47 protein-coding genes, 1 pseudogene and 1 riboswitch (1 of these 49 running past the window's edge) are annotated in these 57,671 nt (G+C 53.3%); of the genes and pseudogenes, 2 read left to right on the top strand and 46 right to left on the bottom strand.

The window, feature by feature from the left end:
* From mobB to ACTRC3_RS03355, 28 genes are all read right to left on the bottom strand, one after another.
* Nucleotides 1–323: the 5' portion of a molybdopterin-guanine dinucleotide biosynthesis protein B gene (gene mobB, locus ACTRC3_RS03490; protein ID WP_440321603.1), read on the bottom strand. 217 nt of this gene lie to the left of the window's left edge; 323 of the gene's 540 nt are visible here — the first part of the coding sequence; it begins with the start codon at nt 321–323; the stop codon falls past the left edge of the window.
* Between the two features lie 62 nt (nt 324–385).
* Nucleotides 386–1,591: a molybdopterin molybdotransferase MoeA gene (locus ACTRC3_RS03485; RefSeq protein WP_440321601.1), complete on the bottom strand. Its 1,206-nt coding sequence runs from the start codon at nt 1,589–1,591 to the stop codon at nt 386–388.
* 13 nt (nt 1,592–1,604) lie between these two features.
* Nucleotides 1,605–2,630 carry a molybdopterin-binding protein gene (locus ACTRC3_RS03480; protein WP_440321599.1) on the bottom strand — a complete coding sequence of 342 codons (1,026 nt, stop codon included), beginning with the start codon at nt 2,628–2,630 and terminating at the stop codon, nt 1,605–1,607.
* Between the two features lie 294 nt (nt 2,631–2,924).
* Complete coding sequence (locus ACTRC3_RS03475; protein ID WP_440321597.1) at nt 2,925–3,800, bottom strand: phosphoribosylaminoimidazolesuccinocarboxamide synthase; 876 nt, start codon at nt 3,798–3,800, stop codon at nt 2,925–2,927.
* A 116-nt stretch (nt 3,801–3,916) separates the two neighbouring features.
* Complete coding sequence (locus ACTRC3_RS03470; protein ID WP_440321595.1) at nt 3,917–4,444, bottom strand: cob(I)yrinic acid a,c-diamide adenosyltransferase; 528 nt, start codon at nt 4,442–4,444, stop codon at nt 3,917–3,919.
* 18 nt (nt 4,445–4,462) lie between these two features.
* Nucleotides 4,463–6,145: an AAA family ATPase gene (locus tag ACTRC3_RS03465; protein WP_440321594.1), complete on the bottom strand. Its 1,683-nt coding sequence runs from the start codon at nt 6,143–6,145 to the stop codon at nt 4,463–4,465.
* 88 nt (nt 6,146–6,233) lie between these two features.
* Nucleotides 6,234–7,205 carry an adenosylcobinamide-phosphate synthase CbiB gene (cbiB, locus tag ACTRC3_RS03460; protein WP_440321592.1) on the bottom strand — a complete coding sequence of 324 codons (972 nt, stop codon included), beginning with the start codon at nt 7,203–7,205 and terminating at the stop codon, nt 6,234–6,236.
* Entirely contained in the window at nt 7,147–7,782 is a 636-nt protein-coding gene (locus tag ACTRC3_RS03455) for a histidine phosphatase family protein (protein ID WP_440321591.1), read from the bottom strand. Before ACTRC3_RS03455 ends, cbiB begins: the two co-directional genes overlap by 59 nt.
* A complete protein-coding gene (locus ACTRC3_RS03450) occupies nt 7,779–8,162 on the bottom strand; it encodes a bifunctional adenosylcobinamide kinase/adenosylcobinamide-phosphate guanylyltransferase (protein WP_440321590.1) in 384 nt (127 codons plus the stop codon). The genes ACTRC3_RS03455 and ACTRC3_RS03450 overlap by 4 nt, the downstream gene beginning before the upstream one ends.
* Nucleotides 8,163–8,226: 64 nt before the next feature.
* Nucleotides 8,227–8,712, bottom strand: coding sequence for an adenosylcobinamide-GDP ribazoletransferase (locus ACTRC3_RS03445; RefSeq protein ID WP_440321589.1), 486 nt, complete (start codon nt 8,710–8,712; stop codon nt 8,227–8,229).
* A 111-nt stretch (nt 8,713–8,823) separates the two neighbouring features.
* Nucleotides 8,824–9,348 (bottom strand): bifunctional adenosylcobinamide kinase/adenosylcobinamide-phosphate guanylyltransferase, encoded by a 525-nt coding sequence (locus tag ACTRC3_RS03440; protein WP_440321587.1) that lies wholly within the window; start codon nt 9,346–9,348, stop codon nt 8,824–8,826.
* A 25-nt stretch (nt 9,349–9,373) separates the two neighbouring features.
* Nucleotides 9,374–10,768, bottom strand: a complete 1,395-nt coding sequence (locus ACTRC3_RS03435; RefSeq protein WP_440321585.1) for a cobyrinate a,c-diamide synthase — start codon at nt 10,766–10,768, stop codon at nt 9,374–9,376.
* On the bottom strand, nt 10,769–12,916 hold the full coding sequence (gene cbiE / locus ACTRC3_RS03430; protein ID WP_440321583.1) for a precorrin-6y C5,15-methyltransferase (decarboxylating) subunit CbiE: 2,148 nt from the start codon (nt 12,914–12,916) through the stop codon (nt 10,769–10,771).
* Between the two features lie 92 nt (nt 12,917–13,008).
* Nucleotides 13,009–14,055 (bottom strand): cobalt-precorrin 5A hydrolase, encoded by a 1,047-nt coding sequence (locus ACTRC3_RS03425; RefSeq protein ID WP_440321581.1) that lies wholly within the window; start codon nt 14,053–14,055, stop codon nt 13,009–13,011.
* Between the two features lie 36 nt (nt 14,056–14,091).
* The gene (gene cbiD, locus ACTRC3_RS03420) at nt 14,092–15,267 is read right to left on the bottom strand and encodes a cobalt-precorrin-5B (C(1))-methyltransferase CbiD (protein WP_440321579.1); all 1,176 of its coding nucleotides are present in this window, start codon (nt 15,265–15,267) and stop codon (nt 14,092–14,094) included.
* Between the two features lie 17 nt (nt 15,268–15,284).
* Nucleotides 15,285–16,394 carry a lysozyme inhibitor LprI family protein gene (locus tag ACTRC3_RS03415; protein ID WP_440321577.1) on the bottom strand — a complete coding sequence of 370 codons (1,110 nt, stop codon included), beginning with the start codon at nt 16,392–16,394 and terminating at the stop codon, nt 15,285–15,287.
* A 106-nt stretch (nt 16,395–16,500) separates the two neighbouring features.
* The gene (cobT, locus tag ACTRC3_RS03410; RefSeq protein ID WP_440321575.1) at nt 16,501–17,568 is read right to left on the bottom strand and encodes a nicotinate-nucleotide--dimethylbenzimidazole phosphoribosyltransferase; all 1,068 of its coding nucleotides are present in this window, start codon (nt 17,566–17,568) and stop codon (nt 16,501–16,503) included.
* 57 nt (nt 17,569–17,625) lie between these two features.
* The gene (locus ACTRC3_RS03405) at nt 17,626–18,258 is read right to left on the bottom strand and encodes a precorrin-8X methylmutase (RefSeq protein WP_440321573.1); all 633 of its coding nucleotides are present in this window, start codon (nt 18,256–18,258) and stop codon (nt 17,626–17,628) included.
* Nucleotides 18,252–19,763 (bottom strand): cobyric acid synthase, encoded by a 1,512-nt coding sequence (locus ACTRC3_RS03400; RefSeq protein ID WP_440321571.1) that lies wholly within the window; start codon nt 19,761–19,763, stop codon nt 18,252–18,254. Before ACTRC3_RS03400 ends, ACTRC3_RS03405 begins: the two co-directional genes overlap by 7 nt.
* A gap of 45 nt (nt 19,764–19,808) precedes the next feature.
* The gene (gene cobD / locus ACTRC3_RS03395; protein ID WP_440321569.1) at nt 19,809–20,951 is read right to left on the bottom strand and encodes a threonine-phosphate decarboxylase CobD; all 1,143 of its coding nucleotides are present in this window, start codon (nt 20,949–20,951) and stop codon (nt 19,809–19,811) included.
* Nucleotides 20,948–23,362 (bottom strand): hydroxymethylbilane synthase, encoded by a 2,415-nt coding sequence (hemC, locus tag ACTRC3_RS03390; RefSeq protein ID WP_440321567.1) that lies wholly within the window; start codon nt 23,360–23,362, stop codon nt 20,948–20,950. Before hemC ends, cobD begins: the two co-directional genes overlap by 4 nt.
* A gap of 66 nt (nt 23,363–23,428) precedes the next feature.
* Entirely contained in the window at nt 23,429–24,163 is a 735-nt protein-coding gene (gene cobJ, locus ACTRC3_RS03385) for a precorrin-3B C(17)-methyltransferase (RefSeq protein ID WP_349163306.1), read from the bottom strand.
* Between the two features lie 65 nt (nt 24,164–24,228).
* Entirely contained in the window at nt 24,229–25,431 is a 1,203-nt protein-coding gene (gene hemA, locus ACTRC3_RS03380; RefSeq protein ID WP_440321565.1) for a glutamyl-tRNA reductase, read from the bottom strand.
* The gene (gene cobM / locus ACTRC3_RS03375) at nt 25,431–26,186 is read right to left on the bottom strand and encodes a precorrin-4 C(11)-methyltransferase (RefSeq protein ID WP_440321563.1); all 756 of its coding nucleotides are present in this window, start codon (nt 26,184–26,186) and stop codon (nt 25,431–25,433) included. The genes hemA and cobM overlap by 1 nt, the downstream gene beginning before the upstream one ends.
* Before the next feature lie 4 nt (nt 26,187–26,190).
* Entirely contained in the window at nt 26,191–26,892 is a 702-nt protein-coding gene (cobI, locus tag ACTRC3_RS03370) for a precorrin-2 C(20)-methyltransferase (protein WP_440321562.1), read from the bottom strand.
* On the bottom strand, nt 26,893–27,693 hold the full coding sequence (locus ACTRC3_RS03365) for a tRNA threonylcarbamoyladenosine dehydratase (protein ID WP_440321560.1): 801 nt from the start codon (nt 27,691–27,693) through the stop codon (nt 26,893–26,895).
* Between the two features lie 130 nt (nt 27,694–27,823).
* Nucleotides 27,824–27,951: riboswitch (cobalamin riboswitch) on the bottom strand.
* Between the two features lie 58 nt (nt 27,952–28,009).
* A complete protein-coding gene (locus tag ACTRC3_RS03360; protein ID WP_178039927.1) occupies nt 28,010–28,963 on the bottom strand; it encodes a 4Fe-4S binding protein in 954 nt (317 codons plus the stop codon).
* A 13-nt stretch (nt 28,964–28,976) separates the two neighbouring features.
* Nucleotides 28,977–30,608: an FAD-dependent oxidoreductase gene (locus ACTRC3_RS03355; RefSeq protein WP_440321557.1), complete on the bottom strand. Its 1,632-nt coding sequence runs from the start codon at nt 30,606–30,608 to the stop codon at nt 28,977–28,979.
* A gap of 129 nt (nt 30,609–30,737) precedes the next feature.
* On the opposite strand from ACTRC3_RS03355, the gene ACTRC3_RS03350 reads away from it, so the two are divergent.
* Nucleotides 30,738–31,652: a LysR substrate-binding domain-containing protein gene (locus ACTRC3_RS03350; RefSeq protein ID WP_178039925.1), complete on the top strand. Its 915-nt coding sequence runs from the start codon at nt 30,738–30,740 to the stop codon at nt 31,650–31,652.
* Between the two features lie 45 nt (nt 31,653–31,697).
* Here the strand turns inward: ACTRC3_RS03350 and ACTRC3_RS03345 are convergent, their stop codons facing one another.
* From ACTRC3_RS03345 to scfA, 15 genes are all read right to left on the bottom strand, one after another.
* Nucleotides 31,698–36,665 (bottom strand): YDG domain-containing protein, encoded by a 4,968-nt coding sequence (locus ACTRC3_RS03345; protein WP_440321556.1) that lies wholly within the window; start codon nt 36,663–36,665, stop codon nt 31,698–31,700.
* Nucleotides 36,666–36,854: 189 nt separating this feature from the next.
* A complete protein-coding gene (locus tag ACTRC3_RS03340) occupies nt 36,855–37,835 on the bottom strand; it encodes a hypothetical protein (RefSeq protein ID WP_440321554.1) in 981 nt (326 codons plus the stop codon).
* Nucleotides 37,836–38,132: 297 nt separating this feature from the next.
* Nucleotides 38,133–39,908: an aspartate--tRNA ligase gene (gene aspS, locus ACTRC3_RS03335; RefSeq protein ID WP_440321552.1), complete on the bottom strand. Its 1,776-nt coding sequence runs from the start codon at nt 39,906–39,908 to the stop codon at nt 38,133–38,135.
* A gap of 47 nt (nt 39,909–39,955) precedes the next feature.
* Nucleotides 39,956–41,197: a histidine--tRNA ligase gene (hisS, locus tag ACTRC3_RS03330; protein ID WP_440321550.1), complete on the bottom strand. Its 1,242-nt coding sequence runs from the start codon at nt 41,195–41,197 to the stop codon at nt 39,956–39,958.
* Nucleotides 41,194–41,802 carry an HD-GYP domain-containing protein gene (locus ACTRC3_RS03325; RefSeq protein WP_440321548.1) on the bottom strand — a complete coding sequence of 203 codons (609 nt, stop codon included), beginning with the start codon at nt 41,800–41,802 and terminating at the stop codon, nt 41,194–41,196. Before ACTRC3_RS03325 ends, hisS begins: the two co-directional genes overlap by 4 nt.
* 36 nt (nt 41,803–41,838) lie before the next feature.
* Nucleotides 41,839–43,296, bottom strand: coding sequence for a coproporphyrinogen dehydrogenase HemZ (gene hemZ / locus ACTRC3_RS03320; protein WP_440321546.1), 1,458 nt, complete (start codon nt 43,294–43,296; stop codon nt 41,839–41,841).
* 17 nt (nt 43,297–43,313) lie between these two features.
* Nucleotides 43,314–43,940, bottom strand: coding sequence for an MBL fold metallo-hydrolase (locus ACTRC3_RS03315; protein WP_178039917.1), 627 nt, complete (start codon nt 43,938–43,940; stop codon nt 43,314–43,316).
* Between the two features lie 19 nt (nt 43,941–43,959).
* Entirely contained in the window at nt 43,960–46,266 is a 2,307-nt protein-coding gene (locus tag ACTRC3_RS03310; protein WP_440321544.1) for a RelA/SpoT family protein, read from the bottom strand.
* Nucleotides 46,267–46,300: 34 nt separating this feature from the next.
* Entirely contained in the window at nt 46,301–46,729 is a 429-nt protein-coding gene (mscL, locus tag ACTRC3_RS03305) for a large conductance mechanosensitive channel protein MscL (protein ID WP_440321542.1), read from the bottom strand.
* Nucleotides 46,730–46,751: 22 nt separating this feature from the next.
* Complete coding sequence (locus tag ACTRC3_RS03300) at nt 46,752–47,276, bottom strand: adenine phosphoribosyltransferase (RefSeq protein ID WP_178039914.1); 525 nt, start codon at nt 47,274–47,276, stop codon at nt 46,752–46,754.
* Nucleotides 47,277–47,470: 194 nt separating this feature from the next.
* The gene (locus ACTRC3_RS03295) at nt 47,471–48,424 is read right to left on the bottom strand and encodes a hypothetical protein (RefSeq protein ID WP_349163296.1); all 954 of its coding nucleotides are present in this window, start codon (nt 48,422–48,424) and stop codon (nt 47,471–47,473) included.
* Between the two features lie 180 nt (nt 48,425–48,604).
* Nucleotides 48,605–50,323, bottom strand: coding sequence for a single-stranded-DNA-specific exonuclease RecJ (gene recJ, locus ACTRC3_RS03290; protein WP_440321539.1), 1,719 nt, complete (start codon nt 50,321–50,323; stop codon nt 48,605–48,607).
* A 181-nt stretch (nt 50,324–50,504) separates the two neighbouring features.
* Nucleotides 50,505–52,646, bottom strand: coding sequence for a protein translocase subunit SecD (gene secD / locus ACTRC3_RS03285; RefSeq protein WP_440321537.1), 2,142 nt, complete (start codon nt 52,644–52,646; stop codon nt 50,505–50,507).
* Between the two features lie 5 nt (nt 52,647–52,651).
* Nucleotides 52,652–54,016, bottom strand: a complete 1,365-nt coding sequence (gene scfB, locus ACTRC3_RS03280) for a thioether cross-link-forming SCIFF peptide maturase (RefSeq protein WP_440321535.1) — start codon at nt 54,014–54,016, stop codon at nt 52,652–52,654.
* 85 nt (nt 54,017–54,101) lie between these two features.
* Nucleotides 54,102–54,245, bottom strand: coding sequence for a six-cysteine ranthipeptide SCIFF (gene scfA, locus ACTRC3_RS03275; protein WP_349163284.1), 144 nt, complete (start codon nt 54,243–54,245; stop codon nt 54,102–54,104).
* A 186-nt stretch (nt 54,246–54,431) separates the two neighbouring features.
* Between scfA and ACTRC3_RS03270 the strand changes: the two genes are divergently transcribed.
* Nucleotides 54,432–54,803 carry a TIGR04086 family membrane protein gene (locus ACTRC3_RS03270; protein WP_440321532.1) on the top strand — a complete coding sequence of 124 codons (372 nt, stop codon included), beginning with the start codon at nt 54,432–54,434 and terminating at the stop codon, nt 54,801–54,803.
* 60 nt (nt 54,804–54,863) lie between these two features.
* Here the strand turns inward: ACTRC3_RS03270 and ACTRC3_RS03265 are convergent, their stop codons facing one another.
* The 3 genes and pseudogenes from ACTRC3_RS03265 to ACTRC3_RS03255 all read right to left on the bottom strand — a co-directional run.
* Nucleotides 54,864–55,184 carry a DUF1540 domain-containing protein gene (locus tag ACTRC3_RS03265; protein WP_440321530.1) on the bottom strand — a complete coding sequence of 107 codons (321 nt, stop codon included), beginning with the start codon at nt 55,182–55,184 and terminating at the stop codon, nt 54,864–54,866.
* A 114-nt stretch (nt 55,185–55,298) separates the two neighbouring features.
* Entirely contained in the window at nt 55,299–56,855 is a 1,557-nt protein-coding gene (locus ACTRC3_RS03260) for a glycosyltransferase family 39 protein (RefSeq protein WP_440321528.1), read from the bottom strand.
* Nucleotides 56,830–57,671: pseudogene (locus ACTRC3_RS03255) on the bottom strand (hypothetical protein); the annotation flags it as partial. The pseudogene ACTRC3_RS03255 and the gene ACTRC3_RS03260, both read right to left, overlap by 26 nt.

Here is a 57,671-nt window from a genome sequence, read left to right as displayed (position 1 = left end):
AGATCCGCCTCCGGGAACCAGGCAGCGGCCATCTGCTCCGGCGTCAGTTTTTCATCTGCAACCTCGTCGGGCTGCTGTTTTACAACCATGTATTTGTGGTCGGAAAAGACGACCGTGCCGTAGGCTCCCGCCTGAAAATGGGCAAAGGTATCCGTACCCGGCACATCTGTCTGAAAATCGTGACCGTCATGCTTGATGGTTGCCACCTTCAGCCCCTGACCGGTCAGAACCGGCAGGAGCTTCGTAATCAAGGTGGTTTTTCCCGAATTTTTCACACCGCTGACGGCATAAAACAACTGCTTTTTTTCTAAAATATTATTCATAAATCATAGTCCACATTTTCAAAATAACTGCTGCAGAAAGTAATATAAATCGCCCTTTCTCTTTATAGCAGAATCGCCTCCGCCGGATCTCCGGGCTTCAACGCTCCGGATCCTCCGGGCACGTCCAACAGACAGTTGCAGCCCACCATGGAGGCCAGCACGCCGTTGGAATTCAGGCCTTCCGGCAGATGGAAGGTTCCCTTTTCCCAGTAAGCCCGCACAAATCTCCTTCCTGGGCTGGGCTTTCCAAAAGCGTCCGCCAGGATTCCCTGCACCCGCATCAGATCAAGAGACGGCTTTCTCATCATTTTCGCCAGCATAGGGCGAAGCAAAAGCTCGGTGATGACCAGAGCACTGAAGGGATTGCCTGAAAGGCTCATGACCGGGATTCTCTGGTAATCGGAAAATAAGGTAGGCATACCGGGCTTCACCTGGATACCCCAGAAGATACGCTCTGCGCCAATGAGCGCCAGCGATTCGTGCATAATATCCTTTTTTCCCACAGACACAGCGCCTGTGGTGACGATCAGATCCGCTTCCTTCGCGGCCTTCTTCAATGCCTCCGCCATCTGCTCCGGTTCGTCCGGGACAGAACGGGCCTCCAGAAGCTCCACGCCCAGCTCCAGCAGGCGGGCCGCCAGAAGCTTCTGATTGATATCGTAGATTTTACCGGGAGCTAAAGGCTCTCCCGGCTGAACTACCTCATTTCCGGTGGTCAGCACCGCGAGCCGGGGACGACGGTAGACAGCCACCTCCGGGATTCCCATTCCGGCCAGCACGCCGGCTTCCACAAAACCAAGCTCCCGGTCCGCTTTCAGCAGTGCCTGTCCGGCCTTGAAGTCCTCGCCCCGGAAGCAATAATTGCCCCACGGCCGCTCCGCTTTATAGATCTGCACCCTCTCCTCGCCGTAATCCGTATCCTCCTGACGGACGCAGCAGTCACAGCCCGGCGGAATGGCCGCCCCGGTCATAATACGTACAGCCTGGCCCGGCTGCACCTCTTCCTCGGAATAATCCCCCGCGTCAATCTCCCGCAGAACCTTCAGACAGACCGGCTGTTCCTTTGAGGCGCCGGTTAAATCCGCAGCCCGGCAGGCATAGCCGTCGATAGGCGAACGGTGAAAGGGCGGATTATCAAAGACGGTTTTCACGTCTTCCGCCAATACCCGGCCTGAAATATTCGCGATTTGAATCTGTTCCTTCTCCTGTATCACCGGCGTGTGCTGTAAAACCAGACAAAGCGCCTCCTCTGTTGTAATTCCTCCCATACGTCACGCCCCCTTATACGCCTTTTCCAAAGCCGCAGTTGGGGTAATGGCAGGTCTTGCAGCCCAGACAGAAGCCGCCATTTCCCATATGGGCCAAATCCTTTTTCCTCACCTCCACGCCTGCCGCGATGCGGGGCAGCACCAGGTCAAAGACTGTGGCTTTGGCATACATGACGCAGCCCGGAAGTCCCATGATAGGCGTACCGTCTTCCAGATAGGCAAGCAGGAACATGGCTCCCGGCAGTACCGGCGCGCCGTAGGATACAATACGCGCTCCCGTCTGCTTAATCGCGCCCGGCGTCTGGTCATCCGGATCCACACTCATACCGCCGGTACAGAGAATCAGGTCGGCTCCTTCTTCTTTTAATTGCAAAATTGCATTGGTGATTTTTTCCATGTTATCGTCACAGAGAATGTGACCGCTGACTTCGATACCGTAAGAAGCCAGCTTGTCAATGATGACCGGGGTAAAGGTATCCTTAATGCGTCCGTAGTACACTTCATTTCCGGTGGTAACAATGCCCGCTTTCATAGGCTTATAGGGCGTCAGGGATACCAAGGGCTCGCTTCCCGCAGCCTCCTTTACCCGCTCCAGCTTCTCCTTTGCAATGACAAGCGGAATCACCCGGGTTCCCAGCAGACGGTCGCCCTTTTTCACCGGCGTGTTGTTATGGCGGGTGGCGATCATGATCTCGTCTATTTCGTTGATGGCGTCAAGCCGCGGAACATCTACCCGGAACAGACCGTCGCAGTCGGCCACCAGCTCGATTTTTCCCTCCTTCACATCGGTGGGATGCATATTTTCGTTCCTGCAGACGGCGCACAGAATCTCTGCCGCCTCATTTTCATGAAGGGTGTTCTCGTCCTTCTCCCAGACATACAGGTGATCCTTTCCCAGGGACAGCAGCACCGGAATATCCTCCTCGGTCACAATATGTCCCTTGCGGAATGCGGTGTCCTTAACCACATCCTTGACAATCCGCGTAATGTCGTGGCAGAGCACATGGCCCACCGCGTCCGTTGTGTTGATACATTTCATACCCCAAATTCCTCCCAAAACCAAATCTGTCTCGCTTTCCGCTGTTACCCGTGCGGAAATGACTCTGTATACAGTGTATCACAGCGGGGAGGAAGTTTCACCTGTTTTTCAAAACATATCGGTGATTTTTATATTAAATGATGGAAAATGACGGATTTCTATGTTTATTTTGAACTATAGAAAATGGATAGTACAAATTTTTTCTTGAACATTACCAGATTTTCTCTAAAATAAGGCACGGACATTTTCCCATAAAATAGAAAATATCTGTGCCTCAATTTCTATACCTTTAACTTATACCTCCAGCGCTTTGCCGGTCAGCATTTCGTATGCCTGCAGGTATTTCTCGATGGTCTTGTCCACGATCTCCTGGGGCAGGGTCCAGTTGTTGTCCGGGTTGGCCTTCAGCCAGTCGCGGGCGAACTGCTTGTCAAAGGAGGGCTGGCCGTGTCCCGGCTCGTACACGTCTGCGGGCCAGAAGCGGGAGCTGTCCGGCGTCAGCATCTCGTCGCCGATGACCAGATTGCCGTTCTCATCCAGACCAAACTCGAACTTGGTGTCCGCGATGATGATTCCCTTACTCAGGGCGTACTCCGCGCATTTCTTGTAGAGGGCAATGGTGTTGTCGCGAAGAGCCTTTGCGTACTCCTCTCCCTTGCCCGGGAAATATTTTTCAAGATGAGCGATGCTCTGCTCATAGGAAATGTTTTCGTCATGGTCGCCGATCTCTGCCTTGGTAGACGGTGTGTAAATCGGCTCCGGCAGCTTGTCAGATTCCTTCAGGCCTTCCGGCAGCTTAATACCGCAGACGGTTCCGTTCTCCTTGTAGCTGGCCCAGCCGCTGCCTGTGATATAGCCGCGGACGATGCACTCGATGGGAAGCATCTGAAGCTTTCTGCACATCATGGATTTGCCCCGGAACTTCTCCTGCTGGAAGTACTCCGGCATATCCTTTGTGTCAACGGAAATCATGTGGTTCGGCAGAATATCCTCTGTCATATCGAACCAGAATTTGGACATCTGAGTCAGCACTGCGCCCTTCTTTGTAACTTCATTATGAAGAATCACATCGAAGCAGCTGATACGGTCTGTCGCTACCATAATCAGGCTGTCGCCGTTGTCGTAAATCTCACGTACCTTACCTTCTTTGATCGGTTTCATTTCCTGCATATCCTTGCACCTCATCATTCTGTTTTTAAATGGAAATTCGGGTCAGACTTCTTTTGACCCTGGGCATTTCCACATTACCACTCTTTCCCCCGGCCTGTCAAGCCCCTGTTCTTCTCCTACAGCTCGATTCCCTTCCGGGCATGTACACCCTGATCAAAGGGATGCTTGATTTTCCGCACCTCGGAGACATAATCGGCCAGCTCCAGAAGCTCCGGGGCCGGATCCCGGCCTGTCAGGGCCACCTCCAGACCTTCCGGACGGTTCTTCAGAAAATCCAGGGCTTTTTCCCGGTTCAACATGCCGTGATTGTAGCAGGACATGAACTCGTCCATGACCAGCAGAAACGTGTCTTCCTGAGCTGCCAGCTCTGTGGCCCGGTCGAAAAGCGCCTGATAGGCGGCAGCCGCCTCCTTTTTCTGCTCGTCCGTCATATTCCAGAAGAAGCCGAACTGCTTCTCACAGGTCAGCACCGTAACCCCGGGCAGCTCCCGCAGTACCTTCAGTTCTGAAGATTTCCCATCCTTCATAAACTGGGTGAAAATGACCCTTCTGCCGCTTCCTGCAGCCCGGACCGCAAGTCCTGTAACCGCGGTGGATTTTCCCTTGCCGTCGCCGCAGTAGATGTGGATACATGATTGTTTCATAATTCGAATCTCCTCATTTTACGCTTTCTTTTTCACCAGACAACGCTTCTTAAAGAAGGAAATACCGTAGCAGAGAATCCTCTCCGCCGGATACTGTTCCTCATATTCTACCGCGTACATCCGCTCGTCCATCTGCCTGATCGCCTTCTCGCAGTCCGTTTCCAACTCCTCCGGGCTGTCCGAATATTTGATCTCAAATATGGCAACCCAACCGTCCGTGTAATCAGAAACCACAATATCGCTGCGCCCTTCGCCATGCTCCTTGTTGGATTCCACGGCATAACCCGCGCCGGTAAAGATACCGGCCAGAAAGGCATGATAAAAATCTTCTCGGTAATCGTGATAGCTGATGGTTCTGCGCAGCAACTTGTTGATTTCCTCTGTGGCAGCCTCGCTGTCTCCCTGCCAGATAGAAGCAAATAAATCCTTTCGGTTCCAGGTTTTGGCGCTATCGTCAAACCATTTCCGAATGGTTGTCTCAAAAATCTCCCGGATTTCCTCGTTGGGAATCCGAAGAGCTGCCATTCCATCCGGCACAGCTCCCGGCAACTCCTCTTCCCTCAGTCCGGTCAGATATCCGGTCAGATACAGGACGCTCCAGAGATTGTCTTCGGATGAATGGAGATAATCATACGTCAGATTTTCATCAATATGCTGAAGAATATAACCGCCGGAAAGCAATGTTTCCAGTTTTTTAGTAATGGCTCCTCCCGCGTAATCAATAAAGGAACGGATAATGGCATTATCACTGGTATTTTTCCAGTAACTGACCGGTCTGGCTTCCGGATTCTGCTGAAAATCCCGGAGATAATTCATCACATCCCAGGGACAGTATACCTCAAAATTTCCGAATCGATATCCGTCGTACCAGGCCTTTATGTTCTCCGCCTGATTATCTGCCCCGGCATCCTCAAGCAGCCGATCCACATCCTTCTGTGTAAATCCAAAATATTCATTCAGTCCAGAAGTGCCGATGGTATCGGAAACCAGATTATTGGTTCCTGTAAAAATGCTTTCTTTGGCAATCTTCAGACAGCCTGTGATAACTGCAAACCGCAGACAACTGTTATCCTTTAAGGCCGTACTCATCATGGTTTTGATAACTTCCAGCATCTGCTCATAATAACCATTGCTGCTTGCCTTTGCCACGGGCACATCATATTCATCCAGAAGCAGGATCACCGGCTTCTGATAATATGCCTCCATGATCCGCAGCAACAGGCTTAAGGCACGGCTCACCTGTACTTCTCCGGCCCGTCCTGCCTTCAAATCCAGGAAATTTTGTTTATCATCCGGATCGATTGCGTCATATTCCAGCAGGTACGCATATTTTTTATATAATTCGGAAATCTGTGCTTTCAGTTGTCCATACGCAGATTCAAAATTCAAGCCGTCAATATCCTTTAAAGAAAAGAAAACCGTCGGCCATTGATTCATCCAGGCCTGGCACAGTTCACTGTCCCTGGCGATTTCCAGACCCTCAAACCACGCTCTGCTGTCTTTTCGGATATCAAAGAAATTTTCCAGCATACTCATACTGAGTGTTTTCCCAAAGCGCCGGGGCCGGGTAATCAGGGTCACTTTGGTAGCTGTGTTCTTCAGTAATTCCCGAATCAAACCGGATTTATCGATATAGTAATAGCCATTTTGCCGGATTTCCCGAAAGTCTGAAACGCCCACAGGAATATTTAATTCTGGCATACTGTCCCCTCCTTACTGCTCTGGTTCTCCGTACCTTCAGAATAACATGAAGCCTGCTTTTTTACAAGCAGGCTTTCGTCTATCATTCTTATACTGCCAGCACCCCGGCCAGCGCCGCTACTGTCGCCACAAGCGCCAGTGCCAGAATCACGCCCGCGTACATCAGCCGGTTCATGCGGCGGATATCCTCATACTCCACCGGCCGGATGGGATCGCCGATGGTCGGCTTTTTATAAAGCTTTCCGAAATAATAAGCGTCCCCGGCCAGCTGTACCTCAAGGGCGCCTGCTGCCGCAGATTCCGTCTGGGCGGAATTGGGACTGGCATGGTTGCGGCGATCCCGCAGCCAGATCCTCCAGGCGCCGGATATGCTTAAGCCTGCCAGCGGGCTCGCCGCAACCAGCAGAAGGCCGCTTATCCGGGCGGGGATATAATTCAGCACATCGTCCAGCTTCGCGGAGAAGCGGCCGAAATACAGATATTTGTCGTTCTTATAGCCCACCATAGAATCCAGGGTATTTACCGCCTTATAGAAAAAGCCCAGAACCGGGCCGCCGATGGCCAGAAAAAGCAGGGGAGCCACCACGCCGTCGGAGGAATTTTCCGCCACCGTCTCCACTGCCGCCTTGGCTATGCCCTCCTCATTTAAGGCCTGGGTATCGCGTCCCACAATCATAGACACCGCATGGCGGGCCTTTTCCAGATCTCCCTCTTTTAAAGCCTCGTAAACCTTCATGCTCTCGGTTTTCAGGGATTTCGCTGCCAGAATCTGGAAACTCCAGAATGTCAGCAGGGCAAAATACAGCCAGAAATTGATGTTCCGGGCCAGATATAAAAGTCCGAAGGGCACTGCCGTAGATACGGCCACCACGAAAATACAGAAGAACACGCCTGCTGCCAGCTCGCCCTTCTCTGTCTTCGGGAACGCCGCCCGGAAGGGCTTCTCCGCCCGGGCAATCAGATTGCCGATGAGACAGATGGGGTGATATAAGCATCTTGGATCACCGAAGATCAGATCCAGTACAAAGCCCAGAATCAGGGCATAGATGTGATATTTCATGTAAAATGATGCCTCCTTTTTCAATCTCATCCCAAAGCATACGGAAACCTTCTCCGTTCTGAATCTGCCAGTGATAAAACTCCTCTTTCTGCGCCGCATAAGCCGCCAGGATACTCATAATCGTTCCTCCGTGTACCACAAGGGCCGCCCGGTGAACCGCCTTCCCTTTTAAATCCGCAAGGACTTCCTGAAAGCCCGTGACGCACCGCTCTTCAAAGGCCTCCCGGCTTTCGCCTCCCGGAAAGGGCAGCGTACCGTTGCTGTCAATCCAGGCCTGATAGGCCGCATTCCCGGACAGCTCTTTATAATTCTTATTTTCGAATTCGCCGAAATCACATTCCCGGAGCCGGGAAACCGGAATCATTTTCTTGCCCGGAAATAAAATCGCCCCCGTCTCCCGGCAGCGCTTCAGGGGACTTCCGTACAGGACGTCCGGCATGGGGTAGAGCCCCGCTTCGAAAATAGCCTGCAGGGCTTCTCTTCCCTCCTCGCACAGGGGCTCGTCGGTGGTTCCGATATAGCGCCCCAGGGTGTTGCCATAGGTCTTTCCATGGCGGATCAGATACAGCTCCTTCATTCCTTGATCACCGTCCCGATCCCGCAGACCACGCGATGAACCTCTGCTGCGTATTTCGCCAGATCGCAGGCTGCCCGTCCGGAGGCCTCCCGCCACTGGCGGTCAAAGGGATCCGCGGGAATCACGCCGCTTCCCAGCTCGTTCGTAATCACAAGGATATCCGGATTTTCTGTATACAATGTTTCTGCCAGCGTGGACGCGTCGCCGCCCTCCTTCAGTAGCCGGCGTACATATTCCTGAAAATCCGTGACTGCCTTTGCCTGAAGCAGATCCGTTTTCCCGCAGTCAGCCCCATTTACCATATCCTGCTCTCTCAAGTGAAAATGCTCCATCGCGTAGGCCTTTTTTCCCTGAAAGGCTCCGCCTGTAATCAGTATCATGTCTGATTTCCTCCTATATTCTCCTGCTGCTTGCGCAGAGATCGTTTTTTCCAGACAGCGGAAATCAGAATTTCCCCGCCGCCCATACGCAGATGGCCATGACCAACTCGCAGGTCTGCACAAAGCAACCCGCCAGATCGCCGGTAATGCCGCCAAACTGTTTCATAGACATACAATAATACCAGAAAAACGTGCACCAGGCCCCCACCACAGCTGCCGTACCAAGCTTCACATCCAGAAAGCACATGAAGCCTGCAGACAGGAACAGGAGAATATAGAGACAGGTCATGACCGTCCTCTCCTGCACCGCGTCGGAAAAGGTCGCTACCGTTCCGGTCTTACGGGCGCAGGGAAAGGACGCCACGGACAGGCCGCTCATGGAACGGGACAGCACATAACCGCCGGAGAGCACCAGCACCGGAATCAGTACATAAATAACGCTCCGGAGCGTATCGCCCACACCGACTTTTTCACTTAACACGCTCCATCCTGCCATCAGCGCGCCGATGACGATGCCCACGAAGGTAAAAAACCACATCATATAGCGCATATTTTCCTTCTCCCAGTCCGCCCGAGGCATGGGAATCTTAGAATACATGGCAAACGCGATTTTAAAACTGTTCCATATCCGTTTCATAAATTCTGAATTGTTACCTTTCCTTTACTTTTTGAGCCGCAGGGGAATGCCGCAGACCACCTCCGTCGCCTCATCGGCCTCTGCCGCAATGCGTCGGTTAATGGTTCCTAATCGCTCCTGATACAGCTTTGTTACTTCATCATATGTAATTCCGTCAGAAAAGACATCGTTGGTGACGATAACCAGATGGGCGCAACGGTCCTTAAGTGCCTCCACACCTGCCAGTACTGCTTCCACTGTATTGTTTCCCGCGCCCTCCGGCTCAAACATCTCATTGGCCGTCAGGTTCGACATACATTCCAGGAGCACCACGCCCTTTTCCGGCAACGTCTGTCCTTTTAAGTTTACATAACATTCTATTGTTTCAAAGCCTTTTCCGGCCCGGAGCTTCCGGTGGCGCTCCACTCTCCACATGCCCTCCGCGCCGAAGGGCCGCATAGTGGCGATATAATATAAGGGAAGTCCGTCCCGTTTTGCCAGGGAAGTGGCTACGCTCTCCGCGTATTCGGATTTGCCGCTTCCGCTGCCTCCTGTAATCACTGCAAGCATCTATGTTCCTCACATTAAATCATTTTTATACGCCCTCAGCAGCAGGTGCTTCGGGCTGTATGGAATCGTTACTACATTTCTGTAAAAAATTCCAGGCCATGGCCGGATTGGAATAGAAAAAGAGATGGGGGAAGCCCGCATACAGGGTCGGTGTGCCGTGTACGCAGTCCCAGTTCCGCTTCCGTAAGGGCTTCTTCGCGTGGATGGCGTTGCCGCAGTCCTCGCTCTCCCAGTAATGAAATTCATGTCCCCGGGCCTTTTCGCCCTCTGCCAGAATCAACTGATCCTGTTTTGCTTCCATTTCGATATACCCGAAGCGGGACAGTTTATCCGTCCGGTAGGCTTTGGCCCCAATGACGCCTGCCATGGGGTAATCCACGCCATCGGATCCCTCCAGAGTCCGGTGCAGGTAAAGAAAGCCGCCGCACTCGGCGATACAGGGGAGGCCTGCTTTCACCGCGTCGTGAATGGCTCCCCGCATGTCTTCATTTTCGCTCAGCGCCTTCGCGTGCAGCTCCGGATAACCGCCGCTCAAGATGAGGCCGTCGATCCCTTCCGGCAGCGCCTCGTCCTTTATGGGGGAAAATGGTACCAGCTCTGCGCCCATATCCTTAAGCATCTGAAAATTATCCCGATAGGTGAAGCAGAAAGCGTCGTCCTCCGCCACGCCGATGCGGACTTTTTTTCCGCCTGAAAGCTTCGGAAGCTCTGGCGTCTCGTAGGTGAAATCCGGCGCTTCATAGGCCAAAGCCAGAAAAGCGTCCAGATCGATGCTTTCCTCCAATACGGCAGCCAGGCGGTTCAGCTTCTCTTTCAGGCTCTCGATTTCACCCGGAAGCACCAGGCCCAGATGACGGCTTTCCAGCACCAGATCCTCCACCTTCGGCACATAGCCCAGCACCTTCACCGGCAGCCAGCGCTCGATTTGCGCCTTCATGTCGGCGTACAGGGACTTCGGCATCTGATTTAAAATGACGCCCTTGATGCGGCTGGGAGTCTGATATTCCAGGAAGCCCTTGATCAGCGGTACCACAGAAATGCTCATACCCCTGCAGTTTACCACCAGCACCACGGGCATATCCAGTGCCGCCGCCACGTCCGAAGAGCTGGCCTCCTCGGAGATGCCGCCAAGTCCATCATAATAGCCCATGACGCCCTCGGCCACGGAAATCTCCGCCTCCGCAGCGCTTCGGCCAAACAGGTAACGGGTGGTCGCTTTATCCGTGAAAAAAGTGTCTAGGTTGCCGGATTTCACGCCGATGACCCTGCTATGAAACATGGGGTCGATATAGTCAGGGCCACATTTAAAGGAGGCCACACGGAAACCGCGGTTTACCAGAGCCTGCAGGATGCCGCAGGTAATCAGGGTTTTGCCGCTGCCGCTGGACGGAGCGGCCAGCATAATTCTCGGCAGTCTCATTTACGCTTCCCCCTTTCCGGTTCCGGCGAAGATGTAGACCGGATTCTGCCCCATCATCATCTCGTAGGGCCCCACCTTTTTGGCCTTGGCCGCCTGAATCTGGGTAATATCCACGTCCGTAAAACCAAGCTCCTTGAAGCAGCTGTTGGCCTCCGCCACGGTCTCCAGGGTAATGGCGTTTACTACCACGCGGACGCGGGAATTCCGGTCAAGCAAAAGCTTCAGAATCTCTTTCATGTTGCCCGAGGAACCGCCGATGAAGGCGTGGGTCGGGGCGGGCAGGTCAGTCAGGGCCTCTGGGGCCGTTCCCACATGCACCTCCACATTGGGGGTGCCAAACTTCTTCGCGTTCTCCTCGATGAGGGCTGCCGCCGCGGGCTTTTTCTCGATGGCGTACACTTCGCCGTCCGCGGCTGCCAGCGCCATCTCGATGGTGACGGAGCCGGTTCCCGCGCCGATGTCCCAGGCAATAGAATCCCGGTTCAGATTCAGCTTGGCCACGGAGAGACTGCGCACCTCGCTCTTCGTCATGGGCGCGTCGCCCCGCTGAAACTCTTCGTCGGGGATGCAGCTTCGAAGTCCGCTTGTGTAGGACGGGTTTTCGATGATAGCCACGCAGAGGCTGTCAAAGGCTTTCTTCTTCAGCTCCGCGGGAGTGCCCTCGGTGATACGCTCCTCCGGGTAGTGGAGGCGTTCGCCGATGTAGAGCTTCACGTTTTCGAATCCATATTTTTCCAGTTTTTCACATAAGGATGCTACATTGTCCTTGCCGCCCAGCAGCGTGAAGGTGCGGAAATGGGTGCGTACCGCCGCAATCAGGTTCTCTCTGCGGCCATGGATGCTCATGAGCTTCACGTCCTCCCAGGCGATTTTCAGGCGGCTGCAGAAGTAGGTTACGGAAGAGATTCCTGTAATCAGTTCTGTGTGGATACCTGCGCCCTCAAAGGCGGTGATCAGGCGCTTCGCGCCGCTGTAGAAGCCCACGTCGCCGGACAGGGCCACTGCGATGGTGTGATGCTCCGGGTGATCCTGAACGTAAGCCAGCATTTTGGCCGGATCGTAGGCGTCGAACAGGGGCTTGCCGGTGGCATTGAAAGAATCCAGCATGCGGCCGGAGCCTAAGATACAGTCGGCCTTTTCGAAGGCCGCGCGGGCCTCGCCGGTCAGGTGGTCGGGGGTGCCCATGCCGATGCCGACGAGGTATGCGGTTCGTTCTTCGTTTTTGTTACAGGAATCCATAGAATTACAAATACTATCGCAATTGGAATGTATTTCTTTCTCTTTTTTAATATTTTTTACATGATTAGACTCTAATATCTTTTGGATTTGGAATCGTTCCGCCAGCAGCTTCACTCCATCCTCAATGGACAGCCCCTCCTGCTCCTGCGGGCGGCCTATCAGCACAACTTTGACTCCAGCCTCTTGGGCGGCGGTCATTTTCTCCTCAAAGCCGCCTGCGCGGCCTGCTTCTTTGGTAACCATCCAGGCTACGCCGGTGCTGCGGAGCATGGCCAGGTTCAGCTCTTTGGAGAAGGGACCCTGCATACAGATCAGGTGCGGGCCGGTGAAGCCTGCCTCGGTACACTGGATTACGACCTCCGGAGTCGCCAGGACGCGGGCGTAGACGCGGTTCCGGTAGTCAGGCAGAGCAGTAAATTTGGCTAATTCCTTGCTTCCTGTGGTGACGAAGATGGAACCTTCGGTCGTTTTCAAAAAGTTTACTGCGGCCTCCACACTCTCGACTACTACAATTTCTTCCGCAGTCTTACCTGCATTTTTATCTGTGACTGTATTTGTCATCTCTTTACTTACTTCGTTTTTCCTATTTTTTCTCATCAACGAGGGACGAATCAGACGCAGATACTCACACCCGGCCTGTGCGCAGGCCGTCTTAATGTTCGCCGACACAGCCACGGCGTAAGGATGCGTCACATCCAGCACCAGCGGTTTTCCCTCCGCTTCCAAAAGCTGCTCCATCTCCTCCGGCAGCAGCCGTCCCTGGCGTACGCTCAGATGAGGCTGTTTTTCCACCAGCAGTTCTCCATATTCGGTGGCCACGCTGCACAGAGTCTCCACCCCTGCTGCCGCCAGCCATTCGCTAATCTGCCTTCCCTCTGTCGTTCCTGCAAATACAATTACCTGTCTCATGTACCTGTTCCTCTTACCTTATCCATACCTGGAACCGTTTCTTCTTCACAGTTCCATCCAATATTCCTTTCAAACCGACTCCTCCGACGGAATTATCCGAAGTTTACCGTGTACTCCTCCAGCGCAATAGCCACCGTCACGCCGTCCCCGGCCGTCTTTGGCTGAAAAAGCTTCTTTCTGCCTGCGGCCAGCAGGGCGCTGCGCTCGCACACATTTCCTACGCCGGTAATCTGCCGCACGAAGGCGGATTCGGAAAAGCCACCCTCACATTCCACAGCTTCAAGCTCCCTTGCCGTATAGGTCTGAAACGGCAGCTTCCAGGCAGCACAGAAAGCCAGAAGCCCCGGCTCTTCTTTTTTCAAATCGATGGAAGCCACCCTGGCAATGGCCTGTTTCGAAAGCTGATTCTGCAAGAGCACCTGTTCCACCAGCGCTTCGATGCGCTCCACAGGCGTACCCCTTTTACAGCCGATGCCCAGCACCGCAATGCGCGGAACCAGATGCAGAGTCCGGGGAAACGGATCATAGGTTTCATCCACGGAGATACTGATGCCAAGCCCATCCTTTTTCTGGATGGACAGCTCCGGTGGAATCTGCCCAACCACTTCAAAATCGCTGTAGAGACCGATGGTCCGCTGCTCCAGAATATCCGCCGCCACCTCCTTGGCCAGAGACAGACTGTCCAGATGCAAGTTTTCCCGGCGTGCGAAATCATCCACAGAGAATCGCCCTCCCGCGTCTGTAGCGGTTGTGATGACCGGCACGGCTCCCACCAGGGCCGCTATCTCCCTGGTCAGCGCATTGGCTCCGCCCAGGTGCCCGGACAACAGAGAAATGACGAAATGACCCTGCTCGTCCATGACCAGGACCGCCGGATCGGAAGCCTTGCTGGCTACGAAGGGAGCGATTGCACGCACCGCGATTCCGGCGGCCCCGATGAACAGCAGGCTGTCGCATTCCCGGAACATGTTCCCGGTCCATTCCTTCAGGGAACCCTCCAGCATCGGAATGCCCCATTCAGCTGCATCCCTGCCTTTGCAGAGGCATACACAGGTGTTACCTTTTTGTTCATACGCGTCTCGTATCCGTTTCGTAAACATACACCCTGCTCTGGTAAATGCAATGATTGCAAGCTTCATGCTGTCATGTCCTTTCCTGTCCAAATCTATTCTATCTTACTCTGCCAGTTTTTCTGTTCCTTCAGACTCTGTCTGCTCGATTTCCGCTTTCACACAGGCTATCAGCCGCCGCACATCTGTGGATTCGCCCAGCACGCCCTGCTCCAGGGAAAAGGTCAGGATACCCCTCTCCAGGCTCTTGCCGCTGCGGTGATCCACATAGAATTCCATCCGCTCCATGAGGCGTTTCATCACCGGGTCCAGCAGCCCCTTCTCCTTCAGGATATCCAGGGCTTCATCTGTAGTAATGCAGTCCATCAGCCGGGCTGCCGTCTCCTGGTCCGCGCCCAGCACCGCCGCGTGGGCCGTCAGGATATCCATCCGGGCGTCGGCGTTGCGGGAGTGGGTGTTCATAATTCCTGCGGCCAGCTTCACCAGCTTCCCGATATGTCCCACCAGCAGAATTCCCTTCGCGCCGAATTCCACAGCCGCGTCGATGGCTTCTCCCAGGAAATTACTGTATTTGACGGAACGCTTTAATACCTCCGGCTCGTAATCCTCCAGAAAATCCAGACCGTAATTGCCCGGCACCAGCACCAGATAGCTCCGTCCTCCGGCCAGCTGCATTTTGATATCTACACGGATGGTCTGAATCAATGCTTCCTCGCTCATGGGTTCCACGATGCCGCTGGTTCCCAGAACGGAGATACCGCCCACAATACCAAGGCGGGGGTTAAACGTCTTCTGCGCCAGCTCCGCGCCGCCCGGAATGGAAATGATCACCGAAAGGCCGCCGGTATATCCGGCCGCCCTGCACACGTCCTCCACGCCCTCGCGAATCATCTGACGCGGCACCTTATTGATGGCTGCGTCGCCCACGGCCTGTTCGAGACCTGTCCGGGTCACCCGGCCCACGCCCTCGCCGCCGTCCAGCGTGACGCCCGGCTGCGCTGTCCGACTGACTGTGGCATAAATCAGCAGACCGTCGGTCACATCCGGGTCGTCGCCTGCGTCCTTTCGGATGGCGCAGGAGGCACTGCTATCTGAAAATTTCGGTTCCAGCACCTCCAGATGGAGACCGATGCCCTTTGGCGTCATCAGCTCTACCTCCGGCAGGATTTGACCGTGCAGCAGCATCCAGGCCGCCGCCTTGGAAGCCGCTGCGGCGCAGGAGCCGGTGGTGTAGCCCATCCGCATTTTTTTATTGTTTTTATAGACGTATTGATCCAGCATTGTTTTTTTCCTTATTTTTACTGTGCAGTCACAGTTTCCCGGCCTGCGGTCTCCAGCAGAATATTCAGCAGCTTATAGGTCCGCTCCCTGGTCCACTTGGCCGCCTCTGTATTTTCCAGCAGGGGCTGCAGGCTTCCGCCCTCGGCCTCTTTTCCGGCCTCCTGTACCGCTGCTTCCTTATCCTTGATCCAGGCCCGCTGTTCATCCAGAAGCTTCGCCATGGCATCCCCTGTGAGAACACCCTTGACCTTCAGCTCATACCAGATATGGTTCAGTGCGTCATCCCAGTCCTCATAGAGCTCCTGACTCTTCTCATTCATATCCCCCTGGCTTAAAGAATCATTTTGAAGGGAATCTTCCAACTCTTTCGCTGCCTTTTCCGTATTTTCCACATAAGTTTTCGCCGTATCCACGGAATCATAGCCGGAAAATCCCTCTGCGCCCTCCACATTGTAAAGGCCGTAGCAGGGAAGACCGTTCTCTTCGGCCTCGAGACGATCATAATTGCTGCACGCCCACTGTAAAAATTCCTCCGGCAGCTGGTCAACCGGCGCGCCCGGCAGATAGATATCCACCTCATCCGCACCGTCCAGGCCGTAAGCCTCTGTGTAGGAATAAAGAATCTGATCGAGGATCTCCTCTTTTCCTATCTCATACGTGTAGTTGATTTCACCAAGCTTCATGGACCAGGTATAATCATTGACCTTCTTTAAATCCGTAAAGGTTCCGGTGAAGGTATTGCCGTACTGGGTTCCGTTCGGGTAACCGTCTCCGGTACTGCCCATATCCATATCCCAGTATTCCCCGGAAAAGCTGCCGTCCGGCCGGATATTCAGCTGGGTTTCCCAGGCTCCCGCGCCGCTGGAGAAGGTGAAATCTACATACTGAAGATCCGCGAAGCTGAACTCTGCCGAAGCACTGCTGTCAGAGTTCTTAGATGCGGCTTTGTCTGCATCGTCCGGCGTATCTGCCGTATTTTCTGCCGCGTCTGTGTCTGTCGTCGTATCCGTCTGCCCTGTTCCATTTTCCACATCGTTCTTTTTCCCGCAGCCGCTCAGAGAAAGCACCATAACCACCATCAGCAGCACCACAGCCGCTGTCAGAAGCCTTGCACACTTATTTTTCATACCCTCACCTCCATGTAAATACTTTCAAGTATTTATTGTATCAGCTTTATTCTATCAAATATCCTGCCAGTTTTCCCATTAAGAAACTCTTAATTTTCCACACTTTTTATTTCTGATGCGTATATTCTTCCACGTTTCCCTCTGCAAAGCTGGGAAGTCCGTTATACAGCGCCAGTGCGTACTGATACAGGCTGTAAGCCGTCACGGCTCCGGTGCCCTCGCCCAGGTGCATGCCCGCCTGAATGGGCGCCGTCATGCCAAGGGCGTCCAGCATCATCCGGCCCGCAGGCTCCGCGGAACAATGGGTCGGCACCATATAGGCCTTACTCTCCGGCGCAAGCTGCGCCGCACAGTATGCGGAAACAGAGGAAATAAAGCCGTCGATCAGCACCGGCACACGCAGCATCGCTCCGCCCAGATAGCAGCCAATCATGCCTGCAATATCCAGACTGCCCACCTTGGAAAGTACATCCAGGATATCATTTTTATCCGGCTGATTGACCTCGATAGCACGACGGATCACTTCGATTTTATGCTCCAGTCCGGCGCTGGAAAGTCCCGCACCCCGACCGGTTACCTCTGCTACATCCTTGTCCAGCAGCACCGCCGCCATGGCTGAACTGGGGGTCGTGTTGCCGATTCCCATTTCACCTGTGATAATCATGCGACACCCCGCCTCGTACAGGTCTTTTACCACCTGAATTCCCGTTTCAATGGCTTTCACGGCTTCCTCCCGGGTCATGGCCGGTTCCTTTGCCATATTGGCGGTGCCGTAGCGGACTACCCGGTTCCAGATCCGGGGATGTTTTCCGTCCACGAACATGCCGATATTTACCGGGATCACCTCAATGCCCATCTGCTTGGACATAATGCAGACAGAGGATTTGCGGTCGCCCATATTTTCCAGCACCTGGGCCGTAACCTCGCTTCCGGTCTGGCTGACGCCCTCTTCCACCACGCCGTTGTCCGCGCCCATGATGGCCACCACCGGCTTCAGATCCGCAATTTCACCAAGCTTTGCGGTTCCGTAGATGCCCGCCAGCTGCACTGCCATTTCTTCCAGGCGTCCCATGCCCCGTAAGGGCTTGCAGAGGGAATCCCAGTGGGTCCAGGCTGCGGTCACCGCATCCTCATTTAACGGTCTTATTTGTTGCGTGTACTGATCCAATTCCATAATTTCACACTTTCGTTTCTTCTATATTCTCTGTTTCTTATTCTCTACCCAAAAACTCTATCTGCCGCCCTGATATAACATGGCATTGCAGATGGTCGCCGCAATATTGCTGCCGCCTTTTCGTCCTCTCGGCACGATATAGGGAATGCCTGCAGTCATAATCAGCTCTTTGGCTTCCACCACATTTACAAAGCCCACCGGCGCGCCGATGATAAGCTCCGGCCTGATTTTTCCCTCCTGAATCAGCTCATAGAGGCGAATCAGGGCTGTAGGCGCGTTTCCTACCGCGATAATCAGGGGCTTGCCAAGCTCGGCCGCTTTCTCCATGCAAATGGACGCGCGGGTGCATTCCCGTTCTTTGGCCGCCGCAGCCACGTCCGGATCGCTCATAAAGCAGTAGACTTCGCCGCCGCATTCCTTCATGCGTTTTTTATTGATACCGGAGGCCGCCATCTGGGTATCGGTGACGATGGACGCGCCCTTATTCAAAGCGTCCACGCCAATCTGCGCCGCATTTTCGGAAAAGCACAGATTGTCCGCATAGTCAAAATCCGCGGAGGTATGGATACAGCGCTTCACAATGGAAAACTCCGGCTCCGGCCAGGTGCGGCCTCCCAGTTCTTCCGTGATAATCGCCATACTGCGCTTCTCGATATCCATGGGCTTTACAATTTCGATTTCATTTAACATGAGATTCCTTCCTCCAATATCTCGTAAATCTTCTCCATATCCAGAGAGCTGCGGACCAGATCCGCCAGCTTGTCATACTCCTGCTTCTTATGGGCCCGGGCGTCAAAATGCCAGTTTTTCGGATCGAGACCCTTCTTCACCATCAGCCGGCTCACCAGCATAGCCGCCAGATCGCCGTAGTCGAAGATCCCGTGCAGGTATGTGCCATACACGGTTCCCTCCGGATTTGCCAGACCGTCCACACGACCGTCCGCCAGATAAATGGTCTCCCGGCAGCCGCCCAGGGCTTCCGTGCGTCCCATGTGAATCTCATAGCCCTGCACTTCTTTTCCGGCAAATTCCAAAAGCTGTGCCTCGTTTTTGATACGGCCCTGAATCTGGGTCCGGGTCTTCGCCCGGGAAAATACGGTCTTTGTGTGTAAGAGGCCCATGCCCCGCATAGTTCCGCCGTGCTCCACATTGTCCGGATCCTCCAGCGCGTCGCCCAGCATCTGATAGCCGCCGCAGATGCCCACAACCGGAATACCGTCCCCGGAGCAGCGAAGCACCGCCGTCTCCATGCCGGACTCCCGCATCCAGACCAAATCGTCCATGGTGTTCTTCGTTCCCGGCAGGAAAATGAGATCCGGTTTCCCAAGCTCGCTCACATCCCGCACGTAGCGCAGCGATACGCCGTCCATGCCCTCGAATACATTGAAGTCTGTGAAATTGGAAATATGTGGAAGTTTTATGACTGTCAGATCGATGCCGCCCTTTTTCTCCTTATGATTCAGACGCTCGGACAGGCTGTCCTCGTCGTCGATATCCAGAGGCTTCAAGGGCACCACGCCTACCACCGGAATCCCGGTGCGTTCCTCAATCATAGAAAGGCCGGGACGCAGAATTTCCACGTCGCCGCGGAATTTGTTAATAATCAGCCCCTTGATCATCTGCTGCTCGTCCTCGTCCAGCAGCTTCACCGTACCATAAAGAGACGCGAACACGCCGCCCCGGTCAATGTCGCCTGCCAGCAGGACGGGAGCATTGGCGATCTTCGCCATACCCATATTTACAATGTCATTATCCTTCAGATTGATTTCCGCCGGACTGCCCGCACCCTCGATCACGATAATATCGTACTCGTCGGACAGCTTATTGAAGGCCTTCTGAATCTCCGGAATCAGCTTCCGCTTGTTGGCGTAATAATCCATAGCCTTCATATTGCCCAGAACCTCGCCGTTCACAATGACCTGGCTGCCCACGTTGCTGGTGGGCTTTAAGAGAATCGGGTTCATTTCCACAGTGGGCTCAATATCGGCGGCCTCCGCCTGCATAGCCTGAGCCCGGCCAATCTCCAGGCCGTCCTTTGTAATGTAGGAATTCAGGGCCATGTTCTGGGATTTGAAGGGGGCCACCTTATAGCCGTCCTGCTTAAATACCCGGCAGAGTCCGGCCACCAGACTTTTCCCGGCATTGGACATGGTTCCCTGTACCATGATTACTTTTGCTTTTTTCTTTTCGCTCATGTTATCACCAAACTTATTCCGTTTCTTGATCGTAAATTTTATGAATCAGGTTCCTTTTTGCAAAACTTTCTCCAGAGCTTCAAGCAGCTTTGCGTTCTCCGCATGTCCCCGCACCGCCGTCCGGTAAAAATCCGCACCCAGCCCGTGATAGTTGGCGCAGCGCCGGATCAGAATTCCTTCCGCCTGCATTCGGTCCGCCAGCTTCTCATCGCCTGCCGCCTGAAAACACAGGTAATTGGCATGGCCGTCGCACACACACAGCCCCAGTTCTTCCAGTTTTTTCTTTAAAAACGCCCGCTCCCGATCCACCAGATCGATCGTCTGTTCCCGAAAGCCTTCCGTCCTCAGAGCCGCGATTCCGGCGGCCTGGGCCGGTTCCGATACGGACCAGGGCTGGCCCGCCAGACGCATCCGATTCAGCAGATCCGCATCCGCCGACAGCACATAGCCCAGCCGCAGACCGGGGATAGCGTACATTTTTGTAAAGGATTTTAAAATGATCAGATTCGGATATTCCGCAAGCCAGCCCGCCGCTGAATAGCCCTCCTCATTTTTAACAAAGTCCAGAAAGCACTCATCCAGACACACCCGCACGTCCAGGGCTTTTGCCTTATCCAGCAGCTTTTTTACGACACTGCGCGGCGTCAGGATACCCGTGGGATTGTTCGGATTGCAGAGGAATACCATATCATGCTCCGCGGATAAGCTATCCACATAAGCTTCTGTGATTTCCAGAGTTTTCCCCAGCGGAAAGAAATCTATCCCCGTCCCGGCCTGGTTCAGGGCTTCCTCATACTCCGCAAAGGCCGGGGCGGTTACCAGCGCCCGCTTTGGCCGGGTGGCGTATACCAGTCGGTATATAAGATCTGCACCACCATTGCCGCAGAGAATGTAGTCTTCCGGCTGGCCGAGCTTTTCGGACAACGCCGCCCGCAGTCTCCGGCAAAAGGGATCCGGATAGTTCAGGGATCTGTCCAGGCTTTCGATGATAGCCTCACGGACGCCGGGCGGCATGCCTAAGGGATTGATATTGGCGGAAAAATCCAGAAATTCCGCTTCGTTTCGTCCGCTTTTTTCCGCTGCGCCGCGGATATCGCCACCATGCAGATAGACGAATTGCTTCGGCTCATTTCCCCTATGCAGTTTTCCTTCCACTATCGAAGCCGCGTCGCTCTGTATCTGAATCAATTCGCTTTCCCTTTCAAATTATCTTTTCTGAGCACATCCCGTATCCCCTCCGCTGTGTAAACCACTGCGCTTGCATACACCGGAATGCCCGCCTGCACTGCCGCTTTTTCTGTCACCGGACCGATGCAGACAGCCTTTGCCGTCATGTCCCCCGGGTTCTCTGCCATAGCCGCAAAGGCCTTGACCGCCGATGCGCTGGCGAAGGTAATATAATCCATTTCCGGCAGGATACGGTTCAGTTCTTCGGCCTTGCGTCCGTCCCGGGCAGTGTGATAGAGGGCTGTGTCCGTATAAGGAACGCCTGCCGCCTCCAACGTCTCTGTAAGCTCTGAAGAAGCCTCCTCCGCGCGTAAAAGCAGCACTTTATCCGCCGCTGTCAGCCCCGGAATCCACTCCGCGGCCAGATCCCTGCTGGAATACCGGCCGGGCACAAAGTCCGCATAAATACCTGCCGCCTCCAGGGCTGCCTTCGTGCCTGCACCAATGACCGCAAATTTAAGACCTGCGAGACTTCGAATATCCATCCGACGCTCTTTCAGCTCATCCAGGAAAAACTGCACGCCGTTGCTGCTGGTCAGCACCACCCAGCTGTAATTCTTTATCTCTGCAAATGCCTGCTCCGTCGCCGGAGTGCTCAGCTTCTTCGTGTAAATCAGACTGAATGGAATCGCCTCCGCGCCGTCTGCCGCAAGAACCTCCCGCTGCTTTTCACACATGGGCTTCGTACCGGTCAGCAGTACCCGTTTTCCAAAAAGGGGCTTGCCGCCCAGCCAGGAAAGCTGTCTCTGCAAGGTCACCACATCGCCCACCACCGTAATGGCCGGGGTCTGAATACCCGCTGTCTTCGCCGTCTCCGCGATGGATTCCAACACGCCTGTTACCACCTGCTGTCTGGCCGTCGTTCCCGCCTGCACTACAGCCGCCGGTGTCTTCGGATCCTTTCCATGGGTAATCAGTTCTTCCGCGATATGGGGCAGATTTTTCAGGCCCATCAAAAATACCAGCGTACCTTCCTCTTTCGCCAGGGTCGCGTAATCCAGCGCCAGACCGGTCTTGTCCGCGCTCTCATGTCCCGTAATCACATGGAAGGAGGACGCAAAGTCCCGGTGCGTCACCGGAATGCCCGCGTAAGCCGGAGCCGCGTAGGAAGAAGACACGCCCGGAATGATCTCAAACTCCACGCCAGCCTTTAAAAGCTCCTGAGCTTCCTCGCCACCGCGGCCAAAGATAAAGGGATCGCCGCCCTTGACCCGGGCCACATTTTTGCCCTCCAGGGCCTTTTCCACCAGAAGAGCATTGGTCTCCCACTGGCGTAAATGATGCTTGTCTGCGCGCTTGCCCGCGTAGATAAGCTCCGCGTCCTCTCTTGCCTCATTTAAAATGGCCCCGCTTGCCAGATTATCATAGACCAGAACGTCCGCGTGACGAATGCACCAGAGGGCTTTCTGTGTCAGCAGTCCCATATCGCCGGGGCCTGCGCCCAAAAGCCAGACCTTGCCCCGCTTCACTTCGCCTGCCAGGTTTTCGCCTAACATGCGCGCTTTGGAAAGCTTCTCTTCCTGGCTGCCTGCTTCAGTCAAATCCACGACAGCCTCGGCTTTCCGAAGCTCGGTTGTTCCCTCCGGTGCGTACAATACCTTCATTTTCAGGAATTGCGCTGCCGGGACGCACAGTCCCGCCGCCGGGGCATTACAGCTTCCGCCGATAGCCGCCAGGAAGCTGCGCTCCGCCTCAAGCTCCAGCGCCGCCTCCTCACAGTGAATGGACTTTAATACTTCCGTAAAGCGTCCCTTTTTCGCCTCAACGGCCAGAATGCCCTGCCCGGCCGCCGGAAGAAAGCTGTCCGTGTCCAGATATTCCAACCGGATCCCTTCTTCTTTGTCCAGCCCCAGCCGTTCCAGACCTGCCGCCGCCAGAAGAATCGCGTCATACTGACCCTCTTTCAGCTTCCGAATCCGGGTCTGCACATTGCCGCGCAGCATCCGGATCCGTACCGTGGGATTCAGCTCTTTGATCTGCAATTCCCGCCGGAGAGAGCTGGTTCCCACGATACTGCCCGGCGCCAGCTCCCGCGCTTTCACGCCTGTGGTGGTCACCAGCACGTCATGGACGTCAGCACGCTCCAGCACCGCACCAATGTAAAGCCCTTCCGGGAATTCCATGGGCATATCCTTGGCGCTGTGGACGGCCAGATCTACCTCTTCCTTTAGCAGAGCCTCCTCCAGTTCCCGGGTAAAAACGCCCTTGCCTCCAAAAGAGGTCAACGATTTATCCAGAATCTCGTCGCCCTTCGTAGACATTTCCACGATTTCTATCTCCGCCTCCGGGAAAGCCGCTTGAATGCGCCGCCGCACCAGATCGGTCTGTACCAGAGCCAGTTTGCTTTTTCTTGTACCGATTCGAATCTTCATAATTTACTCCTGTATTTCCATGAGCGCTGACCTCGATTTCACTTCGTTCTATCTCGGTCGCGGGCCTTACTTTAACGCGTAGCCTCTGGGGGTGATCATTCTACCGCTGCTTACATAGGTCTGCGAGTTTCCAATGATGACTACGCTGAACATATCAATCTCCGCGTTTTTAAGCTCCGCTAAGGTTGTAATCTGCTTGCTCTCCTCTTTGCGTCCCGCGTGACGCACGATACCCACAGGAGTTTCCGGCTGCCGGTAGCGCATCAGGATTTCCGCTGCCTGCTCCACATAGCCGGTACGCTTTTTGCTCTTGGGATTATACAGGCAGACGATCAGGTCGCCCTGACCGGCGCAGTCCACCCGCTTCATAATCAGATCCAGCGGCGTCATCAGATCGCTTAAGCTGATCACTGCGAAATCATGCATCAGCGGCGCACCCAGCACAGAAGCCGCCGCGCTGGCTGCCGTCACACCCGGTACGGTCTCGATCTCGATATCCGCATTCATTTCCTCTGCCACCTGGTAAATGATACCTGCCATGCCGTAGATGCCGCTGTCTCCGGAGCTGACCATGGCCACGGTCTGATCCTTCATAGCTTCCTCCACTGCCATCCGGCAGCGCTTCACTTCCTGCATCATGGGAGTCGCCAGATAATTCTTATCCGGGAAGAACTCCTTTAACATCTCCACATAGGTGGTATAACCGGTGATAATATCCGCATTGTTGATAACGTCGATACATTTGGCGGTCATATGCTCATAACCGCCGGGGCCGAAGCCCACCACGTATAATTTTCCCATTGTATTCTCCATTTTCTATCTGAAACTCTGTCGGGCTCCTTTTCCGGAATCCCGCTGATATCTGCTTATTTCTCCGGCTCCCGCAGATTCTCCACAAAGGCCTCCAGCTCCTCCGGGCTCGCATTCTCCCGGATTCGGTAAAACAGCTTGTCAATGGCCTTGCCGAAGCCCTTTTTCTCCGCTTCCTCTTCCATCCAGTGCTTTACCTCCTGCATCCGGGGTACCGCCTGCTGGAAAATCATCCAGCGCATGAAATCCTCTTCAAACTCTTCCAGAATCTCACCCGCCTGACAGACTGCTTCCTTCTTGGCCCGGTTGTTAGTCTCTGCTAACTCTTCAAGGTCGTCCATATTGTAAAAGAAGGTGTGGGGGAACTCAGCGATGGTCTCCTCGATGTCCACCGGAACCGCCAGATCCACAAAAACACGGGGCTTATCCGTCGTCATGTGCTCCTTCACCTTCGTGCCGGTCAGCGTATAATGGGGGCTGGCCGTAGCGCTGATAATCACATCCATGGCGTTGATGTAATCGTAGCGCTCCTTATAATCAATCAGGGTATTGGATTCGCTCTTGATATGGGCGTCGTGGGTCATCGTTACATTGCGGATGGTGCTGTAGATATTTAAGCCCTTCAGGCTGTACAGATTCTTCAGTACGATACCGCCGATCTGACCGGTACCGCCGATAACCATAACATTTTTACCCGCCAGGCTTCCGCCAAAGGCTTCTTCCGCTGCCTTGACCGCCAGGGTCGCCGTAGATACCGAGGTCTTCGACAAATCCGTATCCGTCTTAATCTTCTTGGAACAGGTCACGGCATAGCGGAACAGGGTATTCAGGTATTTCCCGCTGTTGCCCGCCTCCTGTGCCAGCGCATGCGCATGCTTTACCTGGCCGAGAATCTGATCCTCGCCCACCACCATGGAATCCAGTCCCGCTGTCACGGAAAACAGGTGATTGACCGCTTTTCTGTCCTGATAGAAGCGCAGATAATCGGATACGTCCTCTTTCACGGCTGCCGCTCCGGATTCCCGGAGAATCAGCTCCTGCAGCCTGGTAAATACGTTTTTCTTCTTATCCTGGTTTTTATCAAAATAGGTATAAATCTCTGTCCGGTTGCAGGTAGCGATAATGACGCTCTCTGCCGCGCCGCCCTCGTCTATGAGGATTTTCTCAAGCTCCGCCTGCTTCTCTTTGGTAAAGGCGAAAAGCTCCCGAACCTCCAGCGGCGCCGTCTTATGGCTGATGCTGATAAGCCGGATGCTCATTACGCTTCGACTCCCTTCCGGAACTCATGGGTAAAGGTCTTGTCATAAAGCCTGGACAGCTCATAATCATCTCCCAGGAAATCTCCTACTACAGTCAGCGCAGTCTTGGTGATGCCTGCTGCCTTTACCTTCTCTGCAATGTCCAACAGGGTTCCTCTTACAATCTTCTGTTCCGGCCAGCTTGCCTTGTATACAACTGCCACAGGTGTATCCGGACGATATTCTTTCCGAAGGGTTGCGGACAGCTCCTCCATCATACCGATGCTCAGGAAAATGATCATGGTGGCGTGATGTCTGGCCAGATCCTGAAGCTTTTCCCCCTCCGGCATGGGCGTTCTGCCCTCCATGCGGGTCAGGATCACCGTCTGGCTCACACCCGGCAGCGTGTATTCCTTCTTCAGGGCTGCCGCAGTCGCCAGGAAAGAGCTGACCCCCGGAATGACCTCATACTCGATACCCATGCGATCGAGAGCGTCCATCTGCTCCCGGTGCGCGCCGAAGATAGCCGGGTCGCCGGTATGTACACGGACCACCTTCAGGCCCTTGGCTTCGCCGTCCTTCATGACAGCCAGAACCTCTTCCAGGGTCATGGTGGCGCTGTTATAGATCTGCGCGCCCTCCTTGGCGTCCGCCAGCACCTTGGGGTTTACCAGAGAACCTGCGTAAATGATAATATCCGCGCTGTCGATCAGTTTCTTTCCCTTAATTGTCAGAAGCTCCGGATCTCCCGGGCCTGCTCCGATAAATGATACCATTGTTTTACCTCTTCTCTCTCTTAATGATGACGGTTGTAAAGTAACTGTATGTTCTCTCCGGATCCAGGGATCCGATATATTCGTCCTTCATACCCACGCAGCTGATGACCGTAGCGCAGCTTTCCGCGCGGTCATACTTTTTCATCAGCTCCAGGATGCGGCCAATGCTGCCACCTGCCTTCATGATGACCACGTTGTCATAGTGGGCGATGGCCTCCTCCACCTGCTGCTCCGCACGGACGGAGGGCACGATCACCAGGGACTCATTTCCCTCCATCAGCGGTAACCGGGCCGCAGCCGCTCCGCTGCAGAAGGATGGAATACCCGGGATAATCTCCGTTTCAAAGCCATGCTCTGCCACATACTGGTTCACATACATGTAAGTGCTGTATACCGAGACGTCGCCCAGGGTAATCATAGCGATATTCTTTCCCCGGGAAAGCTCTGCGGTCAGCTGCTCGCAGGCCGCTGCTCTGCACTTCTTCCGCTCCTCCTTATCCTTTGCCATCCGGAAAATGACTTCCAGGAGGTGCTTATGCTCCAGTTCCACCACCGGGCGGATGATTTCCAGCGCCGTACTCTCTTCTCCGGCTTCTTTTACCGGAACGGCGATGATATCCGCTTCATCGAGAATCCGTTTTGCTTTCAGCGTCAACAGCTCCGGATCACCCGGACCCACGCCGATGCCGTATAATTTACCCTTCATCTATTTATTCTCCTCCTGCTCCTGGGCTGCCCGGGCGCGGTTCATGGCGTCCTCGGTCAGATCCTTTACGATTTCACTTGCGATCAGAAGTCCCGCTACGGACGGTACAAATGCGGTCGAACCCGGAATGTCACGGCGTTCAGTACATTTATGCTTGGCTCCCGGCGGGCAGATACAGTTGGTTCTGCAGCTGATGGACATGTCCTCGATGGGACGCACCGCCTTCTCCTTGGAGTAGACCACCTTCAGCTTTTTGATGCCGCGTTTTTTCAATTCGCGCCGCATGACTCTCGCCAGCGGACATACGCTGGTCTTATAGATATCCGCCACCTCGAACAGGAAGGGATTCAGCTTATTGCCCGCTCCCATGCTGCTGATCAGAGGCACGCCTGCCTTCTCACATTCCTCCACCAGAGAAATCTTCGCGGTGACTGTATCGATGGCGTCCACCACATAGGTGTACCGGCTGAAATCAAATTCATCCTTATTTTCCGGCAGGAAGAAGCAGAGATGTGTATTGACCTCCGCCTTCGGATTGATCTCCAGGATACGCTCCTTCATGACCTCGGCCTTGTACTTACCCACCGTCTTCCGGGTGGCAATAATCTGGCGGTTCAGGTTCGTCAGGCACACCTTATCGTCGTCGATGAGATCAAAGGCTCCCACGCCGCTTCTCGCCAGGGCCTCCACCACATAGCCGCCCACGCCGCCGATGCCGAAGACTGCCACCCTGGAATGCTCCAGAATCTCCATGGCTTCTTTTCCCAGTAAAAGTTCTGTTCTTGAAAACTGATTTAACATAATTTTCTCCTCATGCGCTTGCAAAACAAAAAGAGATCTGTATTTTATGACAGATCTCTCCCTATGATCAGCAGCGGATTTCATCCCATCGGCCGCCAACTATATCCGGAACCGCTTTCCACGGAAGCCTGTCCATTTCCCGCAAAGAGCAGGTAGCCTGGCTTGCAGACACGCTGCTTACAGTGACCGGATCGCTCAGGCCTTCCACCTGATTCCCCTGCTTTATGCATCATGCATACTCTCTGCGTTATACCTTAGTCAGTGTAGCATACAGACGGGCTTTCGTCAACAAAATATACCCTATAGGGTTTCCCTTTTAACAGGTTGCTCCTCCTGTCAGATGAAGCTGCGCATCCAGAATCTCCTGCTTTCTCTCCAGAATTTCATCAGACAGAAGCTGCTGCTCCACGTTATCGAAGCCGAGACGTTCGATGGTCGCAGCGAAACGTTCGCCGGTAATGCCCTGCTCCCGATACAGGAGAATCGCCTTTTCAATCACGTTTAAGGCTTCTTCCTTACTGGTGAACACCTTACGCAGCGCTTTTCCGTGATTGATTTTTTTGCCCCAGCGGCCGCCGATGTAAATCTTAAATCCGTACTGACCGTCTTCGATGGCGTCGAAACGGCATTGACCCACACAGCGGCCGCAATTGTTACAGATTTCTTTGTTAATCTCCAGAACGCCGTCCTTCACCTTTGCCGCGCCGATGGGACAGGCTGCCTCTACGCTGCACTTCTTACATCCGTTGCAGCTATCCTCGTCAAATTCGGGGATTCTCTGACCGATGATTCCCAAATCATTTAAATCCGGTTTTACACAATTGTTGGGGCAGCCGCCTACCGCAATCTTAAATTTGTGCGGCAGCTTTACCGTGTGATACCCCTCATAAAAACGGTGATGGATTTCCTCGGAAATGGCGAAGGAATCCAAAAGTCCATACTGGCAGGTGGTTCCCTTACAGGCTACAACCGGGCGTACCACAGAACCGGTTCCACCTGTAATTAGTCCTTCTCTGGCAATATATTCCTTGAATTCTTCGATTTTGTCGTAGGGAACGCCCTGTACCTCCACCGTCAGACGGGTGGTAAAGGTTATCACTCCGTTTCCGAATTTTTCCGCCGCTTCCGCAATGCATCTCTGCTGCGCAGCCGTTATCTTTCCATTGACGGTAATGATTCTTGCCGAGAAATTATCGGTTCCCTTATTGCTCAGAAATCCCATTGCCTTTACGCGCTTTTCATCTTCCTTGCTGATTGTTAATGTAGCCATTGTGTGCCTCCTTTTATTCTTCCTCTGTTAATTCTGTATGGAAGGTCATGCCGCCCTCCAGTACCTTTGTATCCGTATATCCGTAAGCCTTCAGACGGTTCTGCACCAGATAAGCCCGTTTTCCCTTGGAACATACCAAAAGCAGTTTTTCGTTCCTGCCAAGCCCGTCTGCCGGACCGTCCAGGCTGTTCAGATCCACATAGGGATACCCGTGCAGCGACGGTGTAATACCCGCATCCACGATCCGATAATTTTCTCCTTCTTCCGCATACTCTGCGGCCGTCATGCTGTCCAGCTCCCCGTTCAGCTTATTCAGCAGAATATTCACTGCATGCTGCAGCGGATGAATCGCAGTGGAGAAGGGCGGCGCGTACGCAAAATCCATGTACTGCAGATCCTCCAGGGTCGCTTTCATGGAAATCGCAGTCACCGCTATATCCGTCAGCTTATCCACCGCTCCCGTTCCCACAGTCTGCATACCAAGCAGCCTGTGGCTTTCCCGATCTGCAATCAGCTTTATGACAAATAAAGCTGCGCCCGGATAGTAATGTGCCTTATCGTCCACCACACAAATCACACTCTCTGCGTCATAGCCTGCTTCCCGCGCCGCCTGCTCCAGTAATCCGGTTCTTCCCATGCAGAAGCCGGCCAGCTTCGCCACGCCGGTTCCCAGCACGCCCGGATACTGCACTGTTTTCCCGGCAAGGTGCTGCGCCGCCGCGCGGCCCGCTATATTCGCTGTGGAACCCATGGGCGACCACTGGGGCTTTCCGGTAATCCGGTTCGTTACCATAGCGCAGTCGCCGACCGCGTAGATATCCGGATCATTTGTCTGCAACGCCTGATTTGTCAACAGAGCTCCTTTGAACATTTCCAGACCGGCGTCCTGCAAAAATTCCGTATTGGGACGGATTCCCATAGCCAGGATGCAGGCGTCCGCCTTCATGGCACGGCGGGAGGTTTTTACCTTTTCTACCTTCTCCTCCCCGAGAATTTCTTCCAGGCCCGTTCCGGTAAAACACATGACGCCCGCGTCCGCCAGCTTATTTTCCACATAATCCGCAATCTCCGGATCCAGGAAGCCCGGCAGAATATGGGGCGCGAAATCAATGACAGATACCTTCACATCCTTCGCCGCCAGATTTTCCGCGATTTCCAGTCCGATAAATCCACCGCCCACGATCACTGCCCGACGGATCTCTCCAGCCTCCACAGTCTGCCGAAGCATATCTGCGTCCTCCGGCGTTCTCATATAAAATACATTTTTCAGCTGCGTGCCCGGGCAATCCGGCTCGAAGGGACGCGCGCCCGTGGCAATCACCAGCTTATCATACGCATAGGCTTCGACTGCTCCCGTATCCAGATTCACAGCCTCCACAGTTTTCCCTTTTCGGTCTACTTTTGTCACTTCAGTCCGGATTTCCACCGGCACTCCGGTTACTTTTTCATAAGATTCCGGCGTATGCACCAGCAAATCCTTTTTTTCCCGGATCACGCCGCTCACATAATACGGAAGACCGCAGCCCGCATAGGAAATATCCTTTCCCTTTGTCAGGATCCGGATGTCCGCATTTCGATCTTCCCGCTTCAGCTTGGCTGCAGCCTTGGTTCCGGCTGCTACACCGCCCACTACAATGACCTTCATTTTTCTTCCCCTTTTCTGATACATTTTCGTTACTCTTACTATAGCACTTGCTTATCAATTTGAAAAATGATATTATTTTATTAAATCAATAGGTTTTATCTATACATCTGACAGAAAAGGGGATTTTACATGACCATTCGCCATCTTTCGATTTTTACCGCCGTCGCCGAATACGGCACCATGTGTGCAGCTGCAGAGCATCTGTATCTGACCCAGCCCACCGTCAGCCAGGCCATCCGGGAACTGGAAAAACATTACCATTGTCTGTTGTTTGAACGGCTCGGGAAAAAGCTTTACCTGACAGAACAGGGAAAGCTTCTGCTGTCCCAGGCTCCGGAGCTGATTTCCCGGTTTTCAGAGCTGGATCAGTTGATGATGAATCAGGGGCAGACCGCTACGCTGAAGCTTGGCAGCACCCTCACCGTCGGTACCTGTCTGACTCCCTCCGTGATTCTGGAGTTGGAAAGGAAGCTGCCGGGTCTGGAAGTATATTCCTTTGTGAGCAATACTGCCGAAATTGAACAAAAGCTTTTGAGATCCCAGCTGGACGCCGCGATTGTAGAGGGTGAAATTCAGTCTCCCGATCTGATTGTGCTCCCTCTTATCGACGACTGTCTTGTTCTGACAGCAGGGATTCATCATCCTTTTTATGAAATGGAGACACTTCACTCTTCGGATTTAAACGGACAGGCTTTTGCCATGCGTGAACAGGGCAGCGGCACACGACGGCTTTTTGAACAGTACGTGGCAGAGCAGGGGCTCTCCATCCGTATCACCTGGGAAGCCAACTGCCCCCGCACGATCCTGAACGCCGTTTTATACAACAAGGTTCTGTCTGTCATGTCTCTGCGTCTGATGTACCATGAAATCCGTCATCAGCGTCTCCGCATTTTTTCTCCTGAAAATCAGGAATGGAACCGGACCTTTAAACTGGTTTATCACAAAAATAAATTCCTGACCCCGGCTATCTACGAACTGGAAAAGCTGCTGCGGCAGTATCCGCGCATAGAGCTTCCGAAAGAAACAGGGCGTCTGAAGCAGTAATGCCTCAGACGCCCTGTTCCGGGTTTTCAATCCCTTATCCTCGTATTACTCTGTCCGCTGCCCGCGTTTTCTGCGTACTGCTGTAAGCAGCATGGAGATGCCCAGCAGGCAAATCAACGCCATTGCGCCCCAGAATACGGGCTGGCTGCTGTCGCCGGTGGCTGCGCTTGTGACGGCGCTTCCGCCGCTCTTATTTCTGCTGCCGGAATGATCTCCGGGCTTCGTCTCGGGCGCTTTCTCCACCTTTACCCAGGAAAGGGCTATTGGGGAGAGGCTCTTCAGGGTCATGGTGATGCCATCCTTCGTCAATGTCAGTTCCGGAGTCTCCACATCGCCCGCCTTATACGCGCCGCGGTTCATTGCAAACATGTGTACCGCGCTGAAACGGTAATCGGCTGCGTTGGTGCCCTCCGGGTAGGGCAGGATCACCTTGACGCCCTCTGCCGGGAAGTTGTCTGCCGTCGCGCGGATCCAGGTTTCACCGCCGTCTGCGCTATAGAGCAGCACTGCGTCATAAACAGCCGTATTTTCCTTCGCCGGATTCTTTCCGTCGATCTTACAATCCACCAGAAGCTTCTTCAGATATTCCACGATCTTTTCCGGTGTGTTCAGGTTCTCTGTCTTTGCCAGATCCGGCGTTACCTCGGTTACGTCCTTTGCGCCCATAACCAGACGGTAATCGTTTCCGAGACCTGTCTGACCCGGCAGAGCCGCAGTCTTTTCGATGGAGCCCTTCAGCGTAAAGGCAGTCTCAGCCGGAAGCTCATAATTGGCATTCGTCAGAGCCGCTCCTGCGATGGTCACGGTTACCTGCTTGTCGGTTCCTGTTTCCGCTGTATCAAACTCAGCAGTCAGACTCTCATAGCTCAGGCCTGCGTCGTCGCCGTCCAACAGACCGGAGACCTTCAGTTCTCCGATGAGACTGGCGTCCTTCATTTCATCGGCCAGCTTGGTCAGAACTGTCAGGGCGCTTCCGTCCCAGGTAAGGATCTTCGGGCTTACCTTTACCTTCGCCTGTGCTGCCGCATTCTCCCAGTTGACTGTATCTGTCGGTGTAAATACTACTTCATATTCGGTGACATTGCTGTCCTTGACCTCCGGTCTGGTATCAGCTTTTGCCCAGATAAAGGTTCCATCTGTATCTGCTGCCCCACCTGTCAGTGTGCTTTCAGACAGGGTCTGTCCATAGGTCAGGTCGGACGCCGTCGGCGCTTCGCTGATGGTCGGAACCGCCTTTTTCACGGTTACCCCTACCGTCGCTTCGATACGGTTATAATTGGCTGTATCCTCCGGTGTAAAGACTACCTGATAGCCCTGATTGTCCACCGTCGGTTTCACTGTGTCATCTGCCCAGCTCCAGGTGCCTGCCACCGCCTCCTGCGTATTCGGGTTCACTGCTTTTCCGCCCGTCAGCGTGCTTTCTGCCAGGGTCTGTCCATAGGTAAGCTCTGCTGCTGCCGTCGGCGCTGCCGCACGCTCCGGAGTGGCTTTCTCCACAGTGATGTTTGTTGTTCCGTTCACCGGTTTGTATTTCTTATCTGTCGGTGTGAATGTCCACCGTACTTCAGCAGTGCCGGCTGAAGGCATATTATTCCCGTTTAATATGGTAAATGTGCCTGCCAGGGTTATATCCGTATTCTCCGCATCTGTAAAAGTACCTGCCAGTTCTACATCTTTCAATGTCTGTCCATAGCGGATGCTGTTCTTCGCAGAGGCAGATCCGGTTATGTCCTTTTTATCCACAATCTGTATGGTAAGCTCGTAGTATGTGTCTTCATAATTTTCCATCTGAACGGATACTTTCACAACCACTTTTGCCCCAATTTTGTCTGCAGTAAGATCATCTCTTAAACCATACTCAAACGTACTGTTATATACTGCCGTTCTCGTCAGTATACTCATATCACCCGTCGTTTCTCCTGAGGTGTAGGTTACCTCTCCACAATCCGCCGGAAGATTCATTGCCTTGCTCAAGTATATGCTCACAAGGTACTTCGGAACAGATGCATAGATATAACTTTTTTCAACCCTTGTTGGCTCGGGTGCCGCCGCTTTCGTAATCGTCAGTGCCTTTTTGCCGCCCGCGATGGTAACGTCATAATTCTGATTGGATGCAGTGCCGGTAATATCATACTGTCCGACCGAAGAATTTGAATCTGCATTTGTCGTCAGGTCGATACCCAGATTGTCATTTTCTACAGGCGCAAGGAAGCCTTCTTCTGTCACTGCCCTCCAGGTAAATGTCGGATTTTCCGCCTTATAGGCTCTGCTGACTGAATTAATCTGAACCTTTACCGGACGCGCCGTTATATTTGGAGTCACCTCTGCCGTCAGGTTCGGATAATTCGTATCCTCCGGTGTAAATGTCAGTGTGCAGGTCTCTGTCCCCTCTACGGGTAAAAGCTTATCCATATCATGGCTCGCGGTATCTGTTACAGCCCAGTTTCCTGATATCTCTTTTCCGTCCGCAGTCGTTACCTTTCCGCCTGCAATCGCCAGCTCCCCTGTTTTTGTTCCGTATACGCCTGAAACCTTCGGTTTTACCACTGTAAGCTTAGCGCTATCAACTTTTGTAATGGTAAAGGTCCGACTATGGTTTCCGCTTACCTCATAGTTACCGCCTTCCGTATTCGAAATGGTTACTGTCGCAGTTCCTACATTTTTATTATCAGAATAGGAAACTGTATATTCCGTTGAAGGAATGATCGTTTCTCCATCTTTTACTGTTACGGTCGGTTGCTTTTCTTTTCCGTCGTACTCATAAGAATCCGGCGTTACTGTAATCTCAGGATTCTCCACCTTTTTCGGCTCAATTGTGATCGTTGTTCCTGCGGACGCCGCGTTATAATTCTCCGTCTCAGCTACAGAAACCTTCAGATAATAGGTTCCCGCATCCACCGGGTTTCCTTCCAGCTCCGTTCCGTTTTCATCAGTTCCCTTGAACCATGTAAATATCAAATCGTTGTGAGTGATAATCTGAACACCGGTATTAACATTAGTAAGTATCAGTTCATTTCCTTCCGGATTTCTCAGGGCTTCCCCACTGTAGGTATATGTTGTGGCATATGCGTCTCCACCGTATCGGAATCTCAGGGTCGGATCGCCCTTGGTGATTACGCCGTTATCTGTTGTTAACGTATCTGTTGTTAAATAGTAATTATTTGCAATTTCGCCGTCCAAACGGACTTTCACTGTAATCTTCTTACCCGTTCCCACATTGGCGTCTTCATATTCAGCCTTTATGTAATGTGTCACCCACTCCTGGCATTCCCCACTATAGTTAAGTTTTGCATAAGCTCCCTTGGTTCCGTCATATGCCTTTGTGAGATCCTCAGCTTTCTCTATGATACTGGGCGTCACTGGTCTCTTTTCAATGGTAACAGTTTTCTCTACACCTCCGGTATAACCTTCCTCTCCTGTCACCACAATCTCATAAGTTCCCGCATTCCGGATGGCGCCTGCGTATGCCGCTCCGTCCTTTGTGATGGTCAGGGTGTAATCCTCTCCGGCTACCAGTTTTTCCTCGCCAAGCGTTACTACCACGTCATGGTTCTGGGCATCGTATGTGAATGTTTCATCCTCATGGACGTCTGTACCAGCCGCAATGGTTATCTTAGCATTCTTAATCGGCAGCGGATCACTATCTACATAATCCGTGCTTGAGATATTCAGTTCATCGGCAGTATAGGCCGTCTTGGTATCCTTATCATACGAATACTCAACCCAGTCGTTGGGGTTATTAAATTCCTTCCTATAGTTATTTCCTTTAAGTTCCGCGCCAGCCAGAAACAGCTTGTCCTTGCCGTCTTCATAACCTATTCCGCCTGCAACGCCGTCACTATCACAGGCAGCCACATGCACTATATAATTCTTCTTCCGCAGTCTTACAATGTTCCACGTCATTTTCGGATATGTAAAAGGTCCCGAATCCGTATGCCTCATATACTGCATCCAACTATTCACCGTGTAACACTTAATTCCGCCTGCGTCCAGATCACAGAGATACTGGAATGCTCTGGCATAGCCTTCGTAGCCTGTCTTTGTGTTCGGATTGTCGTCAAAGACATTGATTAACTGCTGCACATAGTCTGTGCTATCGACATTTATATCATAGGATGCCAAATTCTTAATTGCGTTCTTGTAGCCGTTCAGACGCTCATAGACGGAGTCATCTTTCAAGCCATCAACAATCTCCTTGGCTTTCGCTACTGCTGTGTCTACTGCCTGTGCTTTTGTCGCATCCACATAAATGTTAGATGTTCCCCGGTAAGTCTCCGACACCTCTAGTGTCAACTCGGTTAATTTAATCTGATATTTTCCATCTACATAAATAGTTTTACCTAAACTCGGTGCTTGTCCATTCCACCAGTATAACTCATAGGGACAGTCCGTTTTCAATGCATCCAGAATCTCTTTCAGGCTATTGTTTTCGCTGCTGTTCTCTGTATAAGCGATTAGAAGCCCATCGCTTCCAAAACTAAATTTCGTACGTCCTCCCTTATGCGCTATGTCTGTTATCAATTCCTTTAGCTTATCGTAAGCCGCTTTTTCTTCTTCACTCAGATGGCTTCTCGCAACCGTACCGTAGGTGGCGATACCCTCATCTCCATACAGCTGCTTCCATGCGTAGCCCTCAAACAGCTCATCATTATCCCACTCTTCCGAAAACTCCGATTCCAGCTCTACGGTCTCCGTTGGAAGCTCCACTTCTGCCGGCGCTTCCTGAAGCTCTGATAACACCCCCCCAGCGCCGTTTTCTGACGTTGAGTCTGCGCTTGCTCCCGCTTCCGGATTCTTCACCTCTTCGCTCGTTTCCGTTTTCACAACCGGCGTTTCTTCCTTATCTTTCGCGTCCCCGGACGTCCCCGCTTCCGCCACCGGAAGGGTCTGCTCCTCCGCGCCCTTAGCTGCTTCCGCCAGCACCGTCGTATCCACGCTGCCCACGACCATCGCAGCCGTCAGCAGAATCGCCAGCCATCTTGTTCCACGATTTCCTCGCAAGTGTTTTCTCATATCCCCCGCTCCTTTGTGTGTGATTCTGTAAAAACATTACTCATATATTAACATATTTTTCTTCCCTGCATCACAAATCGGAGCGAATTGCACATATATGGCGTGAAATGTAATGTTTTGTCCCAAAACCGAAAAATCTCCCACCCTTTGAGCTATCTCAGAGGATGGGAGATTCCAACTTCATTTTATTTAACACTGCTTCACATAGAGTTCTGACAATTCTTCCGCTGTCTTATCCGGGTATTTCTCGACCAAATCATACAACGGGCGGATGACCTCAACATCTTCTTCCAATTCATCCGCAATCTGAACCAGGGATTTACCCTTCGCACGCTTCTTTTGAATCATAGAAAACATATTTCCCGCACGGCCTTCCGCACGGCCTTCCGCTCTTTGATATTCCCTCTCTTCCTGTTCATCATATTCTGTCAGTATCATCCTGCACACCTCCGTTCCATATTTTGTCAGGATATCTGCCAGTACTCCTCTGTCAATGCACCGCCTGATACTAATCTCTGTCGCTTCCTCCAGGGACCAGCCTTCATCCATTTTCCAGCGGATTTGCCCGATGAAATACGCGTAATCCGATAATCTCCGGCATTTCCGCATCATGTCATTGTTTCGACCTGCATTGATGTTCAATACTGTTGCCTTGCATTCCAGACAGGGTTCTCCTTCCTCCCGATCCGGTTTTATAAAACAATCCGAAAGCTTCATCTCCACCCGATCCGGCATATCCCTTGTACCATTATAAAATACCACATACTTGGGAAATGGAACCATCACGCGCTTCTTTTCATCTGTCAGCTTTATGTTCTTCCTGTTCAGATATTGCTGATACAGTTCTGAAAAATAGAAAAATCCCCGGAGCGGCATATTTTCATTCCAGGTACTCTGATGCTCGTACAGATTCATGACAACGCCAAACATAAAGGACAAATCATTTTTCATGCTGAGATAAATCACGTCCTCAATGGTGGTAATCTCCAGATCTTCTGCGTTCTCATAATCTGTCCCATTCACGGCATTATACAAATCCAGCAGATCCTCTTTATCCTTGAAAATAAGTCGGAACAGACGATCCTTATGCTCCCTCTGTACTGCTTTTCTGGTTCCCTGACTGCCGCCGCGCTTCCGGCGTTTTGACTTGGCACTCGTCCGGTTATTCATTGCTATTCTCTCCTTTTCATTATACGTTTTCTTTCTCCTTCCTGCAAGGGCATAAAATAGCCGTTTTATACTTGGTTTTTACATACTCCGCCCTTGGGCGTACTTTGGGTGTGTTGATTTCGAACTGAAATCCAGACCTTTATCTTTCGTGAACAGCGTCGGAAGAACCCGCGCTGCATATCGTGTAAAAAAATAACAGTGCCGACCGGATTCGCGCTTGTTTTACGCTGCATCCCCTTTATCGACACTGTTATTTTACCAATTTATACCAATTTTGACAAGAACTTTCTCTGCAAATTAGTCTTCTTTTTCTTCCTTCTCATCCTTCACAATGGCGATATGCACATCCGCCAGCTGCTTCGGATCTACGGTGGCCGGAGCGCCCATCATCACATCCTGTGCCGTCTTATTCATCGGGAACGGAATGATCTCGCGGATGCTCTCCTCGCCTGCCAGCAGCATGACCATACGGTCTACGCCGGGAGCGATGCCTGCGTGGGGCGGAGCTCCGTAGCAGAATGCGTTGTACATGGCCGGGAACTTGGCTTTCACGTCGTCCTCACCCAGGCCTACCAGCTCGAAGGCCTTGACCATGATCTCCGGATCGTGGTTACGCACTGCACCGGAGGACAGCTCTACGCCGTTGCAGACCAGATCGTACTGGTATGCGTAGATCTCCAGAGGATCCTTCTCCTCCAGATCCTTCATGCCGCCCTGGGGCATAGAGAACGGGTTGTGGCAGAATTCCAGCTCGCCGGACTCCTCGCCAATCTCGTACATGGGGAAGTCTACGATCCAGCAGAACTCGTAGCACTCCTTCGTCATGTGACCCTCTACGGTATTGCCGAGGATCTTGCGCAGTGCGCCTGCGGTCTTCTGGGCTGCCAGCTTCTTTCCGGCAGTCAGGCCTACGAAATCGCCCGGCTTCAGACCCAGGGCCTCTACCACCTGATCCTTGCGCTCGGTTACGAACTTGGAGATACCGCCTACCAGCTCGCCATTCTCATCCAGACGGAACCAGTACGCCTTATTGCCGGTCTGTACCTCGGTATCGGCGCAGATCTTGTCAATCACCTTACGGGTAGCCTTGAAATCACTGAATACCACAGCCTTTACGGTCTGTCCCTCAAAGGGGCCGAATCCGCAGTCTGCCAGACACTCGGTAGCGTCCTGAACTACCAGATCGATACGCAGATCCGGCTTGTCGGATCCGTATACCTCCATGGCGTCATGGTAAGAGATCCGGCGGAACGGAGCCTTGGACGCGGTATTGTAGGTACCGTATTTCTCAAATACCGGCGGAAGCACATCCTCCAGCACCGCGAAAACGTCCTCCTGGCTGGCAAATGCCATCTCCATATCCAGCTGATAGAACTCTCCCGGGGAGCGGTCTGCTCTGGCGTCCTCGTCGCGGAAGCAGGGAGCGATCTGGAAATAACGGTCGAAGCCGGAGGTCATCAGTAGCTGCTTAAACTGCTGGGGAGCCTGGGGCAGAGCGTAAAACTTGCCCGGATGGTTTCTGGACGGTACCAGATAATCTCTTGCGCCCTCGGGAGAAGAGCAGGTCAGAATCGGCGTGGTAATCTCCAGGAAGCCGTGGTCGGTCATGCTTCTGCGAAGCTCTGCTACCACGTTGCTGCGCAGAACGATGCGCTCCTTGACAGCCGGGTTACGGAGATCCAGATAACGGTATTTCAGGCGGGTATTCTCGTCCGCCTCCTTGGAACGGTTGATCTCGAAGGGCAGCTCGTTGTAACGGCAGCGTCCCAGCACCTGAATGTCGGTGGGAACCACCTCGATTTCACCGGTGGGCAGCGCCGCGTTCTTGCTGGAACGCTCCCGTACCACGCCTGTGATGGACAGGGTGGACTCTGTGTTCACGCCTGCTAATCTTGCCATCATTTCTTCGGTCTCGATAACGGCCTGGGTGGTTCCGTAAAAATCTCTCAGGATCAGGAAACCAAGGTTCTTGCTGACTTTCCGCAGGTTCTCATACCAGCCTACCAAAGTCACGGTTTCACCTGCGTTTGCGAGACGCAGCTCGTTACAGGTGTGTGTTCTTGACTGAAACATACTTTTTTCCTCTCTTATCTATCGCTATTCTTGTAACAGTGTCTCTCTTAAAACAGGCTCGGAAGCTCCGCAAGGGAAACCTCGGTCTGCTCTCCGGTAGCCATATCTTTTACATTGGCCGCGCCTTTTTCCAGCTCGTCCGCGCCAATGATGACAACCTTCTTCGCGCCGATTTTATTGGCGTACTTCATCTGCGCCTTGACACTTCGATCCATGTAATCGGTCTCCACAATCAGACCGTGGCTGCGGATCTCATTGACCAGTTTATAGGCCTTTGCTTTCGCCTCTGCACCCAGAATTCCCACATAGAGATCGGGAGTCTCCATGGCCGGAACCTCCACGCCCTCTTTCTCCAGGAAATACAGGATACGCTCGATACCCATACCGAAGCCTACAGACGGAATATCCTGCTTCTCGTCGATCTCATGAATCAGACCGTCGTAGCGTCCGCCTCCGCAGAGGGTGAAGCCATCGGAATTCACGAACTCAAATACGGTCTTGGTGTAGTAATCCAGACCGCGGACGATGCCGGTATCCACCTCAAAGGGAATGCCAAGCTCGGTCAGCAGATGCTGAAGCTCGTCAAAATGGTTCTTGCACTCCTCGTCCAGATAGTCGATGGTGCGGGGCGCGTCCTTGACGATCTCCTTGCACTCCGGAACCTTGCAGTCGATGACACGCATGGGGTTCTTCTGCATACGCTCCCGGCAGGTGGGACACAGGGCGTCCTCATGCTTACGCAGGTACGCAAGCAATGCGTCATTGTAATCCTTCTTGCAGTTGGGGCAGCCGATGCTGTTGATATGAAGCTTTATATCCTTAAGACCCAGCTTTTTAATCAGGGTCGCTGCCAGGGAAATGACCTCTACCTCTGCCAGCGGGCTCTTGGATCCTACAAACTCCACGCCGAACTGATGATGCTGGCGGAGACGGCCGCTCTGGGGCTTCTCATAACGGAAGGCCTGGGTCACATAGTAGAGCTTGGTGGGCGCCGGATTGGCGTACATATTGCGCTCCAGGTAAGCACGCATGGCTCCCGCGGTTCCCTCGGGCTTCAGGGTGATGCTTCTGCCGCCCTTATCCTCGAAGGTATACATCTCCTTCTGCACTACATCCGTGGTCTCGCCCACGCCGCGCTGGAACAATACGGTGTGCTCGAAAATCGGGGTAATAATCTCGGTCATATTGTAGGTGCGGGCAAGCTCTCTGGCCTGCTTCTCCACCCAGGCGCGCTTGTGCATCCGCTCGCCGTACCAGTCTTCCACTCCTCTTGGTGCCTGTGTTATCATATGGTCTCCTCCTCTGTAATCCGAACCTTCAATCCGGGCAGCGCCCATTTTCCCTGCCACTCCGCTTCGTGAATGGCCCGCTGAAAGGCCAGAAATACTTTCATATCAAAATTTTTCACTTCGTCAATCATCAGCTCCACCGCCGTATCGGAATCAAAAGCGCTCCGGTAAGGGCGGTCGGAAGTCAGGGCCGCGTATACATCGCAGACCCGCAGGATTTTCGCGCCCAGCGGGATTTGATCCCCCGCCAGATTCTCCGGATAGCCGGAACCGTCGTAATTCTCATGGTGATAGAGAACGCTCTCCACCACAAAATCTGAAAAATCCAGCCGCATCAGCTCGTCGTAGCCAAGCCGCGGGTGCAGCCGGACATACTTCATTTCCTCGATTTTCAGGGTGTCCTTATCCCGGCCATAGAGATAACCGGACACATAGAGCTTTCCGATGTCGTGCATCATACCGGCCAGAGCCAGCTCGCGGCAGCGCGCCTCGCCAAGAACCAGCTCCTTCGCCACGCAGTAAGCCAGATTGCTCACCCGTATGCCGTGATTGATCTCCTCAGTAACGTCCTCCTCGAAAAAGGAAAGGGGGGTCGTTTCACTCATGCTGTCTACCTCCGTAATTATTCAGTACCTGAATAATTACATCAGACCATTTTTCAGCATGAAGCTATGCTTCCGTTCGATCATCTCGTCGATGCGCTCGATGTACTGCTTCACGTCTTTCACGTTCTCCACACGTTCGATGTGGTCCGCCGCGAAAACAAATTTGGTGGAAGCGCCCGCGCCTGCCGCCAGAATGGTCTGTTTTTCTTCCATAATCAGTATATTGTAAATTCCGGCTTTGTCAACCTTTGCATAGCCCACATTTTCAAAATTTCCCGCCATATTCTTCTGACGGTACAGATAATAGGGATATACGCCCTGTTCCACACAATACCGATAGGTTAAGTCCATGATCTCCTGACTGTTCCGAAGCCCTATCTCCTCATAGGTATCCCGGAACAGCTTGAGTCTGGCCGCCCGCTTGACCGCCAGGGAATGGACGGTGATACTGTCCGGATCGAGCTTTCTCAGCTCCTCCATGGTATGGCGCACATCCTCAATGTCCTCGCCGGGAAGTCCCACGATGAGGTCCATATTGATATTGTCGTGGCCTGCCTCCCGTGCCATAGAAAAGGCCTGCTTCGTCTCCTCTACCGTATGCTTCCGGCCAATGAGATCCAGGGTCTTCTGATTCATCGTCTGGGGATTGACGGAGATACGGGTAACTTTGTGATCCTTTAAGACCTTCAGCTTCTCCGGGGTCACGCTGTCGGGACGTCCGGCTTCAACTGTCAATTCCTGTAAATAAGTAAAATCGAAATTCTGCTCAATACAGATCATGAGCCGATCAAGCTGCTCTGCCGTCAGGGTCGTGGGCGTACCGCCGCCCACATACACGGTATTCAGCTTCCGGCCCGCGTAAGCCTTTCCGAGGAACGCAAGCTCCTTAAAAAGCGCCGCCAGATAATCCTCCACCTTCTTCTCCCAGAGCTTGATCGGAGAGGACGAAAATGAACAGTACAGACAGATGCTGGGGCAAAACGGGATGCCCACATAGAGACTGTAGCCGTTTTCATAATCCAGATTTTTCAGGACCTCTTTCTCCCGGTTGGCAATGGAGATGGCGAGAGCCGCCTTTTCCTTGCTGCAATCATAGGTATCCCACATATACCGGGCGATTTCCGGATTGCTCCTGCCCTCCTCCAGCATGGCCATGGGAATCTTCGTGGGCCGGATACCGGTCAGGGTGCCCCAGGGCAGGGTCTCACCGGTAAAGGCGCAGAGCTTGTCGTACATCAGCTTCTTTAACTGATTCTTTACCGCTTTCCGGTCCGGATTTTCCACATAAACATGGCCTTTCTCCTGAAAGGCCCCATTCTGAATGATAGAAAAGCTGATGTCCCGGTCGGTAACTTGCACATCCATCTGAACCGGAACCGCTTCTGTGAAGGCTTCCTTAACTCGGACCTGAACCTCCTCGCCGCCGTGAAAGGCCTGAATCAGCGAATGAATGTCATACGCAAAGCTTTCATCATTTATCTTAACTTCAACCATTTATCTTATCCTTTTTCTTATCCCAGATAGGGGTTGTAACGCCGCTCCGCGCCGATGGTGCTTTCTTCCATATGGCCAGGGTATACCTTTGTCTCGTCCGGCAGCGGCGTAAGCTTCTCTTTGATGCCCCGTACCAGTGCGCTCATGCTTCCGCCCGGGAAATCGGTCCGTCCCACAGAGCCTGCGAACAGGGTGTCTCCGGAGAACAGCACGCCTGCTTCCGCGCTGTAATAACAGCAACCGCCCGGCGTATGACCCGGCGTCGCAAAGACATGGAACTCCATGCCTGCCACCTCTATCACCTGCTCATCTTTTACCCACACGTCTGCAGCAAACGCCACGCTTTTCCGGAAAAGGGCCGGAGACAGATTCTGCTCCGGGTCTGCCAGCAGCTCTTTTTCCGCTTCGCAGGCATACACGGGGATCTCAAGCTTTGCCTTCAGCTCCGGTACGCCCAGCATATGATCCGCATGTCCATGGGTCAGAAAAATAGCTTTCAGATCCAGTCCCTCGTCCACGGCCCTTCGAAGCACCGCCTCCGGCCGATCCGCCGGATCGATGACGATGGCCTCCTTCGTGGCTTCATTTATGACAAAATAGCAGTTGGTCTGTATCTGACCAAGCACCATACGTTCTACTTTCATCTTATCCTCCAGCGGTTCATCAGCCGGTGGCGCGCTCCACGTCCATAACGCTCTCCACCTGATACAGCTTCTCCGCAATCTTCTGCAGCTCCTCTTTGCTGCTGATCTCAAAGGTAATGGAAATCGTCGCCGTTCCCTGCTTGCTGGTCCGCACGTTCATCTGGGTCATGTCAATATTCCGCTCGGTGAAGATTTTGGAAATATCTACCAGAAGCCCGGTGCGGTTGTTGGCGTAGATCTTGATCTCCGTCGCGTACTTCTCGCCCGAAGAAGCAGATCCCATATCCTGCCACTCGGCGTCGATAAGCCTGGCACGCTCGGACTCCTGCAGACACATGATGTTGACGCAGTCAGTCCGGTGAATGGACACGCCGCGGCCACGGGTTACATAGCCCACGATCTCATCGCCCGGTACCGGACTGCAGCACTTGGAGAAACGCACTGACACATCGGTCAGTCCCTTGACGATGATGCCGCTCTTGGACTTGGCCAGCTTCAGCTTCTTGTCACTGTTCTCAGTGACCGCCTCCATAACCTTCTCATCGGTGATCTCCTTCTTGTGGATCTTCTCATACTCTTCCACCATCTTGTTGACCACCTGGCCCTCTTTCAGGCCGCCGTGGCCGATGGCCGCCAACACGGAATCCCAGTCCTTGAAGCCGTATTTCCGCATTACCAGATTCTGGAATTCCGGCTTCATGATATCGGACATATTGATGCTCTTGGCCTTGCAGTACTGGGTCAGCATCTCCTTGCCCTTTAAAATATTATCCTCTTTAAACTGGTTTTTAAACCACTGATTAATCTTATTCTTCGCCTGCGTACTCTTGACCACATTGAGCCAGTCGCGGCTGGGTCCGCGGGAATTCTGAGACGTAATAATCTCAATGCGGTCGCCGTTCTGAATCTTGTAATCGATGGTCACAAGCTTTCCGTTGACCCGGGCGCCAATCATCTTATTACCCACCGCGCTGTGGACGCTGTAGGCGAAGTCGATGGGCGTGGAACCGCTGGGCAGTGTCTTCACGTCTCCGGAGGGCGTAAAGCAGTAGACGCTCTCGGAGAACAGATCCAGGTCGCTCTTTAACAGATTCATAAACTCCCGGTTGTCAGACATGTCCCGCTGCCACTCCAGAATCTGGCGCAGCCAGGTCATCTTCTCAGCCTCCTGCTGATCCACCGGTTTCTTGCCGTCGCTGCTCTCCTTGTATTTCCAGTGGGCGGCAATACCGTACTCGGCAGTCTTGTGCATCTCGTAGGTACGAATCTGAATCTCGAAGGGCTGGCCGTTGGGGCCAATCAGAGTGGTGTGCAGAGACTGGTACATATTGGCCTTGGGCATAGCGATATAGTCCTTGAAGCGTCCCGGAATGGGCTTGTACATTTCATGGATGATACCCAGGGCCGCATAACAGTCCTTGACCGTCTCCACGATGATCCGGACCGCGAATAAATCGTAAATCTGATCCAGCGTTTTGTGCTGGTTCACCATTTTCTTATAGATACTGAAGAAATGCTTTACACGACCGTCCACATGGGCTTCGATGCCTGCGTTGTCCATGTGCTTCTTTACTTCCGCCACGATACGCTGGACAAAAGCCTCCCGGACGCTCCGCTTCTCGGCAATCTGCTCCTTCAGCTCGTAATAAGCCTCCGGCTCCAGATATTTCAGCGACAAATCATCCAGCTCATTCTTGACCTTCGAAATACCGAGACGCTGGGCGATGGGCGCGTAGATGTCCATAGTCTCCCGGGCCTTTTCCTTCTGCTTCTCGGGCTTCATGTACTGAAGGGTCCGCATATTGTGCAGACGGTCGGCCAGCTTAATCAGGATGACACGGATATCCTTGGCCATGGCCAGGAACATTTTACGCAGGTTTTCCGCCTGAATCTCGATCTTATCCGCAGAATAGGACAGCTGTCCCAGCTTGGTGACGCCGTCTACCAGAAGGGCCACATCGTCGCCGAACTCCGCCGCGATCTCTTCGGTGGTCATGACCGTATCCTCCACCGCGTCATGCAGAAGTCCTGCCACGATGGTCTCCTTGTCAAGCTCCAGATCCGCTAGGATAATGGCCACGCACAAGGGGTGAATGATGTACGGCTCTCCTGATTTCCGAAGCTGTCCCTGATGCGCCTCAGACGCGATCTTATAGGCCTTTTCAATCATCGAGATATCGGTGGACGGATGGTACTTGTGGACGCTGGCGATCAGCTCTTTGTAGAGGACATCCGGACTGGTGAAATCCTGCATTGCCTTCACATTCTCGTCGTCCCGGTTCACTTCCATATCTCTGTTTTTTACACCGATTTTCGTCTCTGCCATAATCAACACCTGCCTTTATTTATCCCCGGTAATTTTATTGTAACTCAGATGTGCAATGGGGACATCTGGTCGCCTGAATATCAATCTCAGACATGCAATAGGGACACTTCTTGGTGGTCGGAGCCTTCGGCTCCTCCTCCGCCTTCCTGATCATCTTATCCTTGGCTGTATTCATGGCCTTAATGATACAGAAAATCACCAGCGCAATCAGCAGGAAATTAATTACAGCTGAAAGGAACGCGCCATAGTTCAGTGTCGCCGCATTGTCGCCCACGCCGAAGGACACGGACATGCCGGCAATATCAAAGCCGCCGGTAATCAGGGAAAGCACCGGCATGAAAATATCATTTACCAGAGAATTGACTATCGCGGTGAACGCGCCGCCGATGATAACACCGACTGCCATATCCATGACGTTGCCCCTGGAAATAAACTTCTTAAATTCCTCGAAAAACTTCTTCATCCCACTCGTCCCCCTGTATTATTTATTTTCCATCGTAACGGATGACAGACGCCACATCGTAATCCTTCAGACGCTCCCGGCCCTTCAGGCCTGCCAGCTCCATCAGGAAAATGATCTTCACGACCTTGCCGCCCAGCTCCTCCACCAGCTTCGCAGCCGCCTCGATGGTTCCTCCGGTGGCGATCAGATCGTCCACCAGAACGACTCTCTGGCCCGGCTTGATGGAATCCTTGTGCATCTCGATCTCCGCGGTACCGTACTCCAGATCATAGGAGCGGGAAACGGTCTCGCAGGGAAGCTTGCCCTTCTTCCGCACCAGTACGAAGGGCTTATGCAGATTATAGGCAATCGGAGTACCAAACACGAAGCCTCTGGACTCTGCTCCTACGACCACGTCGAAATCCACGCCGTCCAGCAGGGCCTGCATGGAATCAATGGCCAGATGAAGGCCGTCCGCATCCTGCAGTACGGATGTGATATCGCGGAAAATAATTCCCTCCTCCGGGAAATCCGGTATGCTTCTGACGTATTCTTCAATCTTCTTCATGTTTCTTCCTCTTCTTTCCTTTTTTTGTTAAATTTTAAAAACAAAAAACTACCGTCCTGTCAGCACGGTATTTACATACTTGCCCATTATAGCATGATTCCCGGTGTTTGACAAGACAGGGGGCCGGATTTACGGGCTTTGTAACGCCAACGGCCCGTCTGCGTTTTTACAGGCCGGGCCGTTTTTTTCGTTTCTTAATGCAGTTTGCAGATGGTTCCTGCCACCTTGTCCCTGCGCATGGCGTTGCGGATGGTGGGGATGGCGCCCAGAAGCAGGAAGGCGTATACCAGTACCAGGTTGCCCACATAGCTGGTCGCATCGATGATCTCCTCAGACAGAAGCAGCGGTACCAGACGGTAGCCGTAGAAAACGTCTACCTCCAGCTCTCTGGCAATCATGATGCCCCAGTCGAGGCGGTCGCCCACATAGGTCATAATGATCATAATCACTACGCTGATGATGATACCCTTCTTGGTCAGCTTGCCGCCCAGAAGCTCGTAGCCCTTCAGCGCGCAGACTGCCATGATGACGCCGGACAGGGCTGCCACATAACCCATCTGGCTCAGCAGAATGATGCTGGCTACGCCGAGCAGGGAGCCTACCAGCGCGCCTACGACGCCGCCTACCAGGTTTTCCTTCTTGTTCTTCTCATTTGCAGTGTAAGCCGCCGCGTTCTCGCTGACCTTGTCGTAGCACTCGTCGCAGAGGCAGATGGAATTGCCTGCCACGTAAGCTGCTCCGGTCTCCTTGGCCTCGCCGCAGAGCTCACAGCCATTGGTAAATCCTTCCAGTTTCAGCATGTCCAGGAAGGCCGGAAGGGAGTCCTGCAGAACGCCCTTAAGCTTCTCCATATTTTTACACTGCTTCAGGGTCATCCGGACAGTATGCTTTTCCTGTACGATGCCCATGACGCCCTTATGCTCCTTGCGGAACTGTTTATCCTGTTCAAGCTTCACGCCATTCTCAGACACACCGACCGATACGCAGACCATACCGTACTCGATACCCCGGCCATTGTCCAAGCCGCTGATGCGAAGCGTAAAGCCATCCTTCTCTCCATAAACCACACAATACTCTTCGTTGAAACGCAGGCCCAGAAACTGAGCGATTTCCGCGTAACGCGCTTTTATCTTCTTGTTTACTGACATAACGTTTTCCCCCTCGTTGTCTTTTTATTTTGGAAGTTAAGGGTTATTATAGAACACCGATTTTCTGTATACAACCCTTTTCTCGATTTTTCTCTGTTTTTTGCACAATTTCAATAATTTAATCTGTTAATTTTCTACTTTTTTCCATTAAATGTGCTTTCGCACCAGATCCATCGTTTTTTATCTCCAGCTTTCAATGACCGCCTGTACGGTTCTCCTCCCCTGAAATTCATTGATTTCCGGGTAATAGAGCAGGCAGACGGTGTCTTTGCTTTCTATGTAATGCAGGTCAGCTTCCACGTCGCCGAAGCTGATGCCCTCCAGGCGGCTTCCTTTGTCGTCCTCCAGGACAGTCTTCAAGACATTGCGGTTTTTACCGATGACGCGGGCGCTTTTCACCCGGACGTTCGCTGCCGCGAACAGGGGCTTATCATTTTCCTTGCCAAATGGCTCCAGAAGCTCAAGCTCCTTTATAATCTGCTCGCCTGCATACTGAATGGGCAGGACGGCGTCGTAGGACAGCTTCGGAATCAGATCTGCGTCGGTCAGGCGACAGTTTTCGTTCAGGCGCTTCCGCAGGAGTTCCACATTTTCCGTAGGGATGGACAGGCCTGCCGCCATGGGGTGGCCGCCGAATTTGGTAAATAATTCCGCCACCTTTGTCATTTCCTCGAACATGTGGTAGCCGGGAATGGAACGCCCCGATCCCTTCACGCCCTCCTCACCGTCGGTCAGCACGAAGCAGGGGCGGAAATAGCGCTCCCGGATGCGGCCTGCGATGATACCGGCCAGGCTTTCGTGGCAGTCGGGCAGGTAGACCACCAGAACCTTATCCTGACCCAAATCGGTCTCTTCGATAAGGCGGATAGCCTCGGTGGTTCCCTTTGCTGTCAGGTCTTTCCGGCTGTCATTCAGGGCTTTCAGATCCCCGGCCAGCTTTTCCGCCTCGGTCTTTGAGGACGCGCCCAGCAGCTCCAGTGCCCTCTTTGCAGTGTCCAGGCGGCCACTGGCGTTGATGCAGGGGCCGATGACGAAGCCGATGTGGTAGGCGGTGAGCTTCTTACCCTCCAGGCCGTTGACAGCTAGCAGAGCCCGGTAACCCGGGTTGGTAGTATCTGCTAACTGTTTTAATCCGTATTTTACCAGAATCCGGTTTTCACCGGTCAGATCCATAATGTCGCCGATGGTGGCCACGGCTGCAAACTGAGCCAAATCGAGGAATTCTTCCCGGGGGACGCCTGCCTCCTGATAGAGTACCTCCACCAGCCGCCAGGCCACGGCTGCGCCGCAGAGCTTTTTGTATGGATAGGGGCAGTCAGCCTGCTTTGGGTTCACAATCACATCCGCCGGGGGCAGGATCGTGGTGCGGGTGCCGTCCTCTGCTTCCCGGTAGGGTATCTCATGATGGTCGGTGACAATGACGGTCATGCCCAGTTCTTTTGCATAGGCGATTTCTTTGGCTGCGGCGATGCCATTGTCGCAGGTAACGATGGTGTCGATCCCTGCCTCCTTCGCCTGCTCTATCAAATGCTCATTGATGCCGTAGCCGTCCTTCAGGCGGTCGGGAATCACCGTGTCCACCTGCGCGCCCACCCGGCGCAGGCCAGTCACCAGGATGTGGGTGGCGTTCACGCCGTCGATGTCGTAGTCGCCAATGATGCGGATGGTCGCACCCACCCGGATCTTCTGACACAGCAGCTCCACGGCCTCTGTCATGCCCTTCATCAGCCGGGCGTCCGCCAGATCCTCCAGGGTGCCGCAGAGATAGGCCCGGACCTCGGCGGCGCCCAAGCCCGCCCGGCTGCGGATCAGACGCATAGCCATGGGGCTCACGTGAAACTGCGCGGCCAGCTCCTGGTTGCCGTCGATTTTGGGGGCTTGTATCCATTGTTCGTTCATATATGTATAATCTCCTGTAACTCAAATTTTGTACCGCACATTATCATAACATAAAAAGGCAGATGATGCATCCACCATCTGCCTTTTATGTCTCGTGCTCTCTTACGCATCGCACGAAAATCAAGAAAAATTATCTTAATACTATGTTTTTTTGTACTTATCTTTTGACTGAATAAAAAACCTAGTTCTTTTTACCCAGCTTCGTCTTCATCACATACCACAGCGCACCCGTAATGCACACAGAAGAGTAAGCGCCACACACGATACCCACCATCAGCGGCAGGGCGAATTCACGGATAGACGCTACGCCCAGGATATACAGAACCGCAACGGTGATAAAGGTGGTCACGGACGTATTCACGCTTCGGGACAGGGTCTGGGTAATACTGCGGTTTACCAGCTCCTGAAGGTCGGCCTTTCTTCCGGCGGTCGCCAGGTTCTCACGGATACGGTCGAAGATGACGATGGTCGCGTTGATGGAGTAACCGACGATGGTCAGCATGCAGGCAATGAAGTTGCTGCCCACAGACAGTCTTGCCACTGCGTAGAAGGCCAGTACCACCAGGACGTCATGCAGAAGAGCTGCCACCGCGCTGGTTGCGAACCGGATATCCTTGAACCGGAACCAGATATACAGCAGCATAAACAGGGCTGCCAGCAGTACAGCGGTGATGGCGTCGGAACGCATCTCGCTGCTGATAGCCGCGCCGATGTTCTCGATAGCAATCTGATTCTCATCTACACCAAACTTCTCCACCAGCTCCTGGCACAGGGCCTCTCGGGTCTCCAGATCCAGGGCTCTGGTCTTCACAATAACATCGTTGCTGCCGTCTACCTTCTGGGCCTGAATCTCATTGCTTCCGATAACCTCGCTTACCACCGGCTTCACAGTCTCGTCGATCTCCTGAATGGACAGGGCCTCGTTCATCGGAATGGTAATGCTGGTACCGCCCTGGAACTCCAGGCTGTAATTCAGCGCGCCCTTACCCTTAGATCCGTTCACGCCCATAACTGCCAGTCCGCCCAGAATCAGCACTGCGGAAATCACAAAGCAGATATTTTTCTTGCTGAGGAAGTTTATGGTCTTACGCTCCTTCTGGATACCGTAAAGCTTCGCGTCCTGAAGACCCAGCGCGTAAAACGCATTCATAACCAGTCTGGTTATCACCAGGGCCGTAAACATGGAAACCACGATACTTAAAGCCAGCGTATGGGCAAAGCCCTTGACCGATCCGGAGCCCTTCAGGCTCAGGATAATCGCCGCAATCAGCGTGGTGATGTTGCCGTCCAGAATAGCGGACAGCGCCTTCTGGAAGCCTGTCTTAATGGCGCCCTTTACCGACTTGCCTGCGCCGATTTCCTCCCGGATACGGGCGAAGATAATGACATTGGCATCCACGGCCATACCGATACCCAGAATGATACCTGCGATACCCGGCAGGGTCAGGGTAATCTCAAATGCGTTCAACAGACCTAAGGTAATGCCAACATAGGAAGTCAGCGCAATACCTGCTGCCACGCCCGGCAGACGGTACATGATAATCATAAAGATAACAACCAGCGCAAAACCGATGATTCCGGCCAGCAGACTGGTACGGATGGCGTCAGCGCCCAACTGCGCGCCTACGACCTTGGACTGGATCTCCTCCAGCTCCACCTTCAGGGAACCGATACGGATAGTGGAAGCCAGCTGCTCGGCTGACTCATAGGACTCCATATTGGTAATGGCTGCATTACCGTTGGTAATGGCGGTCTGTACAGTCGGCGCGCTGATGGTCTCGCCGTCGTATACGATGGCGATGCGGGAGCCGATGTTGGCCGCGGTAGCCTCCGCGAACTTCTCCGCGCCCTCGTCGGTCAGCGTCAGCGCCACTTCATAATCGGTGTTGTTCAGGTTGTCCTTGTAAGCCTTTGCTTCAGCGGTCTTGATATCTGTACCGGACAGCAGCTCATTGCCGGACATATCCTGGAAGGAAAGAGAACCAGGTTTTCCAAGTTCTTCCAGAATGGCGTTGGCGTCAGTCACGCCCGGAATCTCGATGTTGATCCGGTCATCGCCCTGGGGGTAAACCTGCGCCTCGGTGCTGTAGCCTTCCACACGCTTCTGCAGCTTGTAGATGGTGTCGTTCATCTCTTCGGCGCTGGGCGTCTCGCCCTTGGCCTGATAGGTAATGCTCACGCCGCCGGCCAGATCGAGACCCAACGGAATATTCTTTGCCGCTCCTGTCTTGTTCTCGCCCACTCCCGCAGCAGCCAGTGCCAGCAATCCCGCTGTCACAGCCACCGTCAGAACCAGACTGATAATTCCTGTACTCTTTTTCATGACTTTTATTCTCCTTGCTCAGCCGTAGCTGCCTTGATCATAATCGCGCATTCCACACGCTTTCTCTGAAGCTCGCAGCCGATGTCATAGGCATCGTTGATGCTTCCGTGGAAATTGTAGGAGTTGGCTGCGCAGCCGCCGCTGCAGTAGAACTTGGCAAAGCACTTCTGGCATTTTTCCTTGGCATAGACATTGCAGCACTTGAACTCGTCGCGCAGCTCCTCATTCTTTACGCCGTCCCATACATTTCCCATGAGGAACTTCTCATTTCCCACGAACTGATGGCAGGGATACAAGTCGCCCCAGGGAGTTACAGCCAGGTACTCGGTTCCCGAACCACAGCCGGACAGGCGCTTGTATACACAGGGGCCTCCGGTCAGGTCGATCATGAAATGGAAGAAGTTGAAATCATTTTCCCTGCCATGACGCTTTACCATCTCTGCCGCCAGCTTATCGTACTGCTGGCAGATAAAGGGGATATCCTCCTCGCGGATAGCGTAATCCTCCTCCGGCGCTGCCACAACCGGCTCCACGGACACCTGCTTGAAGCCTAAGTCCGCCATATGCAGCACGTCCTCGCAGAAGTCCAGGTTATTGCGGGTGAAGGTTCCACGCACGTAGTAATTGGTCTGGTTCCGGCTGTCTGCCAGCTTCTGAAACTTGGGAACAATGATATCGTAGCTGCCATGTCCGTTCCGGAAGGGACGCATCTTATCGTTGACTTCCTTTCGTCCGTCGATACTTAAGACTACGTTGCTCATCTCTTTGTTGACAAACTCCTGCACCTCGTCATTTAAGAGGATGCCGTTGGTGGTCAGGGTGAAACGGAACTTCTTATCGTGAAGCTTCTCCTGCTCCCGGCCATAGGCTACCAGATCCTTTACCACCTGCCAGTTCATCAGCGGCTCGCCTCCGAAGAAGTCCACCTCCAGATTCCGGCGGCTTCCGGAATTCGCAATCAGGAAGTCCAGCGCCTGCTTTCCTACCTCGTAGGTCATCAGTGCTCTGCGTCCGTGGTATTCGCCCTCCTCGGCGAAGCAGTAGCGGCAGGCCAGGTTGCAGTCATGGGCGATGTGCAGGCACAGGGCCTTCACTACGGTAGAACGCTTCTTGAAATCAATGATCTTGTCCTTGTATGTATCTTCGGTAAAGAGGACGCCCTGTTTTTTAAGCTCCTCCACATCTTCCAGCACCTCGCGGATATCGCTCTCGGGCCAGCGGTCCTTCAATTTCGCGACAATCTCATCCGGCTGACAGGCCTCGTCTACCAGGCCGATAACCTCGTAAGCCAGCTCGTCCACCACATGGACAGCCCCGCTGTTCACGTCCAGGACGATGTAATATCCATTATTATAGTAACGATGTATCATGTTGTCTCCTTAAATAAAATACCTGTGATCGCTCAAATACCCCGCCGTCAGCGGCGGGGTATTCTGAAAGCCTTAAAAATATGCCTTATTTATGCTGCTCGCATGTCTGGTTTCCTACGGTGCAGGATGTCTTACATGCTGACTGGCAGGATGTCTGGCACTCTCCGCAGCCGCCCTTTTTCACGGTATTCTGCAGAACCTGTGTGTTCAGTGTCTGAATATGCTTCATCTTGGTTTCCCTCCTGTCTTTCAATCTTCCAGGGATTATCTGGTGATACCCTGTAGTTACAGAACAGTATAGCATAGATGCAGCGATTTTTAAAGTATTTTTTTCAGGCATGGACCGAAAAATCGCTACATATACTAAACCAGAAAGGCGGCCCGCGTAAGAGCCGCCCATCAGAAGGGAGCCATCATGGAAAAAATGAAACATTATCAGGGCGCTGCCATGCGCCTTTTAAAGGCCCTGCTGGCCGCCTACATCGCCACCGGCGGGCTGCTTCTTCTGCTTGCGCTGCTCCTCTACAAGCTGCGCCTGTCCGAGTCCGTCATCAACTTAAGCATCACCGCCATATACCTCATCGCCTGCTTCCTGGCCGGCTTTCTCATGGGCAAAATGATGAAAACCCGCAAATACCTCTGGGGCGCGGCGGGCGGCCTCCTCTACTTCACCCTGCTGGCCCTCATCTCCCTGGCCGCCCGTCAGGGCAGCGCCGAAGCCTCCAGCTTCATCACCACCCTGCTCCTCTGCACCGCCGGCGGCACGCTCGGCGGCATGCTCTCATAAACATAGAACTTCATCCCAGACAGGAGAACCGGATTCTCCTGTCTGAACATAACCTAAATTTTACTCACATCTACACCGAAACGTGGCACACTCCGTATCCTTACAATTGCAGGCCGCCCCGCCCGCGATACCGATATGCTTGGCCGTACATCTGCAGTCCTCATTAAAGGTGCAGTCACATGCCTTGCAGACCACCTCCGTATTCTTGGTTGGAATCTCCACGCCGCTCTGTGCCGCGCCTATGGTCCGCTCCCGGAAGCTCTCGCAGCAGGTTTCGCGGGAATGCTTCGCGTGATCGCCCGCCACCTCGATATTGTCCTTGCAGCAGCACTGCTCCTTATTGTAGAGACAGCTTCCTACTGTACAATCCAGTCTTGTCATCGTACCCTTACCTCCTGTTAAAAACTATGAGAGACGCGGACAGCCATCGCCATCCGCGCCTTTGTCTGTAAGAGTAGTATGTGTCATTTCCCCGCCACTATACGTTCCATTTTTTTACTGCATTTTCACTTTAGCCGGAGGTCTGCCATGCCGCTTAAGCCACTCCCGCATACGCACCGAAGCCTCCGCAAGGCCGCCTGCCGCCATCGGCAGCATCAGCACGAAATAGGGCAGAATATACCGTCCCTTCGCTTCCCAGATCATATGGAACAGAAAACCGCCGAACACGGTAATCACAAGTATCAGCCTGGACAAATCCTTTTTCTTCCAGAATGTATACAGAATCCACAGGAAGCACCCGCCGTAAATCAGGCTCTGATACTGATTCATAAACCAGGTCATCGCCCTGTGCGGAACCCCTTCGTACAGCTTCTGCGCCACCGCGCTTCGGTGATCGTTATCCATGTGGGTCATGGCAAAGCATTCATAAGTGGGATCATTCCACTGGCTTGCAAATTTTTCCGCATAAAACCACAACGCGTACCTGGGATGATGCAGGAACTCCTTCGCTGAATTCTTAATATCCTGAACCGCCATAGCCTGAGCGGCCTCGTTATCAAAGTCCGACGCTCCCCAGTAATTGTGCAGGATATAACCGTTGGACCAGCCCGGAGCCCCTTCCCCCTTCTGCATCCCCATGGCCACCCACAGAAGCTTGGGCGCGCCCGCGTTCAGTTCCACGCCGGAGCGCTGCTCGTACATGGTCTGCACTGCGTTTTTCGCTCCCAGATATACCGCCGCCAGCAAAAGAACCGACAGCAGCAGCTTCCATTTCCGTTCGCCACAGGCCGTCACCAGCAGCACCAGAACCAGGGCAATCAGCAAAATCAGACAGTTGTTCCGGACCAGACACGCTGCCGCGCAGCTAAACGCGCAGCCGATCATCCACCATGCCTGCTCCCGCTTCCGATATTCCAGAAAAAGCCAGATCGTCAGCATCGACAGCATGATCGACAGCATTTCCCCGTACACGAAGGTCGTATAAAACAACAGCGGGAAACAGGCCGCGCTCAGGAACAGCTCATAAATCCAGGCTCGTTTTTCCCCGGTCAGGCAGCGGGTAACGCGGTAGCCGAAGTACAGCGTAAGCGCCGCGCACAGACAGTTCAGATACTCAAAGGCCATATAATTGCCATCTCCAAACAGCCGGAATACGACCTCCATAACCGCCGTCAGCCCTACCTGATGAGGATAGATATAAAGATATTTCTCATAGGAATCGATGGTGAGCATCTCGAAGTTCCCGTTTCGAAACTGCTCCGCAGCCGTACAGATGGACGCCTGATCCCCTGCCGGAACCACATCGGCGGCGCCAACCCACCAGACGCCAAGTAAAAGCGCATAGCAAAATACCGCCCCGGCCAGAATCCGGACGCGTCGTACCTGCCGCTCCTCCTCCCGAAGCATCCATTCAGAAATCCGATACATGACAAAGGTCAGACACCCGCAAATCAGCAGCACCATCGGGAAAATATCCCCTGTCGTGCGGGGAATTTCCTCATAGCTCAACGCAAACCGAGAGGTTAGGAACAGACTGAAGCCTGTCAGTACCCCAAATAACCCCAGCCCCAGTATGGAAACCGTCCTATCTGCCGCCTTTCGCAGTCTCATCTTTCGTCCTCCATTTTCCGATTGCTCCGCCAAGCTCCATAAGCCCCGCCGCGGCCATCGGAATCATCATGATAAAATACGGGAGTACATAGCGGGATTTGGCCTCCCAGAGCTCGTGGAACAGCACGCCGCCTATCACGGCGATCAGAAGTACATACCATTCCAGCTCCCGCTTTTCTTTTCGTCTGTATACCAGCAGAAACAGCACCGCTCCGTAAATCACAAGCTGATAGCTGTCCATAAACTTCTCCAATACGGCCTTCGGCGTTCCTGTGTAGAGGCTTTCGCCCAGATCACTTCGCCCCTGATCCGCCGCGTAGGTCATGATAAAACAGCCATAGGTGGGATCATTCCACTGACTGGTAAATTTTCTGGAGTAGAAATCCGCCGCATAAAGCGGATCTTTCAGAAATACCTTCACCCTTGCCTTGATCTCGGCAATTCCAAGCGCTTTCGCCGTGGGGCCGTCGTACAGACAGGTATCCTGATAAATGTAAATGGAATATCCGTTATACCAGCCCGCTTCCAGATCGCCCTCCTGCATGCCCATGGCAATCCAGAGTACGGACGGCATTCCATCGTTGATCACCGTTCCGGATTTGGCCTCATAGTACTGATAGAGCGCTTTTCTTCCCGCAAAAGCTCCCACACCCAGCAATAGAACGCACAGCAGATATATCCATTTTTTTCCTGTTATGGCTTTTACGCCCAGCACGCAGCAGACCGCAATCAGAACAATCAGGCTGTTGCTGCGCAGCGCCACCGCTGCCGCTGCCGCCGGGACCATCCACAGAACCGCGGACTTTTTCTCTGTTT

It is taken from the genome of Laedolimicola sp., from assembly GCF_051972735.1.
In the GTDB taxonomy this organism is placed as follows: Bacteria; Bacillota; Clostridia; order Lachnospirales; family Lachnospiraceae; genus Laedolimicola; species Laedolimicola intestinihominis.
Note: the sequence above shows the minus strand (reverse complement) of the source record. Positions and strands in the feature narration are given on the sequence as shown.

What these genes read in the sequence shown, in the direction of transcription:
- ACTRC3_RS03435 (WP_440321585.1), bottom strand. Translation starts at nt 10,768, where the DNA reads ATGAGACTGCCGAGAATTATGCTGGCCGCTCCGTCCAGCGGCAGCGGC.
- ACTRC3_RS03325 (WP_440321548.1), bottom strand. Translation starts at nt 41,802, where the DNA reads ATGAGTGAAACGACCCCCCTTTCCTTTTTCGAGGAGGACGTTACTGAG.
- ACTRC3_RS03470 (WP_440321595.1), bottom strand. Translation starts at nt 4,444, where the DNA reads ATGAAACAATCATGTATCCACATCTACTGCGGCGACGGCAAGGGAAAA.
- ACTRC3_RS03310 (WP_440321544.1), bottom strand. Translation starts at nt 46,266, where the DNA reads ATGGCAGAGACGAAAATCGGTGTAAAAAACAGAGATATGGAAGTGAAC.
- hemC (WP_440321567.1), bottom strand. Translation starts at nt 23,362, where the DNA reads ATGAAGATTCGAATCGGTACAAGAAAAAGCAAACTGGCTCTGGTACAG.
- ACTRC3_RS03265 (WP_440321530.1), bottom strand. Translation starts at nt 55,184, where the DNA reads ATGACAAGACTGGATTGTACAGTAGGAAGCTGTCTCTACAATAAGGAG.
- ACTRC3_RS03295 (WP_349163296.1), bottom strand. Translation starts at nt 48,424, where the DNA reads ATGTCAGTAAACAAGAAGATAAAAGCGCGTTACGCGGAAATCGCTCAG.
- ACTRC3_RS03300 (WP_178039914.1), bottom strand. Translation starts at nt 47,276, where the DNA reads ATGAAGAAGATTGAAGAATACGTCAGAAGCATACCGGATTTCCCGGAG.
- cbiE (WP_440321583.1), bottom strand. Translation starts at nt 12,916, where the DNA reads ATGAGACAGGTAATTGTATTTGCAGGAACGACAGAGGGAAGGCAGATT.
- ACTRC3_RS03425 (WP_440321581.1), bottom strand. Translation starts at nt 14,055, where the DNA reads ATGAAGCTTGCAATCATTGCATTTACCAGAGCAGGGTGTATGTTTACG.
- ACTRC3_RS03405 (WP_440321573.1), bottom strand. Translation starts at nt 18,258, where the DNA reads ATGTTAAATGAAATCGAAATTGTAAAGCCCATGGATATCGAGAAGCGC.
- ACTRC3_RS03465 (WP_440321594.1), bottom strand. Translation starts at nt 6,145, where the DNA reads ATGCCAGAATTAAATATTCCTGTGGGCGTTTCAGACTTTCGGGAAATC.
- hemZ (WP_440321546.1), bottom strand. Translation starts at nt 43,296, where the DNA reads ATGGTTGAAGTTAAGATAAATGATGAAAGCTTTGCGTATGACATTCAT.
- scfA (WP_349163284.1), bottom strand. Translation starts at nt 54,245, where the DNA reads ATGAAGCATATTCAGACACTGAACACACAGGTTCTGCAGAATACCGTG.
- ACTRC3_RS03365 (WP_440321560.1), bottom strand. Translation starts at nt 27,693, where the DNA reads ATGTTAAATCAGTTTTCAAGAACAGAACTTTTACTGGGAAAAGAAGCC.
- ACTRC3_RS03450 (WP_440321590.1), bottom strand. Translation starts at nt 8,162, where the DNA reads ATGATACTGATTACAGGCGGAGCCTTTCAGGGAAAAAAGGCCTACGCG.
- ACTRC3_RS03415 (WP_440321577.1), bottom strand. Translation starts at nt 16,394, where the DNA reads ATGAAAAATAAGTGTGCAAGGCTTCTGACAGCGGCTGTGGTGCTGCTG.
- ACTRC3_RS03340 (WP_440321554.1), bottom strand. Translation starts at nt 37,835, where the DNA reads ATGAATAACCGGACGAGTGCCAAGTCAAAACGCCGGAAGCGCGGCGGC.
- secD (WP_440321537.1), bottom strand. Translation starts at nt 52,646, where the DNA reads ATGAAAAAGAGTACAGGAATTATCAGTCTGGTTCTGACGGTGGCTGTG.
- cobI (WP_440321562.1), bottom strand. Translation starts at nt 26,892, where the DNA reads ATGAAGGGTAAATTATACGGCATCGGCGTGGGTCCGGGTGATCCGGAG.
- cbiD (WP_440321579.1), bottom strand. Translation starts at nt 15,267, where the DNA reads ATGCTGGATCAATACGTCTATAAAAACAATAAAAAAATGCGGATGGGC.
- hisS (WP_440321550.1), bottom strand. Translation starts at nt 41,197, where the DNA reads ATGATAACACAGGCACCAAGAGGAGTGGAAGACTGGTACGGCGAGCGG.
- ACTRC3_RS03350 (WP_178039925.1), top strand. Translation starts at nt 30,738, where the DNA reads ATGACCATTCGCCATCTTTCGATTTTTACCGCCGTCGCCGAATACGGC.
- ACTRC3_RS03480 (WP_440321599.1), bottom strand. Translation starts at nt 2,630, where the DNA reads ATGAAATGTATCAACACAACGGACGCGGTGGGCCATGTGCTCTGCCAC.
- cobT (WP_440321575.1), bottom strand. Translation starts at nt 17,568, where the DNA reads ATGGAATTGGATCAGTACACGCAACAAATAAGACCGTTAAATGAGGAT.
- ACTRC3_RS03345 (WP_440321556.1), bottom strand. Translation starts at nt 36,665, where the DNA reads ATGAGAAAACACTTGCGAGGAAATCGTGGAACAAGATGGCTGGCGATT.
- ACTRC3_RS03485 (WP_440321601.1), bottom strand. Translation starts at nt 1,591, where the DNA reads ATGGGAGGAATTACAACAGAGGAGGCGCTTTGTCTGGTTTTACAGCAC.
- ACTRC3_RS03455 (WP_440321591.1), bottom strand. Translation starts at nt 7,782, where the DNA reads ATGAAGGAGCTGTATCTGATCCGCCATGGAAAGACCTATGGCAACACC.
- scfB (WP_440321535.1), bottom strand. Translation starts at nt 54,016, where the DNA reads ATGATACATCGTTACTATAATAATGGATATTACATCGTCCTGGACGTG.
- recJ (WP_440321539.1), bottom strand. Translation starts at nt 50,323, where the DNA reads ATGAACGAACAATGGATACAAGCCCCCAAAATCGACGGCAACCAGGAG.
- cobM (WP_440321563.1), bottom strand. Translation starts at nt 26,186, where the DNA reads ATGGTATCATTTATCGGAGCAGGCCCGGGAGATCCGGAGCTTCTGACA.
- ACTRC3_RS03355 (WP_440321557.1), bottom strand. Translation starts at nt 30,608, where the DNA reads ATGAAGGTCATTGTAGTGGGCGGTGTAGCAGCCGGAACCAAGGCTGCA.
- cbiB (WP_440321592.1), bottom strand. Translation starts at nt 7,205, where the DNA reads ATGAAATATCACATCTATGCCCTGATTCTGGGCTTTGTACTGGATCTG.
- ACTRC3_RS03270 (WP_440321532.1), top strand. Translation starts at nt 54,432, where the DNA reads ATGGAAAAAATGAAACATTATCAGGGCGCTGCCATGCGCCTTTTAAAG.
- hemA (WP_440321565.1), bottom strand. Translation starts at nt 25,431, where the DNA reads ATGAGCATCCGGCTTATCAGCATCAGCCATAAGACGGCGCCGCTGGAG.
- ACTRC3_RS03360 (WP_178039927.1), bottom strand. Translation starts at nt 28,963, where the DNA reads ATGGCTACATTAACAATCAGCAAGGAAGATGAAAAGCGCGTAAAGGCA.
- ACTRC3_RS03440 (WP_440321587.1), bottom strand. Translation starts at nt 9,348, where the DNA reads ATGCTTGCAGTGATTACAGGAGGCAGCGGAAGCGGCAAATCCGAATAC.
- cobJ (WP_349163306.1), bottom strand. Translation starts at nt 24,163, where the DNA reads ATGGGAAAATTATACGTGGTGGGCTTCGGCCCCGGCGGTTATGAGCAT.
- mscL (WP_440321542.1), bottom strand. Translation starts at nt 46,729, where the DNA reads ATGAAGAAGTTTTTCGAGGAATTTAAGAAGTTTATTTCCAGGGGCAAC.
- ACTRC3_RS03260 (WP_440321528.1), bottom strand. Translation starts at nt 56,855, where the DNA reads ATGAGACTGCGAAAGGCGGCAGATAGGACGGTTTCCATACTGGGGCTG.
- aspS (WP_440321552.1), bottom strand. Translation starts at nt 39,908, where the DNA reads ATGTTTCAGTCAAGAACACACACCTGTAACGAGCTGCGTCTCGCAAAC.
- ACTRC3_RS03315 (WP_178039917.1), bottom strand. Translation starts at nt 43,940, where the DNA reads ATGAAAGTAGAACGTATGGTGCTTGGTCAGATACAGACCAACTGCTAT.
- ACTRC3_RS03445 (WP_440321589.1), bottom strand. Translation starts at nt 8,712, where the DNA reads ATGCGCTATATGATGTGGTTTTTTACCTTCGTGGGCATCGTCATCGGC.
- ACTRC3_RS03475 (WP_440321597.1), bottom strand. Translation starts at nt 3,800, where the DNA reads ATGCAGGAAATGAAACCGATCAAAGAAGGTAAGGTACGTGAGATTTAC.
- ACTRC3_RS03400 (WP_440321571.1), bottom strand. Translation starts at nt 19,763, where the DNA reads ATGAGCGAAAAGAAAAAAGCAAAAGTAATCATGGTACAGGGAACCATG.